The organism is Luteibacter anthropi, assembly GCF_023699965.1.
GTDB classification, from domain to species: domain Bacteria; phylum Pseudomonadota; class Gammaproteobacteria; order Xanthomonadales; family Rhodanobacteraceae; genus Luteibacter; species Luteibacter anthropi.
The window spans coordinates 1,209,200-1,265,000 of record NZ_CP077072.1; the positions used below are offsets into that span (position 1 = coordinate 1,209,200).

39 protein-coding genes, 2 rRNA genes and 1 pseudogene (2 of these 42 cut by a window edge) are annotated in these 55,801 nt (G+C 63.4%); 24 read left to right on the forward strand and 18 right to left on the reverse strand.

Annotated elements, in window-relative coordinates; translation table 11 throughout:
• The 6 genes from KR767_RS05570 to KR767_RS05600 form a co-directional block, all read left to right on the forward strand.
• Window positions 1–107, forward strand: partial view of an ABC transporter substrate-binding protein gene (locus KR767_RS05570; protein WP_250878401.1) — the 3' end only. The gene continues 1,261 nt to the left of window position 1, outside the view; the window shows 107 of its 1,368 coding nt (coding positions 1,262–1,368); its start codon lies beyond the left edge, outside the window; its stop codon occupies window positions 105–107.
• Window positions 104–979: a carbohydrate ABC transporter permease gene (locus tag KR767_RS05575; RefSeq protein WP_166950328.1), complete on the forward strand. Its 876-nt coding sequence runs from the start codon at window positions 104–106 to the stop codon at window positions 977–979. The genes KR767_RS05570 and KR767_RS05575 overlap by 4 nt, the downstream gene beginning before the upstream one ends.
• Window positions 980–990: 11 nt before the next feature.
• On the forward strand, window positions 991–1,824 hold the full coding sequence (locus tag KR767_RS05580) for a carbohydrate ABC transporter permease (RefSeq protein ID WP_250878402.1): 834 nt from the start codon (window positions 991–993) through the stop codon (window positions 1,822–1,824).
• Between the two features lie 10 nt (window positions 1,825–1,834).
• Complete coding sequence (locus KR767_RS05585; protein WP_166950331.1) at window positions 1,835–2,908, forward strand: ABC transporter ATP-binding protein; 1,074 nt, start codon at window positions 1,835–1,837, stop codon at window positions 2,906–2,908.
• A gap of 9 nt (window positions 2,909–2,917) precedes the next feature.
• Window positions 2,918–4,405: a mannitol dehydrogenase family protein gene (locus KR767_RS05595; RefSeq protein ID WP_250878403.1), complete on the forward strand. Its 1,488-nt coding sequence runs from the start codon at window positions 2,918–2,920 to the stop codon at window positions 4,403–4,405.
• A gap of 95 nt (window positions 4,406–4,500) precedes the next feature.
• Window positions 4,501–4,659, forward strand: a complete 159-nt coding sequence (locus KR767_RS05600; protein ID WP_250878404.1) for a hypothetical protein — start codon at window positions 4,501–4,503, stop codon at window positions 4,657–4,659.
• Between the two features lie 11 nt (window positions 4,660–4,670).
• Here the strand turns inward: KR767_RS05600 and KR767_RS05605 are convergent, their stop codons facing one another.
• Window positions 4,671–6,905 (reverse strand): YfhO family protein, encoded by a 2,235-nt coding sequence (locus KR767_RS05605; RefSeq protein ID WP_250878405.1) that lies wholly within the window; start codon window positions 6,903–6,905, stop codon window positions 4,671–4,673.
• 84 nt (window positions 6,906–6,989) lie between these two features.
• On the reverse strand, window positions 6,990–9,206 hold the full coding sequence (locus KR767_RS05610; protein WP_250878406.1) for a YfhO family protein: 2,217 nt from the start codon (window positions 9,204–9,206) through the stop codon (window positions 6,990–6,992).
• A 168-nt stretch (window positions 9,207–9,374) separates the two neighbouring features.
• On the opposite strand from KR767_RS05610, the gene ubiA reads away from it, so the two are divergent.
• The 3 genes from ubiA to KR767_RS05625 all read left to right on the forward strand — a co-directional run bounded on the left by ubiA (window position 9,375) and on the right by KR767_RS05625 (window position 14,467).
• Window positions 9,375–10,301 (forward strand): 4-hydroxybenzoate octaprenyltransferase, encoded by a 927-nt coding sequence (gene ubiA, locus KR767_RS05615; protein WP_250879126.1) that lies wholly within the window; start codon window positions 9,375–9,377, stop codon window positions 10,299–10,301.
• 183 nt (window positions 10,302–10,484) lie between these two features.
• Window positions 10,485–12,974, forward strand: a complete 2,490-nt coding sequence (locus KR767_RS05620) for a TonB-dependent receptor (RefSeq protein WP_250878407.1) — start codon at window positions 10,485–10,487, stop codon at window positions 12,972–12,974.
• An 11-nt stretch (window positions 12,975–12,985) separates the two neighbouring features.
• Entirely contained in the window at window positions 12,986–14,467 is a 1,482-nt protein-coding gene (locus KR767_RS05625; RefSeq protein WP_250878408.1) for a CehA/McbA family metallohydrolase, read from the forward strand.
• Between the two features lie 106 nt (window positions 14,468–14,573).
• Here KR767_RS05625 and KR767_RS05630 read toward each other — a convergent pair whose 3' ends face one another.
• A complete protein-coding gene (locus KR767_RS05630; RefSeq protein WP_250878409.1) occupies window positions 14,574–15,284 on the reverse strand; it encodes a ComF family protein in 711 nt (236 codons plus the stop codon).
• 12 nt (window positions 15,285–15,296) lie between these two features.
• Window positions 15,297–15,503, reverse strand: coding sequence for a hypothetical protein (locus KR767_RS05635; RefSeq protein ID WP_166950345.1), 207 nt, complete (start codon window positions 15,501–15,503; stop codon window positions 15,297–15,299).
• A gap of 253 nt (window positions 15,504–15,756) precedes the next feature.
• Between KR767_RS05635 and bioB the strand changes: the two genes are divergently transcribed.
• The 5 genes from bioB to bioC are packed head-to-tail and all read left to right on the forward strand — an operon-like array spanning window position 15,757 to window position 20,398.
• On the forward strand, window positions 15,757–16,764 hold the full coding sequence (gene bioB / locus KR767_RS05640) for a biotin synthase BioB (protein ID WP_250878410.1): 1,008 nt from the start codon (window positions 15,757–15,759) through the stop codon (window positions 16,762–16,764).
• Window positions 16,761–17,975, forward strand: coding sequence for an aminotransferase class I/II-fold pyridoxal phosphate-dependent enzyme (locus KR767_RS05645; protein ID WP_250878411.1), 1,215 nt, complete (start codon window positions 16,761–16,763; stop codon window positions 17,973–17,975). Before bioB ends, KR767_RS05645 begins: the two co-directional genes overlap by 4 nt.
• Window positions 17,976–17,997: 22 nt before the next feature.
• Window positions 17,998–18,741 (forward strand): sulfurtransferase, encoded by a 744-nt coding sequence (locus tag KR767_RS05650; RefSeq protein ID WP_345779893.1) that lies wholly within the window; start codon window positions 17,998–18,000, stop codon window positions 18,739–18,741.
• Window positions 18,738–19,511 carry a pimeloyl-ACP methyl ester esterase BioH gene (gene bioH, locus KR767_RS05655; protein WP_250878412.1) on the forward strand — a complete coding sequence of 258 codons (774 nt, stop codon included), beginning with the start codon at window positions 18,738–18,740 and terminating at the stop codon, window positions 19,509–19,511. Before KR767_RS05650 ends, bioH begins: the two co-directional genes overlap by 4 nt.
• Complete coding sequence (gene bioC / locus KR767_RS05660; RefSeq protein ID WP_250878413.1) at window positions 19,508–20,398, forward strand: malonyl-ACP O-methyltransferase BioC; 891 nt, start codon at window positions 19,508–19,510, stop codon at window positions 20,396–20,398. The genes bioH and bioC overlap by 4 nt, the downstream gene beginning before the upstream one ends.
• Before the next feature lie 371 nt (window positions 20,399–20,769).
• Here bioC and KR767_RS05665 read toward each other — a convergent pair whose 3' ends face one another.
• Complete coding sequence (locus tag KR767_RS05665) at window positions 20,770–21,501, reverse strand: DNA-3-methyladenine glycosylase I (protein WP_250878414.1); 732 nt, start codon at window positions 21,499–21,501, stop codon at window positions 20,770–20,772.
• Here KR767_RS05665 and KR767_RS05670 point away from each other — a divergent pair.
• Window positions 21,500–22,312, forward strand: coding sequence for a DMT family transporter (locus KR767_RS05670; RefSeq protein ID WP_250878415.1), 813 nt, complete (start codon window positions 21,500–21,502; stop codon window positions 22,310–22,312). The two genes, KR767_RS05665 and KR767_RS05670, sit on opposite strands and share 2 nt — an antisense overlap.
• A 4-nt stretch (window positions 22,313–22,316) precedes the next feature.
• On the opposite strand, the gene KR767_RS05675 is transcribed toward KR767_RS05670, so the two are convergent.
• Window positions 22,317–23,309 carry an aldose 1-epimerase gene (locus KR767_RS05675; protein ID WP_250878416.1) on the reverse strand — a complete coding sequence of 331 codons (993 nt, stop codon included), beginning with the start codon at window positions 23,307–23,309 and terminating at the stop codon, window positions 22,317–22,319.
• 71 nt (window positions 23,310–23,380) lie between these two features.
• Between KR767_RS05675 and pepN the strand changes: the two genes are divergently transcribed.
• From pepN to KR767_RS05705, 6 genes are all read left to right on the forward strand, one after another.
• Window positions 23,381–26,029: an aminopeptidase N gene (gene pepN, locus KR767_RS05680; protein WP_250878417.1), complete on the forward strand. Its 2,649-nt coding sequence runs from the start codon at window positions 23,381–23,383 to the stop codon at window positions 26,027–26,029.
• Between the two features lie 539 nt (window positions 26,030–26,568).
• Complete coding sequence (gene mnmG / locus KR767_RS05685) at window positions 26,569–28,443, forward strand: tRNA uridine-5-carboxymethylaminomethyl(34) synthesis enzyme MnmG (protein WP_250878418.1); 1,875 nt, start codon at window positions 26,569–26,571, stop codon at window positions 28,441–28,443.
• Window positions 28,444–28,572: 129 nt separating this feature from the next.
• Window positions 28,573–29,352 carry an RDD family protein gene (locus KR767_RS05690; protein ID WP_250878419.1) on the forward strand — a complete coding sequence of 260 codons (780 nt, stop codon included), beginning with the start codon at window positions 28,573–28,575 and terminating at the stop codon, window positions 29,350–29,352.
• Window positions 29,353–29,453: 101 nt separating this feature from the next.
• Window positions 29,454–31,787, forward strand: a complete 2,334-nt coding sequence (locus tag KR767_RS05695) for a Tex family protein (protein WP_250878420.1) — start codon at window positions 29,454–29,456, stop codon at window positions 31,785–31,787.
• 202 nt (window positions 31,788–31,989) lie between these two features.
• Window positions 31,990–33,786, forward strand: coding sequence for an autotransporter domain-containing protein (locus KR767_RS05700; protein WP_166950359.1), 1,797 nt, complete (start codon window positions 31,990–31,992; stop codon window positions 33,784–33,786).
• 275 nt (window positions 33,787–34,061) lie between these two features.
• Window positions 34,062–34,658 (forward strand): hypothetical protein, encoded by a 597-nt coding sequence (locus KR767_RS05705; protein WP_250878421.1) that lies wholly within the window; start codon window positions 34,062–34,064, stop codon window positions 34,656–34,658.
• Window positions 34,659–34,748: 90 nt separating this feature from the next.
• On the opposite strand, the gene KR767_RS05710 is transcribed toward KR767_RS05705, so the two are convergent.
• From KR767_RS05710 to KR767_RS05730, 6 genes and pseudogenes are all read right to left on the reverse strand, one after another.
• Entirely contained in the window at window positions 34,749–35,123 is a 375-nt protein-coding gene (locus KR767_RS05710) for a hypothetical protein (RefSeq protein ID WP_250878422.1), read from the reverse strand.
• A gap of 165 nt (window positions 35,124–35,288) precedes the next feature.
• Window positions 35,289–35,657: a hypothetical protein gene (locus KR767_RS05715; protein ID WP_250878423.1), complete on the reverse strand. Its 369-nt coding sequence runs from the start codon at window positions 35,655–35,657 to the stop codon at window positions 35,289–35,291.
• Window positions 35,658–35,738: 81 nt separating this feature from the next.
• Window positions 35,739–35,855 (reverse strand): annotated as a pseudogene (locus KR767_RS21430) (TetR family transcriptional regulator); the annotation flags it as partial.
• A gap of 148 nt (window positions 35,856–36,003) precedes the next feature.
• Entirely contained in the window at window positions 36,004–36,852 is an 849-nt protein-coding gene (locus KR767_RS05720; protein ID WP_166950366.1) for a DUF1481 domain-containing protein, read from the reverse strand.
• A 348-nt stretch (window positions 36,853–37,200) separates the two neighbouring features.
• On the reverse strand, window positions 37,201–40,254 hold the full coding sequence (locus KR767_RS05725; RefSeq protein ID WP_250878424.1) for a TonB-dependent receptor: 3,054 nt from the start codon (window positions 40,252–40,254) through the stop codon (window positions 37,201–37,203).
• A 476-nt stretch (window positions 40,255–40,730) separates the two neighbouring features.
• On the reverse strand, window positions 40,731–43,775 hold the full coding sequence (locus KR767_RS05730; protein ID WP_250878425.1) for a TonB-dependent receptor: 3,045 nt from the start codon (window positions 43,773–43,775) through the stop codon (window positions 40,731–40,733).
• A 575-nt stretch (window positions 43,776–44,350) separates the two neighbouring features.
• On the opposite strand from KR767_RS05730, the gene KR767_RS05735 reads away from it, so the two are divergent.
• A complete protein-coding gene (locus KR767_RS05735; RefSeq protein ID WP_243853277.1) occupies window positions 44,351–44,959 on the forward strand; it encodes a helix-turn-helix domain-containing protein in 609 nt (202 codons plus the stop codon).
• 57 nt (window positions 44,960–45,016) lie between these two features.
• Here KR767_RS05735 and glyS read toward each other — a convergent pair whose 3' ends face one another.
• Together glyS and glyQ are read right to left on the reverse strand one after the other, a co-directional pair.
• On the reverse strand, window positions 45,017–47,161 hold the full coding sequence (gene glyS / locus KR767_RS05740) for a glycine--tRNA ligase subunit beta (protein WP_250878426.1): 2,145 nt from the start codon (window positions 47,159–47,161) through the stop codon (window positions 45,017–45,019).
• On the reverse strand, window positions 47,151–48,065 hold the full coding sequence (glyQ, locus tag KR767_RS05745; RefSeq protein ID WP_166950373.1) for a glycine--tRNA ligase subunit alpha: 915 nt from the start codon (window positions 48,063–48,065) through the stop codon (window positions 47,151–47,153). The genes glyS and glyQ overlap by 11 nt, the downstream gene beginning before the upstream one ends.
• Before the next feature lie 67 nt (window positions 48,066–48,132).
• On the opposite strand from glyQ, the gene tfpB reads away from it, so the two are divergent.
• Both tfpB and KR767_RS05755 read left to right on the forward strand, forming a co-directional pair.
• A complete protein-coding gene (gene tfpB / locus KR767_RS05750; RefSeq protein ID WP_250878427.1) occupies window positions 48,133–49,947 on the forward strand; it encodes a type IV pilus assembly ATPase TfpB in 1,815 nt (604 codons plus the stop codon).
• A complete protein-coding gene (locus tag KR767_RS05755) occupies window positions 49,944–50,681 on the forward strand; it encodes a glutamine amidotransferase (protein WP_166950377.1) in 738 nt (245 codons plus the stop codon). Before tfpB ends, KR767_RS05755 begins: the two co-directional genes overlap by 4 nt.
• On the opposite strand, the gene KR767_RS05760 is transcribed toward KR767_RS05755, so the two are convergent.
• The 4 genes from KR767_RS05760 to KR767_RS05775 form a co-directional block, all read right to left on the reverse strand.
• A complete protein-coding gene (locus tag KR767_RS05760; RefSeq protein ID WP_166950379.1) occupies window positions 50,670–51,353 on the reverse strand; it encodes a rhomboid family intramembrane serine protease in 684 nt (227 codons plus the stop codon). The genes KR767_RS05755 and KR767_RS05760 overlap by 12 nt on opposite strands.
• Before the next feature lie 2 nt (window positions 51,354–51,355).
• Entirely contained in the window at window positions 51,356–52,957 is a 1,602-nt protein-coding gene (locus tag KR767_RS05765; RefSeq protein ID WP_250878428.1) for an ExeA family protein, read from the reverse strand.
• Window positions 52,958–53,247: 290 nt separating this feature from the next.
• Window positions 53,248–53,362: ribosomal RNA gene (gene rrf / locus KR767_RS05770) — 5S ribosomal RNA — on the reverse strand.
• A gap of 119 nt (window positions 53,363–53,481) precedes the next feature.
• Window positions 53,482–55,801, reverse strand: a 23S ribosomal RNA gene (locus tag KR767_RS05775); it runs 565 nt beyond the window's last position.

Below are 55,801 nucleotides of genomic sequence, written 5' to 3' on the forward strand. Positions count from 1 at the left end.
ACGTGGACGAACTGCTGCGTACCGCCCAGGGCGCCGTGGACCGCACGATGAAGCGCGCCGGCTACTACGAGCACAAGCCCGTCATCCAGCAGGAGCCGACCCAATGAGCGCGCGTATCCGCAAACGCCCCGAGCGCCTGCTCGCGCAGCCGGCGATCATCATGCTGCTGGTATGGATGATCGTGCCACTGGCGATGACGCTTTACTTCTCCACGCAGTATTACAACCTGCTCTATCCGGGCAAGTCGTCGTTCGTGGGTCTGGAAAACTTCGCATATTTCTTCACCTACCCGAGCTTCTGGACGTCGGTGCTCAACACCATCGTGCTGGTCGGCAGCGTGCTGGCGATCACCGTGGTAGGTGGCGTGCTCATCTCGATCCTCGTCGACGAGAGCTTCCCCGGCCAGGGCATCGTGCGCATGTTGCTGATCTCGCCGTTCTTCATCATGCCCACGGTGGCGGCACTGGTATGGAAGAACCTGCTGATGAATCCCGTCTCGGGCCTGCTTGCCTGGGTGTGGAAGCTGTTCGGCGCCACGCCGGTGAACTGGTTCGCCGACTGGCCGTTATTGTCGATCATCATCGTGGTGTCGTGGGAATGGCTGCCATTCGCGATCCTGATCTTCGTCACCGCACTGCAATCGCTTGATCGCGAACAACTGGAAGCCGCTCGCATGGACGGTGCACGCGGACTGGCCATCTTCCGCTACCTGACCCTGCCGCATCTGGCGCGCCCTATCGCCGTGGTGGTGATGGTTGAGGCCATCTTCCTGCTCAACATCTTTGCCGAGATCTTCGTGACCACGAATGGTGGGCCGGGTGACGCAACCACCAATGTGCCTTACCTGGTCTATACCCAGGCATTGCTGGAATTCGACGTGGGTGCGGCATCGGCCGGTGGCCTGGTGGCCGTGGTGCTGGCGAACATCATGGCGGTGTTCCTGATCCGCCTGATCGGCAAGTCGCTGACGGCGCGCTGAGGAGAAACGACATGGCCCATAACCGACCCAAGCGCCGCCTCGCCCGCACACTGCGCGCCATTGCCTCGTGGCTCGTGGCGCTGGTGGTGTTCTTTCCGATCCTCTGGATGCTCGCCACCAGCTTCAAGAGCGAGCTGGAAGCCTTCAGCATGCCGCCGCACTTCGTGTTTTCCCCGACACTGGAGAACTACCGCGAGATCCTGTCGCGGGCGAACTACCTGCATTACGCATGGAACTCCATCGTGACGGCCGGTGGCGCCACCCTGCTCGGCATGGCGGTGGCCGTGCCGGCGGCGTATGCCTTCGCCTATCACCCCACGAAACGCACCAAAGACGTATTGCTGTGGATGCTGTCGACCAAGATGCTCCCCGGCGTGGGTGTGCTGGTGCCGATCTACCTGATCTGCCGCGACCTCGACATGCTCGACTCCCGGCTGGCCCTGGTGATCATCTTTGCGCTGATCAACCTGCCGATCATGGTCTGGATGATCTACACCTATTTCCGCGACATCCCCTACGACATCCTCGAAGCGGCACGGATGGACGGTGCAGGCACCTGGCAGACGATGTTCCGCGTGCTGATTCCCGTCAGTCGTGGCGGCCTTGCCTCCACCGCCCTGCTTTGCCTCATTCTCTCGTGGAACGAGGCCTTCTGGTCGCTCAACCTCACCACCTCCAGCGCCGCCCCCCTTACCGCGCTCGTGGCTTCGTTCTCCAGCCCCGAGGGGCTGTTCTGGGCCAAGCTTTCGGCCGTGTCGACACTCGCCTGCGCACCCATCCTGGTGCTGGGCTGGCTGTCGCAGCGCCAGTTGGTCCGTGGTCTCACCTTCGGCGCAGTCAAATAGGAGCCGCCTCATGTCCCGCCTGGAAATCCGTTCGCTGCGCAAATCGTTCGAGGGTACCGATGTCATCAAGGGCATCGACCTGGTGGTAGAGGATCGCGAGTTCTGTGTTTTCCTCGGCCCATCGGGCTGTGGCAAGTCCACTACGCTGCGCCTGATCGCCGGCCTGGAGGACGTGGACGACGGCCAGATCCTTCTCGACAAGGACGACATCACCGATCGCCCCGTGGACAAGCGTGACCTGGCCATGGTGTTTCAGAGTTACGCACTGTATCCGCACATGAGCGTGCGCGAGAACATGTCCTTTGCACTGAAACTGGCGCACAAGGATCAGAGCAGCATCAATGAGAAGGTGAACCGCGCGGCGAAGATCCTCGCGCTGGAGCCTTACCTGGATCGCAAGCCTTCGGCGCTGTCCGGCGGGCAGCGCCAGCGCGTGGCGATCGGACGCGCGATCACCCGCGAGCCACGCGTGTTCCTGTTCGATGAGCCCTTGTCCAATCTCGATGCCGCACTGCGCGCGCAGACGCGACTGGAAATCGCTCGCCTGCACCAGGAGCTCAACGCCACGATGATCTACGTCACCCATGACCAGATCGAGGCCATGACGCTCGCGGACAAGATCGCCATCTTCAGCGAGGGCCGCATCGAGCAGATCGGCTCGCCGATGGAACTGTACCGTCGGCCTGCCAACCGTTTCGTTGCCGGCTTTCTCGGCATGCCGCAGATGAACTTCTTCGCTGCCACCCCGGTGAATGGTGAGCTGCGACTGGGCAACGGCAACCTGCTGCACCTGCCGGTACGGATCGATGCGATGGGCGACCTTACCGTCGGCGTGCGGCCCGAGCACCTGCGTGTCTGCGAGGAAGGCGACGGCACGGGCGAAACACTCAACGGCAAGCTCGCCGTCGTGGAACGCCTCGGCAGCGAGACGTACGCCTATGTCGAAGTACCCCACGTAGGCCCGGTCACGGTGCGCGCCGACGGCGATTTCGATCGCCGCGCCGGGCGCGAGATATGTATCCGGCTCGATCTCACCCATGCCCATGTGTTCGACGCCAGCGGCGTCGCCATCCATCACCCCTGAAGAGCTGCCATGTCCGTCGCCCTCACGCCCCAGCACCTCGACCGCCTTCCCCGTGGCGTCGATGCCCCGCCCTTCGACCGTGGCGGTGTCACGGCCGGTATCGCCCATATCGGCGTCGGTGCCTTTCATCGCGCGCACCTGGCCATCTACACGAACCTGACGCTGGCCGATACCGATATGGCCGGCTGGGGCATCCTCGGTATCAACCTGCTCGACCAGGACAAACCCCTGGCTGATGCCTTGAAAGCACAGGACGGGCTGTACTCGGTCAGCGAGTTCGATCCACGCGGTGACCGGCGCACGCATGTCGTCGGTGCGATGGTGGATTACCTGCATGCACCTTCCGACGGAGCGGCCAGGGTGCTGGAACGGCTGTGCGATCCGGCGATCCGTATCGTCTCGCTGACCATTACCGAAGGTGGCTACCTCATCGACGAACACGGTACCTTCCGGCTGGACGATGCTTCTGTAGCGCACGACCTGAAGCACCCGGAGTCGCCACTGGGAGCATTCGGTTTCATCGTCGGCGCACTGGAACGTCGTCGCAGCGAAGGTACGCCTGCGTTCACCGTGATGTCCTGCGACAACCTCCGTCACAACGGGGCCCAGGCGAAGAAAGCCGTGCTGGCCTTTGCGAAGGCCCGTTCGCCCGACCTGGCCGCCTGGATCGATGCCGAGGTCGATTTTCCCAATGCCATGGTGGATAGAATCACGCCCGCCACTACGCCGGTCGTGCGCGACGAACTCAATGCCGCCACCGGCCTCGACGACCAGGCTCCCGTGATCTGCGAAGACTTCATCCAATGGGTGCTGGAAGACCGCTTCCGCCATGGTCGTCCCGCCTGGGAATGCCATGGCGTGCAGATCGTGGATGACGTGTCCCCGTATGAGGACGCCAAGATCCGCCTGCTGAACGGCTCGCACCAGATGCTGTCGTACCCCGCCTTCCTGTCCGGGCACCGGCGCGTGGACCTCGCCGTGAAGGATCCGCTGTTCAATGCCTATCTCACCGGCTTCCTCAACGACGACGCGGGTGTCTGGCTGGCGTCGCTGCCCGGCATGGAGCTGGGGGCCTACAAGAAGAAGCTGCTCGACCGGTTCAGTAACGCCTCGATCGCCGATCAGCTCGACCGCCTTTGCCTGGATGGTGGCTCGAAGATTCCGGGCTTCCTCGGACCGACGATCAAGGCCTGCCTGGAAAACGACAAGGATGCCCGCCGCGTTGCCTTCCTGCTGGCCGCCTACGATCGCTATGTCCGCGTCGGAAAGGACGACAACGGTGAGTCGTATCCGCTGCGCGAACCCAATGCCATGCGCCTGGTGCAACCACTGATCGACAGCAATTCGAAAGACACCCTTATCGAAAGCATCGAACTGGTTGGCCCGCTGGCGGCGAAAGACACGCGATTCCGCCAGCAATACGATATTTATGTCGATGCCATGCATCGCCAGGGCGTGCGCCGCACCCTGGAACAGCTGGATAGCCTCGTCGATTGAAAAGAAGCCTCACCCACGCTACACGGAGCGTTTCCGGAAGCTTCACCGGGACGCTCCCAGCATAGGGTCGTCATCGCATCGAACGGGAGCACCTCATGCCTTACACTCCGACCAACCCACAGCCGCCCTTTGCCGAACCCGGCAAGAATCGTCCCGAGGATGAGATCCGCAAGCCTGGCAGCTACAAGCCGGAGCGCGATGCCGACCCGGAGCCACCGGAAAACGACGATCCGATTGAACCGGCCCGTCCTTGAGGAATGCGCCATCAGGCCGGGCTGGCTTGATGGCGGTCGTTGCGATTTCGCCAGGCATGCATCAGCAGATGCCAGGGACTGAAGCGGAAAACCACGCGATGTTCCCCTGCGGGCAGGCATACAGCCCGGAACATGCCGTTGGCCCGGTGGATGGGCAACGGGGTGTCGTCCAGCTCGGCCAGCCATCCCGGGTGGTCGAGTTCGCCCAGGGCAAGCCAGCCGGGCGATGTTGCCGAGCTGGTCAACTGCATTCGCGTATGCGTCGAGGAAATATCTCGCACGGTGACGACACCACGGCAGGTCTGGGCAATACCGCTTACCTGCGTCGCATCTTCTTCGTCGCGTGGGGTGATCCACATCGTCTGGGCGAAGTTGGTACGTGCGAACTCGTCGGGGGCGGGTTTTTCCCCGACATTCAGCAAGCGCAGGGCGCGAGGATTGAGTATCCGTGGATAGGCGCGTTCGTTGCGCCAGATATCGACGTCACGAAAACGGCCGGCCGGAACGTAGTCCGGCGGAGGACTTACCGGAGCCAGATCAGCGCGGTGTCCGATGACGAGATAACGCACTCCCAGCAGGTCGTCGAGACGGTTTTCCGGCAACGCATTGTATGGCGAGGTCACCGTGGGCACGGCGCTGCTTTCCCGTGGCGAGTACCAGGCCTCGTATAACGCGTAACGCAGTGGGTTGTATCCCTGCGTGGATGAAATGCCAAGCAGCATGCCCGTGTTATCCCAGGGCACGTGTGTGTTCTGAGTGGCCATCCTCTCTGCAGGGCCGCCATGACTACCGGCCAAGGCATGCTTCAGAAACTGCGATGCGGGGTTCGCAACGAAACGTGCAGCGCCGTTTCCGGCCGAGTTGAATGTGCCATTGAAACCAAAACTACGGTAATCGGCAAAAAGAACCACTGCCAGCCAGAGAACGGTCTGCCATTGGCTTGCCTGCCTGCGAAGGAACCATAACGCGACCATGGCGACGATGACGGCCAGGAACGGCCTGCCGTATTTGTCGTGCATCGATATCGCGACAAGACACAACCACGTGGCCGCGATCGCGAGCAAGACGATGACCTCGCGTCGCGAGCGCAAGTCGATCCGGCTTGCCCCGAGGCCTGCAAGAAAGGCCAGCGCGAAATTCATCACATAGGCCGCATCCGACGGACGTCGGAAATGCACCAACCCTGGCATCCACGTATATAACCATCCATAGAGGGGCATATTCGTCCCCACCATGTACAGGGTCGACAGAAGCGCAAGAAGCCCGAAACAGGTGATGGATCGGCGGTATTCACCGGATCGCCATGCACGCGAAAGTCCCCATAGGGACAGGAGCGGTATCACGCCAATGTAGAGGAATGAGCCCATCGCATCGAACGACGCGCTGTCGAAATCGCTCAGCCCTGCGAAAGCATTCGGATGGAAAAGCATGAGCGCCGCGTGCAGATCGAGCGACCCCGCATCGGCCGCGGACAGAGCCAGTTCGGTCCGGTTGGAAAGGCTGAGGGTAGCCCAGCTGAGAAGCAGTTGTGGCAGCCCCAGCACCAGTGCGGCCCATGCGGCACACAGCAGGCCGGCGACGAACATGCGACGCCAGGCGACATTCCGCTGCGGCCAGTAGCGAGCCACGGCCACGCAACCATAGGCGGCAATCACCAGCACGAAGAGATAAGTTACCTGCACAAGCTGCGTCACCATGGCGCCCGCCGCGAGGCCGAGCAGTAACCCCCTGCCAGGAGTCGGCCGGGCCAGGAGGTGACGCAGTGCCAGAAGCACCACTGGAACATACGCATAAGCGATGATGATCGGCGTGTGCTGGAGCCGTGACCCCGCCACGCCACCGGCCATGAAGACCACCGCACCAACCAATGCGCCGAAGCCGTTGGCACCATGGCGGCGCATCAGTTGCAGCATCGCGGCCCCGCCCATCAGCGTATGCAGCAACACACCCCAGGCGAACCAGTTGGCTCCCGGATCCGCGGGCAAAAGCATCCATGCCATGAGCAACGGAGAAAAGAGCATGCCCTGGGGATCGCCTATCTGCGCATAGCCTCCGTAGATATATGGATTCCACCACGGTGCCACGCCAGAACGCAGGCTATGGGCGTTGAAGTAGACCGTGGGATAGAACTGGTCCAGTGCGTCCCACGGCAGCACACGGCCGCCCAGAAGTATGCTGGCATTGAGCAATAGCCAGATGCCTGCAAGGAGGAAAAGAAGGCGGCGGGTGGAAAGGGTGTCCGGCATGAAAGGCGTGCGTCCGTTGCGCGAGATAGATGCAGATGTCGCGATCGATCGGGTCGAGTGCCCGACCCGGTGTCGTTACATGAATTAGCGATTCGCCATGGCGTGGCTGACCATGCGCCACGGGCTGAAGGCGAACGTCAGGCGGTGCTGTCCCTCGGGAACACATACGGCACGGAACATGCCATTGGCGCGATGGATCGGCACCTGTTCGCCGTCGAGCCGCGCCTCCCAGCCGGGATGATCGAGTTCACCCGCCACGACCCAGCCGGGCGAGTTCGCCTCGGTCCGTAGCTCGGTGCGCGTCGGCGTGCCACTTATCGCCTTGATCTGCACGGCGCCCGTGCAACGGGAAACCGAAGTGCGGGCCGTTGCCTGGTCGGTTTCATCGCGCGGTGTCAGCCAGAACACTGTGTTGAAATCCGTACGCGTGAATTCCGCCGGATCCACCGGTTCGTTCAGGCCGACCAGGCGAGCCTGGGTCGGATTCATGAAACGTGGATAAGCCGAATCGTTGCGCCACAGCACGATATCGTCGAATTCGCCTACTTTCCGATAGTCGGGTGGCGCCTCGACCGGAGCGCCGGGCATGCCACCTATCGCGAGATAGCGCACGCCCAGAAGATCGTCCATGCGTCGTTCGGGCATGTCATTGTAGAGCGACGGTGACCCGGCGGTCATCGCGTTCTCCCGTGCCGGATACCACGTTTCATACAGTGCATGCCGGAGGGGGTTGTAACCCTGCGTGGATGCGATGCCCGTGAGCATGCCGCCGTTGTCCCAGATGGGCGCGATCTTCTCCGTGGCGATTCTTTCCCCTTGCAGCGGGCCGGATGTATCCAGGGCCTGCTTCAGGTAGTGCACGGCAGGATCAGAGAGGTAACGAGCGGTCTCGTTGCTGGATACATTGAAACGGCCGTTGAAATTGAAACTGCGGTAGTCGGCCACGACCAGGAGCATCAGCCACAGGGTGGCGCGCCACGGCATGTCCGCATGGCGCATGTTCCAGACCACCAGCATGGCGACGAGGATCGCCACGATCTGGCCCGTGCGCACGTGCCCCATCGCAACGAGACTTGCCACGAGCCAGGCACTGGCCAGCGATGCAAGGATCAGTCGCTCTTTCCGCGAGGCCAGGTCGATGTGGCTTGCGCCTACGGCAGCGAGAAACGCCAGGGCGATGTTGAATACATAGGCGCCATCCGAGGGTCTGCGGAAATGCACAAGGCCAGGCAGCCAGGTGTAGAGCCAGCCATACAAAGGCGTATGGGTGCCGAGCATGTACAGGGCGCCCGCAAGGGCCAGCATGCTGAAACACGCGATCGTCCGTCGGTTCTGTCCACGATGCCATGCACGCGCCACGAAACCGAGGGCAAGCAGCGGCAGCGTTCCGATGTAGAGGAACGATTGCACTGGATCGATCGGTGCATCGAGCAGATTGCGCAGGCCGTCGAATGCGTTGGGATAGAACAGGAACAGGAACGACCTGAGGTCGAGCGACCCCGGTGCCGCCACGGACAAGGGCATCATGCTGCGATTGGAAAGGCCCATGGCTGCCCAGCTGAAAAGCAGCTGGGGAAGCCCGCATGCCACCGCAACGAGCAGGGCAACCGCTCCACCACCGAGGAAACGCATGCGCTGCTGCGAATCGTAACTACGCCAGTAGCGTATGGCCGCGACACAGGCATACGCCACAAGCATGAGCACGAACAGGTAGGTGGCCTGCACGAGGTGGACCACCAGCGCACCGGCAGCCAGTCCGAGCAGCGCGCCCCGGAGCGCACCGGGCCGCGATAGAAAATATCGCAAGGCCAGCAACACCACGGGAACATAGGCGTACGCAATGACGATCGATATATGTTCCAGCCTTGATGCCGCCACACCGCCACCCATGAAAACGGTGGCACCCACCAGCGCGCCCAGGGCATTCGCTCCATGGCGGCGAAGCACCTCGAGCATGGCCGCACCAGCCATGAGCATGTGCAGCAGGACACCCCAGCAGAACCATACGGCGCCAGGCTGGGCAGGCAGCAGCATCCATGTCATCAGCAAGGGAGAGAACAGCATCCCCTGCGGATCGCCGATCTGCGCGTAACCACTGTAGATATAAGGATTCCACCACGGAGCCAGCCCCGAACGCAGGCTATGTGCATTGAAATACACCGTGGGATAGAACTCGTTGATGGCATCCCAGGGGAGCACACGCCCCCCTTTGAGCACAACGAAGTTCAGCACGAGCCAGATAGCGCACAGCACCAGGAACTGGCGGCGATAGGGGATAGGATCCTGATGCACGGCGTCCATGGTCGTTCGCGGCGGAGCGCAGGATTGTACTCAATAACTTGCGAGGCAGACCTTTGGCGCCAACGGCCAACCGGATAGACTTCGCCCATGAGTCCCGCCCCCAAGAAACCCGCGCCGCGTCGCAAGGCGGCACCTTCCGCCCGCAAGACCGCCACTGCGGCGCCCGCCATGCGGCCGGCCGATGCCTCCACGCGTGCCGAGCGCGTGCTCGCATTCCTGTTGCGTGGCATGGCCCCGGGGCGACGTGACAAGCTGTACGCCTACCTGCAGCTGACCCGCATGGATCGCCCCATCGGCGCATTGCTGCTGTTATGGCCAACCTGGTGGGCGTTGTGGCTGGCCGCGAAAGATTTTCCGCCAGTCGGCCCCCTCGTCATCTTCACCCTGGGTGTTTTTGCGATGCGCGCCGCCGGCTGCGCGATCAACGACTACGCCGACCGCAAGCTCGACCCCCTCGTCGCCCGCACCGCCGGCCGCCCTATCGCCAGCGGCCGGGTCACGCCGCGCGAGGCGCTTTACGTGTTCGCCGGCCTGCTGGTGTTCGCCTTCATGCTGGTGCTGTTCACCAACCAGCTGACCATCCTGCTGTCGTTCGCCGGTGCTGCGCTGGCGGCAGCCTACCCGTTTACCAAGCGCTATACCCATCTGCCCCAGGTAGTGCTGGGAGCTGCTTTCGGCTGGTCCATTCCCATGGCCTTTGCCGCCGTCAGCAACAACGTGCCGCCCGTGGCGTGGCTGCTGTTCATCGCCAACATCATCTGGTCGGTGGTGTACGACACCGAATACGCCATGGTGGACCGCGACGACGACATCAGGGCGGGTGCCAAGTCCACCGCGATCCTCTTCGCCGACGCCGATCTCGTCATCATCGGCATCCTCATGGCAACCTTCCTGCTTGCCATGCTGCTGGTCGGTACCCGCTCGGGCCTGGGCTGGCCGTACTGGATCGGGCTTTGCGCCACCGCCGGCCTGTTCGGCTACCAGCAATGGATCATGCGCGAGCGTGCGCGGGATGCCTGCCTGACGGCCTTCCGCCACAACAACTGGGTGGGGCTCGCGCTATGGGTGGGCATCGTGCTCGCCCTGGCGCTGTGACTGTCATCGTCCAGACAGACAACGGCGCCCACTGAAACCGCACGGAAACGCGGACTGAAACATCCGGTCATGGCAGGGGCGTAAGTTTCTGCGGATCGCGTGCCCAGGGAGAGGCCGCGGGCACGGTCAGGAGCCGGGCCCCGGGGTGGGTACGCATCGCCCCATCCCGGAGTTCCCCACCCCATGCGCAAGACCCAGCTCAGTCGCGCCCTCGGCGCGGCGCTATGCGGCGTGTTCGCCATTTCCGCCCTGCATGCCCAGGACACCTCGCCGGAGCGCAAGACCACCGCGCTTGACAACGTGGTGGTGACCGCCCGGTCGGGCGTCGAGAACCGCACGAAGGCGGAAACCAGCTATTCCATCACCACCATCGACGAGGATCGTCTGCGCATGCAGGCGCCCACCAGCGTGACCGAGGCGGTGAAGTCCGTGCCGGGTTTCTGGGTGGAATCCTCCGGTGGCGAGGCCTCGGGCAACATCCGTGCACGCGGCATCCCGGTGGACGGCTATGGATCGGTCACATTGCTGGAAGACGGCATCCCCGTGCAGCACGATCCCGCGCTGGGTTATCTCAATGCCGATCAGGCCTTTCGTCTGGATGAGACGATCGAGCGTGTCGAAGTGGTCCGTGGCGGCCCTTCCTCCATCTTTTATTCCAATGCCCCGGCCGGCGCCATCAACTTCATTCCACGCAAGGTAGGCGATACCGCCGAAGGCCTGGTGAAGTACACGGTGGGCAATTATTCGTTGAACCGGCTGGACTTCTGGTATGGCACGCCCGTCGGCAACGGCTGGAAGCTCGCCGCAGGGGGCTTCTGGCGTGTGGACGACGGCATCCGGCGCCCGCAGTTCCACGCCGACGATGGGGGTCAGTTGCGCGCCACCCTGTCGAAAGACCTGGAACATGGCAGCCTGAGCTTCGACGTGAAGCACATGGACGACAAGGTAGCGCTGTATCTCGGCATACCGATGCATACCACGGCGAACGGCGACATCCGTGCCGTGTCCGGCTTCAACGGCAATTACGGAACGCTGGCAGGCCCCGAGACGCAGCATGTGAGCATGCGGCAAGGCAACGGTGGCCTGTACGACTTCGACAACACCGAAGGAACCCACGTCAAGCGCACCCAGGTCACCTTCAAATTCGACCACGACCTGGGTGACGACTGGAAGCTTGCCGAGTCGATGCGCTACAGCACCACCGACACACAGCGTAACGGTGTGTTTCCCAATGCCCTGCAAAGTGCGTCGTCATTGCTGGCACAGGACACCGCCAAGCGCCTGTCCAGCGTTCCTGGCGCCACGAAACTCCAGCTGCGGTATGTGGACAACCCTTCGCAGGTCTACGACGTCGCCAACCAGAACGGGAACGGGCTGGTGGTCACTGCCGGCCTGCGTGGCGTGACCATGCCGCTGGACGAATTCATCAACGATACGCGCGTGCTGCGCAAGTTCGAGTTCGGCGAGCAGAGCCATGACGTCACGCTGGGCTATTACCACGCCAGCTTCCAGCAACGCTTCGACCGATACTCCTCCACCGTGCTCACCGATGTACGCGACAACGGCCGCCTGCTCGACCTGGTGGGCGTGGATGCACGCGGCAACGTGGTCGGCTCGCTGACCGACCATGGCGTGTACCGCTACGGTTACGAGTGGGAACACGCCAGCGGCAAGTCGGCGACCAACGCCTTCTACATCTCGGACGAATGGCAGGTGACGCCCGACCTGCGCATCGATGGAGGGGTGCGCTGGGAGAAGGTGAACGTGCAGGGCTATACCGAAGGCAAGAACACCGTGAATCTGGGTGGCTCGCCCGCCGCGGCGACGGTGCTTACCGGCAATGGCAAGTACACCCATTACGATCAGTCCTTCGACAAAACCGGCTGGACCCTGGGTGCGAACTGGCAGTTCTCTCCCCGGCAGGGCCTGTTCGCCCGCTGGACGTCCGCTTTCCGCCTGCCGAACCTGAGTACCTATATCACCAATCCCACGGCCGTTCCCGTACTCCAGACGATGGACCTGGCCGAGGCCGGCTGGAAGTACAGCGACCGCCTGATGGACCTGTATGCCACGGCGTTCTACACCAAGTACAACAACGTGGGTTTTACCAACAACGTCTTCGACCGTAACGGCAACACGTCCACGCCGCAGACCGGCTACGCGGATACCAAGACGTACGGCCTGGAGCTGGAAGGCACCGTCTACCCCACGAAATGGTTCGACGTGCAGTTCAATGCCACGTTGCAGGAACCGAAGTACAAGGGCCTTCGTTATATCGACGTCGTGAGCAATGCGCCCGTGCTGCGCGACTACGACGACAACCAGCTGATCCGCGTGCCGAAGGTGAGCTATCGGATCGTGCCAGGCGTGAACCTGCTCGATGGCCGTCTTCGCTTGCAGGTTTCCTATGAATACGAAGGCAAGCGCTACGTGGACACGGCCAACTCGGTGATCCTGCCGTCGTATCACGTGTGGGGCGCCAGCGCGCGGTTCGAGGCCACGCAAAACCTGTCGCTGTTTCTCTACGCGGACAACCTGACCAATTCGCTGGGCCTGACCGAGGGCAACCCGCGCGCGGGTGAGCTGGCCAGCGCGGATGCCGGTGCCAATACCTTCATCGCGCGTCCCCTGCTGGGGCGTTCCTTCCGTGCTGCCGCGATGTACCGTTTCTGATGCGCGCGCTCATGGCTCTCATCCTTGCCCTCGCCTGCCTGACCGCCACGGCCGGGCGTGCGCCTGATGTCGTTCTTCGCGGCGAGCTGACCGGCAAGGACCAGCACACGTATCGCGAACTGCCCTTTGACGTGCCACCCGGCACGACGCGGATCACGGTCGATTTCGACTACACGGGGCGCGAGCAGCACACCGCCGTGGACGTGGGCCTGCTGGGACCGGATGGCTTCGCCGCGCCACAGGGTTTTCGTGGCTGGAGCGGCGGCAGCAAGCGCCGCTTCACGGTATCGGCCACGGATGCCACGGCATCGTTCCTGCCGGGAGAGATCAAGCCCGGCCGCTGGCGCGTATTGCTGGGTATTCCCAATATCCGCCCCGCGTCGACCGCTACGTTTACCGCGCAGGTATGGCTTTCGAAAGAGGACGAGGGTTTTGGTCCCGAGCATGGATTGAGTGAATCGCTGGATCAACGCGAACGCTGGTATCGCGGCGATCTCCACATGCATTCGGCGCACAGCGACGGTGGTTGCCTCAACCTCGCTGGCACCCGCAAGGTGCCTTGCCCGCTGTTTCTGACCATGGCCAATGCCGCGAAGCGCGGGCTCGATTTCATCGCCGTTTCCGAACACAACACCATGTCTCAGGTGTCAGAAATGCGGGAGCTTCAGGACTATGTTGCGCCCATGCTGCTGATTCCCGCGCGGGAGATCACCACGTTCGAAGGTCACGCCAATCTCTACGGCGTGGCGCGGCCGCTGGACTTCCGCCTGGATGGAACCACCGTGCCTGACTGGAATGCCTTGCTGGCCGATGTCGCAAGGGCGCAAGGCCTTATCTCCCTCAACCACCCTATGCGGCCGAACGACGAGACCTGCATGGGATGTGGCTTCAAGCCCGCCAGGCCGGTGGACATGCGCGGGTTCCAGGCCATCGAAGCGGTGAACGGCCGTGACGTGGGGCGCAAGGACAGCGGCATTCCGTTCTGGGAACGGCAGCTCAATACGGGGCTGCGTATCACTGCCATCGGTGGCAGCGACAGCCACGATGGTTCCGATGCGCCACGGGATGCCATGGCCGGAACGATCGGCACGCCAACGACGGTGGTACATGCACGTGAGCTGTCGATGGATGGCATCCTCGATGGGATTCGCGCCGGGCATGTGTTCATCGATATCGAGGGAAGCAGGGACCGTGCGATGGATGTCGTGGCATCGGCGGGAAAAAAGCACGCGGGCATGGGGGATGCGTTGATGCTGGCCCGTGGTGAGCAGGTGAGCGTCGAGGTGCGGACGGTGGCGCTTGAAGGACAGCATATCGTCGTCACCATCGACGGCAAGCGGCTGGATCTTCACGGGCGTGACGTCCTGCCCGCGACGGGGGTGCAGTCATTTACCTGGGCGGGTGATGGCAGGATGCACTGGATGCGCGTGGACGTAGCGGGTCGCGATGGGCGGTTGCTTGTGCTGGGTAACCCCGTCTACCTGAATCACTAACGCAAGCCCCTTGTAGGAGCGCGCCTTGCGCGCGACCGGTGCGGAGCCATTGGCGTCATGCTTCGTACCGGTCGCGCGCGAGGCGCGCTCCTACAGAAGAATATGGCTAGCCTAGGCCTGTGCGTGCGAGTGCCCAGACGTCCACGCGTTTCGCTCCCGATGCACGCAATGCTTCCACGCACGCGGACAGTGTCGCGCCCGTGGTCATGACGTCGTCGACCACGGCGACATGTTCCACCGTCAGGCGATTGCCCGGCGCGAAGGCGCCGTGTACGTTGCGTGCCCTTGCCGTGGCATCGAGATCGCTTTGCGCATCGGTGGCGCGCTGCCTGCGCAGGACATCGGCCAGGATGGGAATACCGTGACGCCGTGCGAGCGGACGAACCAGCTCCAGCGCCTGGTTGAATCCGCGTGACCGCAGCCGGGACACGTGCAGCGGCACGGGTACGATGGCTTGCGGCATGGCGGGAGGGTCACCGCAACGCAGCCAGCATTGGGACAGCGTGCGGCCGGCCGCGAGGCTGCCGCCGAACTTGAAGCGGCTTTCGAGCCGGTCCACGGGGAGGGCGTAGCGCAGCGGCACCCAGATGTCGTCCCAGGGGCGCGAATGCTGCTGGCAGCCGCCGCACAAGGCGACGGCTCTCACCATCGGCAGGGCGCAGCGCCCGCAGTGCACACCGTTATGCGGTAGCGACGCCAGGCAACCTTGGCACAGCTCGATGCCCTGATGCCCCTCGTCACCGCAGACCATGCAGCGCGGCGGCAGGACGAAACGCCCCGCCGCCGCCATGATGCGTTTCAGGATGGACGCGTCCATGCGTCACGGCACTCAGTCGCCGCGCCGGTACATGGCTGCATCGACGATCGACCACAGGTGGATGATCCACCCCAGCCAGACCACCCACAGCACCGCCGCCAGGACGAACATGATGAGAGCCTTGAACACCCGTCCCTGCACGAGCTGGCCCAGACCGGGGATGAAAAAGCTGCAGATGGCGGCAAGCACGTTGCCGGAACTGCCCTGACCTTCGCTCATGACGCTCTCCTCGTGGATGGGGATGGCTCCATCCTAAGTCAGTGCGACAGCAGGCCGGCATCGGCCATTGGTCATCGATTAAGCCTTGCATGACGAGCGTGATGGCCGGCAGTCAGGTTCGCGGATGACGTCCTCGCGAACCTGACCGACGGATGCAGCCGACGCCATGCAATGTAAACCTCAATACCTGTGCGTAGGTTGACAACAAAAATCGCCCGGTCGAGACTCCGCGCCACCACAAAGGGAGTCCCCCATGACCGCAGCCTTACGCCACGACTGGACCCTCGCCGAGGTCGAGCATCTTTTTGCCTTGCCATTCAACGACCTGCTGTTCCAGGCGCAGACCGTGCACCGGCAATACCATGACCCGAATGCCGTGCAGGTATCGACCCTGTTGTCGATCAAGACCGGCGGCTGTCCGGAGGACTGCGCCTACTGTCCGCAGGCGGCGCGCTACGCCACCGGGGTGAAGGCCGAGAAGCTGATGAGCGTGGAGGCGGTGGTCGCCCGCGCGCAGGCCGCCAAGGATGCCGGCGCCAGCCGCTTCTGCATGGGTGCCGCCTGGCGCTCGCCGAAGGATCGCGACGTGGTGAAGGTGGCCGAGATCGTGAGTGCCGTAAAGGCGCTGGGCATGCAGACCTGCGCGACGCTGGGCATGCTTACCCGCCCCCAGGCCGATACGCTGAAGTCCGCCGGACTGGATTTCTACAACCACAACATCGATACCGCGCCGGAGTTCTACGGCGAGATCATCCACACCCGCGAGATCCAGGACCGCTTCGACACGCTCGACCACGTACGTAGCGCGGGCCTGAAGACCTGCTGCGGCGGCATCGTGGGCATGGGCGAATCGCGCTCGCAGCGCAGCGCGCTGCTGATGACGCTGGCCAACCTGCCGGAGCATCCCGAGTCGGTGCCCATCAACCGTCTTGTGCGTATTCCGGGCACACCGCTCGAAAACGCCGAAGAACTCGATCCCTTCGATTTCGTGCGTAGCATCGCGGTCGCGCGCATCCTGATGCCGATGTCCGTCGTGCGCCTGTCCGCCGGTCGCGAGACGATGGATGACGCCTTGCAGGCGCTGTGCTTTGCCGCCGGTGCCGGTTCGATCTTCTACGGCGAGAAGCTGCTGGTCACGGGTAACCCGGAAGCCGAGCGTGACCGTCGCCTGTTCGCCCGCCTGGGCCTGAAGCCCATGGAAGTGGAAGCCGAGCCGGAAACCGTGCACGCCGACATCCTCGAACACGTGCACGCCGCGTGAGTCGTCCAGGCCTTCGCGCCCGCATCGAGTCGGCACGGGCCCGTCGCGAGCACGAGGGCCTGCTGCGCCGGCTGCGCACGGCCGACGCATTGCCGGGTGGTCGTCGCCTCGTCGAAGGTGGCCGTGTACTCACGGATTTCTGCGGCAACGACTACCTGGGCCTCGCCAGTCATCGCGACCTGCTGGCCGCGCTGACCCGGGCGGCCAGCGCGGAAGGCGTGGGTACGGGTGCAGCCCATCTCGTATCGGGTCACCGCCGTGAACACGCGGCTCTGGAAGAAGAACTGGCCGACTGGACGGGGCGCGAACGTGCCCTGGTCTTTTCGACGGGCGTCATGGCCAATCTGGGCTGCCTGCAAGCCTTGCTGGGCGCAGGCTCGCCGGGGCGTTCCGAAGCCGTGTGCGTACAGGACAAGCTCAACCACGCCAGCCTCATCGATGGCGCGCAACTGGCCGGTGCCGAGCTGCTGCGCTATGCGCACGCCGACACGGACGCAGCCGCGCTCCGCCTCGACAGCCGCCCCGGCAAGCCGGCGCTGCTCGCCACCGACGGTGTTTTCAGCATGGATGGCGATGTAGCCCCGCTGGCCGCGCTGGCACGGCTGTGCGCCGAGCGGGAGACGCTGCTTTACGTCGACGATGCCCATGGGCTCGGCGTACTGGGGCCTGAAGGCGCAGGCAGCGTGGCGGCAGCCGGCCTGACTGCTCGCGAGGTGCCGTTGCTGATGGGCACGCTGGGCAAGGCGCTGGGCTGCGCAGGCGCCTTTATCGCAGGCGATGCCTCGCTGATCGACGCGATCATGCAGTTCGCCCGCACCTATATCTATACGACGGCGCAGCCGGCCGCGCTCGCCGCCGCCACACGGGCCGCCGTGCACCTGGCACGAACGGACCGCGAAGGTCGGCGCGAACGTCTCAACGCCCATATCGCCCGCTTCCGGGCGGGCGCCTTGCAGCTCGGCCTGCCGCTCATGCCCTCGACGACGGCCATCCAGCCGCTGCTCATGGGCAGCGCCGCCACGGCGACCGAAGCGGCGCGATCACTGGAGGCGGACGGCTTCCTCGTCGTGGCGATCCGGCCGCCCACGGTACCCCAGGACGCCTCACGACTCAGGATCACGCTGTCGGCGGCACATGCCCCGGACCGGATCGACGCCCTGCTGGACGCCCTGGGTCGCCTGCCGCGCCCCGTCGAGGCCGCCGCCGTATAATGGCCGGCCGCAGGCCCCACGCATGTCCATGTCGATCCTCAACATTTCCGCCTACAAGTTCGTCGCCCTGGACGATCTCGCGGAGTTGCGCGCGCGCATTGTCGAGCGCTGCGACGCCCTGGCCCTCAAGGGCACGATCCTGCTCGCTCCGGAAGGCATCAACCTCTTTCTCGCAGCCGATGCACCGGCGGTGCATGCCTTCATCGCATGGCTGCATGCCGACCCGCGCTTTGCCGACATCGCGCCGAAGGAGAGCTGGTCGGACGAGGTACCGTTCGGTCGCATGCGCGTGCGCCTGAAGAAGGAAATCATCACGATGCACGCAACGGCCATCCGCCCCGGGGACGGTCGTGCACCCCACGTGCTCCCCCGCGACCTGCACCGCTGGCTCGACCAGGGCCACGATGACGACGGGCGCGAGGTGGTGCTCCTGGACACGCGCAACGATTACGAAGTGGCCGCAGGCACGTTCGAGAACACCGTGGAGTACGGGCTCTCCAGTTTCACCGGTTTTCCCGGTGCCGTGGCCGCCGATCGTGAGCGCTTCGAGGGCAAGACCGTGGTGTCGTTCTGCACGGGCGGCATCCGTTGCGAGAAGGCGGCCATCCACATGCGGGAGATCGGCATCGAGAACGTGTTCCAGCTCGAAGGCGGCATCCTGAAGTATTTCGAGGAAGTCGGTGGTGCGCACTGGCGGGGCGACTGCTTCGTCTTCGACGGCCGGGGCGCCGTCGATCCGGCCCTCGCACCGAGCGGCGACGCATGAGCGACCTGTACATCGACCGCCGTGGCAACGGCCGCATCCCACTGGTCATGATCCATGGCTGGGCCATGCATGGTGGCATCCTCGGTCCGCTCTGCGACGAGCTGGACGAGCGCTTCGACATGTACGTGGTGGACCTGCCTGGCCATGGTTACTCGCGCGACTCGTCCATTGCTCTGGAGCCATCGGCCTGTGCGAAGGCCATCGCGGCGGCGACGCCACCGGCCGTCTGGCTGGGCTGGTCACTGGGCGGGCTGGTGGCGCTGACCGCCGCACTCGACGATCCCGACCATGTAAAGGCCGTGGTGCCTGTGTGTTCCACGCCCTGTTTCGTGCGCACGAACGACTGGCCGCAGGGCAACGACGCGGCGATGGTGCGCAAACTCGCCGCCGACCTGGAAGCCGATTACAAAACCACCGTGGATCGCTTCATCGCCCTGGAAGCCATGGGCAGCGAAGATCCCCGCGCCGAAACGCGGCGGCTGATGGCCGAAGCATACTCACGCGGCGAGCCCGATCCACGCGTGCTCATGGAAGGCATCCGCCTGCTCGAAAACGCCGACCTGCGCCCGCGCCTGCCTGGGCTCATGCGCCCCAGCCTGTGGATTGCCGGACGTCGCGATCGCATCGTGCATCCGGATGCCATGCGCTGGTCGGCCGAGGCATCAGGCGGCGACTTCGAAGAAATCGCCCACGCCGGGCACGCCCCTTTCATCGGACACGCCGCCGCGCTGGCGGAGGTCCTGACACGATTTGCCGAAGGCACGACATGAGCGACTTCCATTTCGACCGCAGCCAGGTCCGCCGCAACTTCGGTCGCGCGGCCGGCACCTATGAAAAGCATGACGCGCTCCAGCGCGAAGTGCAGTCCACGCTGGTCGAGCGTCTTGAGATCCACAAGGAAGAACCGGCCGTGGTACTGGACGTCGGTGCCGGCACGGGCCGTGGCAGCGCCGCGCTGAAGAAGCGTTATCCGAAGGCGCAGGTGATCGCCATCGACCTTGCACTGCCGATGCTTCGCCAGGCGAAGCAGAACGCAAGCTGGCTGAAGCCGTTCAACCGCGTGGTGGGCGATGCGTATACGTTGCCGGTGCACGACCATAGCGTCGACATCCTGTTCTCGAACTTGTGTTTCCAGTGGTGCGAAGACCTGTCTCGCTTGTTCGCCGAGTGCGTGCGCGTGCTGAAGCCCGGCGGCCTGCTGACCTTCTCCACGTTTGGTCCGGATACGCTGAAGGAACTTCGTGCCGCATGGGCTGAAGCAGACCAGCACGCGCATGTGGCCCGCTTCCTCGACATGCACGATGTCGGCGACGCCATGCTTGCCCAGGGACTGCGCGATCCGGTGCTGTTCGCCGAGCGCTATACGCTGACGTACCCGACGCCTCGCGCCCTGCTGGATGAGCTGAAGGGCCTCGGCGCCAACAACGCCGACTCGGACCGCAATCGCGGCCTTACCGGCAAGTCGCACTACCGCCGCATGCTGGATGCCTACGAAGCCATGCGCACCGACGGCACCATTCCTTCGACCTGGGAAGTGGTGACGGCCCATGCATGGGGCCCGCCAGCGGGCCAGTCACGTCGTGAAGGCGAAGGTGAAATCGCCAGTTTCCCCATCGAAAACCTGCGCGGTTCGCGACGGAAAAACCCGTTCGATTAACCTGCCACAACGTCGTTCCAGCGAACGCTGGAACCCAGCGCCCCGGTTTACCAGTAAACACCGCCACGCTGCATCGGCTTGTGTGTAGGCAACCCTCTCGCGAAAACCTAGCGCACCGCACTAGGTCCCTGTTTTCACAGGGACGACGTGAGGGGTAGGTGGGGAACCGCCATCTCGCAACTCGTCGTTCCTGCGAACGCAGGAACCCAGCGCCCCGGTTCACCAGCAAACACCGCCACGCTGCATCGGCTTGTGTGCAGGCAACCCTCTCGCGAAAACCCACCGCACCGCACTGGGTCCCTGTTTTCACAGGGACGACGTGAGGGCAAGGATCGAGTTCGTTTCTTCGTGGGCGATTAAAGCAGGCGAAGTTACGAACACCCGTAGCGAAAACATCCCGTCTCATGATCGTGGACCATCCCCGCCGATTGCATCAGCGCGTAGCAGATGGCGGTACCAGCATATTGAAATCCGTACTTGCGCAAGGCGTCGCTCATCCTGTCGGAACATGACGTTCGCAAGGGAACATCATCATGTCGCTTCCAGGCGTTCCTGACCGGCTCACCATTGACGAACGACCAGAGAAATTCGCCCAGCGGACCTTCGCTCTGCGCCAGACGCAAGACCGCGCGAGCATTGTGCCGCACCGAAGCCACCTTGAGCCGATGCCGGATGATGCGGCGATCGCGGCCGATGCGTGACATGTCGTCGTCACCAAGTGCCGCGATGGCCGCGATGTCGTAATCCAGGAACACCTCCCGGTATCCATCGCGCTTGGCAAGCACGGTTCGCCATGCCAGCCCGGCCTGCGCCCCCCTCAATACAAGAAGCTCGAACAAACGGCGCTCTTCGCGTGTAACAACACCCCACTCGGTATCGTGATAGACGCGCTCGGCGTCGCTAAGATCGGCCCAGATACAACGCATCGCATGACTCCCCACCAGTTTCCCCACTGCAAAGCCGAGAATATCGATGCGATTTGCTTCAATATGTCCGTTTTGAACGGCGCCGGACGTGCGTATGAATGAATCAAAGGCATCGCAGGGCGCCGTCGTCGCATTGGGCGCGACCGTCATCATCTGGGCCAGCAGCTGGATCGTCATGAAGCAGGTGCTCGCCTATGCGGGGCCTTTCGACTTCTCGGCACTGCGCTACAGCCTGGGCTGCGCACTGCTTTTCATCGTATTGATGGCCTTGCGCCGGCCACTCGCCCCACCGCCGCTGTTGACGACCGCACTGGTCGGCGTCTCGCAGACGGCGGCGTTCCAGGGTCTGGCCCAGTTCGCGCTGACCAGCGGAGGCGCGGGACACGTCGTATTACTCGCATACGCCATGCCCTTCTGGGCCGTCCTGCTGGCCTGGGGCCTGCTGCATGAACGACCGTCGCGCCGGCACTGGCTGGGGATAGCGATTGCCGCCGTCGGCCTGATGTTCGTGATCGCACCCTGGCAAGGACTGGGCAGCATGGCGAGCAGCGGTTATGCCCTGTTGGGTGGCATGTTCTGGGCGCTGGGTACCGTGCTCAGCAAGCGTATGTTCCAGCGCCACCATCCCGACCCGCTCACCTTCACGGCATGGCAGATGCTTTTCGGTGCCCTTGCGCTGATCGTGGCGGCACTGTGCATTCCACAGCGTGCCATTGCCTGGACGCCCGTATTCATCGGTGGCCTGGCGTATTCGGTACTGCTCGCGACCTGTCTCGCGTGGACGCTCTGGCTACTAGTAGTCCGCCGCCTGCCGACGGCCGTGGCGGCGCTGTCGTCGCTGGCGGTGCCGGTGATCAGCCTGTTGATGGCCTGGATATTCCTTGGAGAACGCCCGCTACCCAACGAATGGCTGGGCGCCGCCTTTATCGTGACCGGCCTGATCGCGGTGAGCGGCGTCGGCGGCGCGCGTCAGTCGCGCGCCGCCTGACGACTCAGGCCACGAATTCCACGCCGCAGGCGAAGCGACGTTCCGCTCCGGGTTCAAGGTGGATGGCCGTTGCGCAGTCCTCGCGATTGAACGCATCCGGCATGCATTCCATCGGTTCCAGCGCGACGGACTTGCGTGCATCGCGTTCGGCGGTGTCGGAGGTAAAAGCGAGCATGACGCCCGTCTTCTGCCATAACGCGATGGTCGTACCCGTAGAAGGATCGCGCAGGCGTGTACGCGCCTTGCCATCGGCATCCACGTGCAGCGAGGCGTAGGTGTGATTCAGCTCGGTCGTGCCGATGAGGCGTGGCTTGCGGAAATCGAGCGACGTGTCTGCCTGATCGAGGGACGTCCACGCTGCCTTGCCGGGCAACGGAATGAAATCCGCGTCGGTGGCGACGACCTGGGCAGCCGGCACGTGCAGTTCCCAGCCTTCGATGGGGTTGTCCGACAAACGGAAGTACGGATGCCAGCCGAAGAACGTCGGTGCGGCATGGTCGCCCACGTTACGTGTCACCGTTTCGAGGGTGAGGCCGTTGTCGTCCAGCGTGAACGTGACACGAAAATCGAGCGCAAACGGATACCCCGGATGCGCGTCGGGGCGAATCGCCTGCGTGGTGAAAGTGACGGAGGCGGCTCCCTCACCGGCCTGCTCGCCACCGATATCGAACAGCTCGCCACGCAGGAAGCCATGGCGGCTTGCGCGATCCTTGCCCACGACACCGGGTTGCAGGTCGTAGGATTTTCCGTCGAACGTATAACGGGAGTCGTTCACGCGGTTGGCGAACGGCGTCATGATGGCGAAACGGGAACCCTTGTGCGGCACCAGCTCGGCTTCGTCGCGAAAGCCATCGGCGATATTCCGGCCACCGGAACGGATGGACAGCACGGTGGCACCACGGCGGGCGATACGGACCTCGCGGCCTTCGCGGGTGTCGGCCAGTACCACCAGTTCCTGGGCACCCAGGGTCGAGCGCGTGACGGTGAAACGGGACATCAGGTGTTTCCTTTTGGCTGATCTGCCCGCATGTTAGCCTCCTGACATCCCCCAAGTGTTGCCCTTACGTCATGAGCGACCGCTCCGAAGCCCCCACCACTCCGATCCGCCTTGCCGATTACCGCCCTCCCGCATGGTCGGTGGAACATGTCGAGCTGTCCTTCGACCTCGGCATCGACCGCAGCGAGGTGGAGGCGACACTCACCCTCGAACGCCATGCTGTCGAGCCGCTGCGCCTCAACGGCGAGGGCCTGGAATTGCTGGAACTTTCCGTCGACGGTCGCTGGCTGGTCGAGGGCGAATACCGCCTGGCGGAAGGCGTGCTCGACATCGACATCGACGCACCCCGCTGCACGCTACGCACCCGCGTTGCGCTGCGGCCTGCGGAGAACACGGCGTTCGAAGGCCTCTATCTTTCGGGCAGCCGTGACAAGGGCTTTCTGCTGACCCAGTGCGAAGCCGAGGGCTTCCGCCACATCACTTTCTTCCCCGACCGCCCCGACGTGCTGTCGAAATACACGGTGACGCTGCACGCCGACAAGTCGCGCTTTCCCGTGCTGCTGGCCGGCGGCAATCCCGATGGCGAGGGCGACCTGCCCGACGGTCGCCACTGGGCGCGCTTCGTCGATCCGCACCCGAAACCCAGCTACCTGTTTGCACTGGTGGCCGGCCGGCTGGAACGCATCAGCCACGACTACACCACCGCCGACGGTCGCAAGGTAGCGCTGCATATATGGGCCGAAGCCGATGCGATCGATCGCTGCGACTATGCGATGGATTCGCTCGTGCGCTCGATGCAGTGGGACGAGAGCGCTTATGGCCGCAACTACGATCTCGACGTCTTCCACGTGGTCGCCACCCATGATTTCAACATGGGCGCCATGGAGAACAAGGGCCTCAACATCTTCAATGCGAAGTACCTGCTGGCCGACCCGGACTCCAGCACGGACGACGAATACCGACACGTCGAGGCCGTGGTGGCCCACGAGTATTTCCACAACTGGAGCGGCAACCGCGTCACCTGCCGCGACTGGTTCCAGTTGAGCCTGAAGGAAGGCCTCACCGTCTTCCGCGAGCAGAGCTTTTCCGCCGACATGAATTCGGCGCCGCTCAAGCGCATCGAGGATGTCGCGCTGCTGCGTCGTGCGCAGTTCCCGGAAGATGCCGGCCCCCTGTCGCATCCGGTGCGGCCTTCGCAGTACAGCGAGATCAATAATTTCTATACCGCCACGGTGTACGAGAAGGGCTCGGAACTCGTGCGCATGCTTGCCGGGCGCCTCGGGCCTGCGGGCTTCCGCAAGGGCATGGATCTGTACTTCGACCGCCACGACGGGCAGGCCGTGACCATCGAGGATTTCCTGCGGGCGCTGGGCGATGCCAACCGCATCGACCTCATGCCGTATCTCGACTGGTATGCACAGGCGGGCACGCCGCGGCTCAGTGCCGAGGGGCGACACGACGCGGGGAACCGGCGCTATCGCCTGGTGTTGCGCCAGCGTACGCCGGCCGGCACCGGTCAGACCGACAAGCACCCGGTGCCCATCCCCGTCCGGCTTTCGCTGTTCGACGGCAACGGGCGGGCGCTGCCGCTGCGTCTTGAAGGCGAGGCATCGGCCGATGGCGCCGAGCGCACGGTGGTATTGGACGGCGCGGAAAAGATTTTCATCTTCGAAGATATCGACGCGGTGCCCGTACCGTCGCTGCTGCGCGGATTCTCCGCGCCGGTGATCCTGGAATACGACTACGCACCTGACGAGCTGGCGGTGCTGCTGCGCCACGACCGCGACGGCTTCAATCGCTGGGAAGCCGGACAGCAACTGGCCGGGCTGGCCTTCGACGACTGCCGTGACGGACGCGACAAGGGCGCGGCCATTTCCGCGTGGACACAGGCGCTGGCCGACCTGTTCGCCGACGCATCGATCGACGACGCCTTGCTGGCCGAACTGCTCACCCCTCCGGGCGAGATCGAACTGGTGGAACGCCAGCTGGAACGCGATCCGCAGCACATTCGCGTCAGCCGCCAGCGCATGCTCGCCGCCCTGGCGCAGCGCATCGGCGCGGCCACGTTGCGTAAGCGATACGACGCACTTGCCGCCCGGACCACGGGTGCACTCGATGCATCGAGCCAGGCCCGCCGCCAGCTCAAGCGGCGCGTGCTCGACCTGCTGGCCCTCATCGCCCCGCAAGACACGCGCCAGCTCGCGCTGACCCAGTACGAACAGGCACCGGGCATGACCGACCGCCTCAATGCGCTGGTCACCCTGGCAACCCTGGACGGGAAAGCGGCGGAAGCCTCCATCGCGCACTTCCGCCAGCGCTACGAAGGCAATGCCCTCGCCCTGGACAAATGGTTTGCCATGCAGGCACAGCTGCCAGGCGATGACGCGTTTGCCCGCGTGCAGGCCCTGGAAGCCGATCCGGCCTTTACCCTCAAGAACCCCAATCGCGTGCAGTCGCTGATCGGCACCTTCGCCCGAGCCAATCCCACCGGCTTTCACCGTGCCGATGGCGCGGCGTATCGCTGGCTGGCGGATCGGCTGCTGGCCCTGGATGCATTGAATCCCCAGGTAGCCGCCCGGGTTGCCACGGCGTTCAACGGCTGGAAGCGGCTGGAGCCCGTACGCCGGGAGGCGGCGCATGCCGTGCTCGCCGAGCTGTCGGCACGCAAGGACATGTCGCGGGACCTCACCGACATCCTGGGCCGCGTGGCCCTGGGCTGAGGGCTTACCGAATCCGCATGATGACGCCATGGATGGCGCTCGGACATTCCGTGACGGACTTCACAACACGAAAGTGAAGGCGGTCATGGAAGTGACGCTCAGCGTCAGGAGTTGCCGAAATCGAGCACCTTGTTGACGGAAAAGTCACACACGGTTCATTCGTTCAGTGTAGTGTTAACGCCAACGAAAGAACCGCGCCCTGGGGCGCGGTTCCTCGTGCCAGTCACTCGGTTTCTGGCGCCCGGCAGCACGGTCATCCTGGATTCCCCCTGTTCCTGAGACCGCCGGGCGCCAGATCTCATTCTTCGAACCGAATGAGGCGTCCCTGCCCTCATTCCGCTTCCTTCGCCCGGCACGCGACCAAACCCCTGTCGTTCGGCCTCGGCGCGCGGATATCGCGCAGCGTCTGCCCGTGCGAAGTGCGTCATTTCTCAAGCATGAGTCATGCCAGTATCCGGCAAGCGCCTTCACAAGCGTGGTCTGCGCCCGATCCGCGGCCCGCGTAAACTAGCCTCCCGGCCCACGCCCGAATCCTTTCCATGCTGCATCAAGAAACCTACGACGTGATCGTGGTCGGTGGCGGTCACGCCGGTACCGAGGCGGCACTCGCCTCCGCCCGTGCCGGCGCCCGCACCCTGCTGCTGAGCCACAACATCGAAACCATCGGCCAGATGAGCTGCAACCCCGCCATCGGTGGGATCGGCAAGGGCCACCTGGTCAACGAAATCGATGCCCTGGGCGGCGCCATGGGCCGCGCCGCCGATCGCGCCGGCATCCAATGGCGCACCCTCAATGCATCCAAGGGCCCGGCCGTGCGTGCCACCCGCTGCCAGGCCGACCGCGCCCTGTACAAGGCGGCGATCCGCTCCATGGTGGAAACCCAGCCCAACCTGTGGCTGTTCCAGCAGGCCGTGGACGACCTGATCCTCTCCGGCGAGCGCGTCACGGGCGTGCGCACGCAGATGGGCCTCGACTTTCATGCGCGGGCCGTGGTGCTCACGGCGGGCACCTTCCTCGCGGGCAAGATCCATATCGGTCCGGCGCAGTACGCGGGCGGCCGCGCGGGCGACCCGCCTGCCTCCACGCTCGCCGCGCGCCTGCGCGAACTGCCCGTGGCGGCCGATCGTCTCAAGACCGGCACGCCGCCGCGCATCGACAGCCGCAGCATCGATTTCTCGAAACTGGAAGAGCAGCCCGGCGACGATCCGATGCCGCACTTCTCTTTCATGGGTTCGGCAGCCGATCATCCGCGCCAGGTCAGCTGCTGGATCACGCACACGAGCGAGATCACCCATGAGCTGATCCGGGGCTCGCTGGATCGCTCGCCGCTCTACAGCGGCCAGATCGAAGGCGTGGGTCCGCGCTACTGCCCGTCCATCGAGGACAAGGTGGTGCGCTTCGCCGAGAAGACCTCGCACCAGATCTTCGTGGAGCCCGAAGGCCTCGATACATTCGAGATCTATCCCAACGGCATCTCCACCTCGCTGCCGTTCGATGTGCAGTACGCCCTGGTGCGCTCGATCCCGGGCTTCGAGAATGCGCATATCACGCGCCCCGGCTACGCCATCGAATACGACTACTTCGATCCGCGCGGGCTGCATCCGTGGCTGGAAACGAAGAACATCCCGGGCCTGTACTTCGCCGGACAGATCAACGGCACCACGGGCTATGAAGAAGCCGGCGCCCAGGGCCTCATCGCGGGCATGAACGCCGCGCTGGCCGTGCGTGGCGAAGCGCCGTGGTATCCGCGTCGCGACGAAGCCTATATCGGCGTGCTCATCGACGATCTCACCACCAACGGCACGATTGAGCCCTATCGCATGTTCACTTCGCGCGCGGAATATCGCCTGCACCTGCGCGAGGACAATGCCGACCTGCGACTTACCGCCGAGGGTCACGCCCGTGGCGTGGTGTCGGAAGATCGCTTCCGCCGGCTCGAGACCAAGCGCGAGGCGACGGAACGGGAAACGGCTCGGCTGCGTGGCATCTGGGCAGCGCCGACAAACACGCTGGGTGCGGCCGTGGAGCGTTCGCTGGGCATCGCCGTGAGCCGCGAGACCCATGCCCTCGACCTGCTGCGTCGCCCCGAGCTGGATTACGCACAGCTCACCGCCGTGCCCGAACTGGGGCCGCCCGTGGACGATGCCGAAGTCGCCCTGCAGGTGGAAGTGCAGGCGAAGTATTCCGGTTACCTGGAGCGCCAGCGCGACGAGATCGAGCGCCAGCGTCGGCATGAGTCCACGAATATCCCCGAGAGCTTCGACTACGACCGGGTGCGGGGGCTCTCCGCCGAGGTGCTGCTGAAGCTGAAGCATGCCCGTCCGGCGACCATCGGCCAGGCTTCGCGCATCAGTGGCGTGACGCCGGCCGCGATTTCGCTGCTGCTGGTGCACCTGAAGCGCCGCGCCGCCTGACAACACCTGTAGGAGCGCGCCTTGCGCGCGACCGGGGGCATCGGTGCATCCGGTCGCGCGCGAGGCGCGCTCCTGCATGAGCCTTCTGGCATCATCCACGGCTGTCAGCAAGCTAACGGAAGGACAACCATGCAAGTCTGGATCGGACGCAACGGCGAGCGCTTCGGCCCCTACTCGGAGGACGACATCCGCCAGTGGCTGCGCGACGGCACCTGCCGCCCGGACGAACTGGGCTGGTACGAGGGCATGACCGACTGGCGTCCGCTGGGGGAGCTGTTCCCCGATGTCCGCCCGGAGCCCGCGGCAGCGACAACGCCCCCGCCGCAGGAGCCGCCGCCCTTCTTTGCCGCCGTCAGCGACGAGGTGGTGCCGGAGTACGCCAGTTTCTGGACCCGCGTAGGCGCATGGGTCATCGATTACCTGATCCTCATGCTGCCTTTCACCGTGGTCAGCATGATGATGGGACTGGGCGCGATGATGACCCAGCTCCTGGCCAATTTCGAAAACGACCAGGCCGCCGCCCTCGCCGCCTATGCCGAGGCCGTGCGCCCGGTGAGCTTCGTGCTCGTGGCCGTCGGTTTCATCTATTACACCTTCTTCGAAAGCTCGAAGTGGCAGGCCACGCCGGGCAAGATGGCGCTGGGCATCCGCGTTACCGACACCTCCGGGGCACGCCTTTCGCTCGGCCGGGCCGCCGGCCGCAACGCGATCCGCCTGGTCAACGTGCTGAGCTCGATCGTGCCCTTCGCGTTCTACATCGTCACCGCCTTCACCCAGCGCAGGCAGGGCGTGCATGACCTGCTCGCCGGCACCTACGTGCTGGTCGGCCGCGTCGGTGCGCAGCCCGTTGCGGCACCTGCGGCAGCTCCTTCGCCGCGTAACGGCGACAGCGGCAGCTTCGACGCCTGACACCCCGCCCGGCTCCTTCAGGAGCCGGGGTCTTCCCCGCGCTTGCTATCATCGGCAACCCGACCCGACCAACGGCCGGCCGAGCAACGCACAGGAAAGACATGCAGAGCATCGAACAACGTATTGCCCAGGACATCGCCGCCAAGCCCGAACAGGTGCGCGCGGCGGTGGAACTGCTCGACGGCGGCGCTACCGTGCCGTTCATCGCCCGCTACCGCAAGGAAGTGACCGGCGGCCTCGACGACACGCAGCTGCGCCTGCTCGAGGAACGCCTGCGCTACCTGCGCGAACTCGAAGACCGCCGCGCCGCGATCCTCGACAGCATCGTCGAACAGGGCAAGATGACCGACGCCCTCAAGGCCGACATCCTCGCCGCCGACACCAAGGCGCGCCTGGAAGATCTCTACCTGCCCTATAAGCCCAAGCGCCGCACCAAGGCGCAGATCGCGCGTGAAGCGGGCCTTGAGCCGCTGGCCCTGAGCCTGCGCGAGGACCCTTCGCAGCAGCCCGACACCGTCGCGGCCAGCTACATTGACGCAGAGAAGGGCGTGGCCGACGTCAAGGCGGCGCTCGATGGCGCCCGCGCCATCCTCATGGAGAGCATCGCCGAAGATGCCGCCCTCGTCGGCGAGCTGCGCGACTGGCTGTGGGACAAGGGCCAGATCCGTGCAGCTGTCGTGGCCGGCAAGGAAAACGAAGGCGCCAAGTTCCGCGATTACTTCGACCACGTCGAACCGGTCTCGAAGATCCCGTCCCATCGCCTGCTCGCGCTCATGCGCGCGCGCAACGAAGGCGTGCTCGAGATCGACCTCAACCCTGCCCTTGATGCCGACCAGGGCCACGCCGAAGGCGAAGGCCGCGTCGCGGCTCGCGCGGGCATCATCGATCGCGGTCGCCCGGCCGACGCCTGGCTGCGCGAGACCGTGCGCCTTACCTGGCGGGTGAAGCTGCACCTGCACCTTACCCTCGACCTGTTCGGGCGCGTGCGCGAGAACGCCGAGGACGAGGCGATCCGCGTGTTCGGCGACAACCTGAAGGACCTCATGCTCGCCGCGCCCGCCGGTGCGAAGACGGTGATGGGCCTCGACCCGGGCATCCGCACGGGCTGCAAGCTGGCCATCGTGGATGCCACCGGCAAGCTGCTGGCCTACGACACCATCTATCCGCACGAACCGCGTAACCAGTGGGACCAGTCCATCGCCCGCATCGCCCAGCTGTGCAAGCAGCACGGCGTGAACCTGCTCGCCATCGGCAACGGCACCGCCTCGCGCGAAACCGACAAGCTGGCCGCCGAAGTGATGCGCAAGCATGCCGACCTCGGCCTGTCCAAGATCGTGGTGAGCGAGGCCGGCGCATCGGTGTACTCGGCGTCCGAACTCGCCGCCCGTGAGTTCCCGGAACTCGACGTCTCCATCCGTGGTGCCGTGTCCATCGCCCGCCGCCTGCAGGATCCGCTGGCCGAGCTGGTGAAGATCGAACCCAAGGCCATCGGCGTGGGCCAGTACCAGCACGACGTGAACCAGGTAAAGCTCGCCCGTGCGCTCGATGCGCGCGTGGAAGACTGCGTGAACGCCGTGGGCGTGGACGTCAACACGGCCTCCGCCCCGCTGCTGGCCCGCGTGGCCGGGCTGTCGGCCAGCGTGGCCGAGAACGTCGTGAAGCATCGCGACGCCAACGGCCCCTTCCCGAGCCGGAAAGACCTGCTCAAGGTGCCGCGTCTGGGCGACAAGGCCTTCGAGCAGTGCGCCGGCTTCCTGCGCATCACCGGCGGCAGCAATCCGCTGGATGCCAGCTCGGTACACCCGGAGGCCTATCCGGTCATCGAGCGCATCCTGAAGCAGTGCGGTCGCGAGGTGAAGCAGATCATCGGCGATACGTCGTTCCTGCGCGGCCTGAAGGCCGAGGACTTCACCGACACCACCTTCGGTGTACCGACCGTGCGCGACATCCTCAAGGAACTGGAAAAGCCCGGCCGCGATCCGCGTCCTGAATTCGTGGCACCGAGCTTTGCCGAGGGCGTGGAAGACCTGAAGGACCTGCGTGTCGGCATGGTGCTGGAAGGCCGCGTCACCAACGTGGCCGCCTTCGGCGCGTTCGTCGATATCGGCGTGCACCAGGACGGCCTCGTCCACGTGTCCGCGCTGTCGCACACCTTCGTCAAGGACCCGCGTGATGCGGTGAAGGCCGGCGACATCGTGAAGGTAAAGGTCATGGAAGTGGACCTGCCCCGCAAGCGCATCGCCCTCAGCATGCGCCTGGACGACGTGCCGGGCGAAGCCCGCAGCGGTCGCCCGGCCCAGCGCGACGAAGCCCCTGCCGGAGGCCGCCGTGGCGGTCCGGGTGGTGGCGGCCGCGGCCCGGCACCGGCCAAGGCCAGCGCCCCGCCGGCCAACAGCGCTTTTGCCGACGCCTTCTCGCGCGCCCTCAAGAAATAAGCGTTTCCGGCAACACCTCGAAATAACTCAAGCCTCTCCCTCCCCGGCCTTGCGCCGGGGAGGACGATGTCAAACGGCCTCATGGTGCCGTCAGGGCCCGTTCTGCCGCCATTTCCAGCTCATATCGCAGCGCAGCATGCGCCCGCGTATGGGTTCCATTACCGTAACGTTTCTCTAACGCCCCCCACACGGAGTGCTTCACATGCGAATTCGCCATCTTGCCGGTGCCATCGGCGCCGCCCTTCTGTTCAGTGCCGGGGCGCACGCCGACGGATACAAGCAGGTCGTCTCGTTCGGCGACAGCCTCAGCGACAACGGCAACCTGTCGATCATCTCCGGCTCGCCGGTGGTCACCCGCTTCACCACGAACCCGGGCACCGTCGCGGTCGAGAACATCGCGAAGTACTTCAACCTGCAGCTGACCCCGTCGCTCCAGGGCGGCACGGACTACGCCTTCGGTGGCGCACGCGCCGCGCTCGCCAACCCGGTGCCGTCCACCGCCACGCAGATCCAGCAGTACCTCGCGTCCACCGGCGGCAAGGCCAACCCGAACGCGCTGTACACCATGTGGATCGGCGCCAACGACCTGCTCGCTGCCGTGTCCAATCCGGCCACCGCGCAGGTGACCGTCGCCACCGCCGCCTCGAACGAAGTGGCCCAGATCCAGGCCCTGCAGGCCGCCGGCGCGAAGACCATCGTCGTCTTCAACCTGCCGGACGTCGGCAAGACCCCGGCCGCCATGTCGCAGGGCGCCGCCGCGTCCGCCGGCCTCACCCAGCTCGCCCAGGTCTACAACGGCATCCTCTCGGGTGGCCTGGCCCAGGCCCAGCGCGGCATCGTGCCGATCGACACCTACACGCTGCTCAACGAAGTCATCGCCAATCCGAAGGCCTATGGCTTCACCAACGTGACCACGCCGGCCTGCACCACCACCAGCTCGATCAGCTGCTCGCCGAACACCCTGCGCGACCCCAATGCCGCCAGCACCTACCTGTTCGCCGACGGCATCCATCCGACCACGGCAGCCCACGCCCTGCTCGGCCAGTACGCCGTGTCCATCATCGAGGCGCCCAAGAAGATCTCGGTGCTCGGCGAAGCCGGCCTGGCCACCAGCGCCGCGCACACTCGCGCGCTGCGCAACCAGATGATGGCCGACAACTTCGGTGCAGATTCGCGCGTGTTCGCTTCGGTGGAATACGGCCAGCAGAAGTTCAAGAGCACCGACAACTCGCCGAAGACCGACAGCGACAACGTCAACCTCACGGTGGGTACGGACGCCAAGGTTGGCGAGAACTACAACATCGGTGCGGCCCTCGGCATCGCCCAGACCAACGCCGATTTCCAGGGCGGTGGCGGCTACAAGATGCAGGACATCGCGGGCTCGCTGTACGCCTTCTACCATAACGGTGGCGGCTATGTGGGCGCGTACACCAGCTTCGGCCAGCTCAGCTTCACCAACATCGATCGTCGCATCGACCTCGGCGCGGCCCGCCGCACCGAGACCGGCAAGACCGACGGCTCGCACGTCGGTGCCGGCCTCACCGGTGGCTGGTGGTTCGGCAACGAAACGCTGAAGACCGGTCCGTTCGTCACCGTCGAGTTCGAGCAGCTGCGCGTGTTCGGCTACACCGAATACGGTGGCACCAGCACCTCGATGCAGTTCGGCAAGCAGACCCGCAACGCCCGCATCGAAACGGCCGGCTGGCGCGTGCAGGGTTCGTGGCAGACGGGCAGCACCACGCTGCACCCGTTCGCCGAAGTCGCCTACAACCACGATGGCCGCGCCGACAAGCGCTTCGTCACCGCCGGCCTCACCGACATGGCCGGTCGCTTCAGCGTCCAGGGCTTCAGCCCGGACAAGACCTGGACCACGGCCGACCTGGGCCTCTCGGCCGACTTCAACCCGCGCTGGAGCGGCTGGGCGAGCTACAGCGGTCGTTTCGGCGACGACACCCAGCGCTACAACAGCCTGAACCTCGGCGTGAAGATGGCGTTCTGACGCCAGCGCATCGCTGATAGCACCCCAGGGAACGCCGGCCTCGCGCCGGCGTTCTTTTTTTTCTGTAGGAGCGCGCCTTGCGCGCGACCGGAGGTGCGAATGCGTTGATCGTTTTCGCGACAACCGGTCGCGCGCAAGGCGCGCTCCTACAAAAGGTGACCTACCAAAATGGTTGAAAACTCTCCGCCTGGCTGGATACCCTAGGCCCCGGTCGCGGGCGGGCGACCCCAGGGCTCCCGACTTCCCCAAGGGCGCCGCCTATCCAAGGAACCCCCATGCCGACATGGCTCCACGGCGCGCTGACCACCATCCGCGAACACAGCAAGGCCTTCTTCGTTTTCAATCTCGTCTTCTATGGCGTCTTTGCACTGGGCATGGTCGCCAGCCTCTGCCTGCCCGATTTGCAAAGCGCAGCGATGCCCGGCGTGGATGTACTGCTGCCACGTGCGGATCGGCTGAGGATGATGGGTCAGGTCCATGTCTATGGCGCCCCGTGGCTGTCGAGCGCAATCGATAGCGTCATCGACCTGCTGGTGACAGCCGCGTCGTCGCTGCTACCGGAAACGTTCCAGCAGACCTCGTCGTGGACCGCTCTCGTTCCACGCTTCGCTCCCGACATCGACACCTTCATACCCCATTCGCTGACCTTCACCTTCAAGGGCGAGGCGTACGTGCTCGTCGCTTTCGCCATCTACGTCGGTGTGCGGATGTCGCTATGGCCACATCGGTACGGACTGGCCTCCCGAAAGGAAGGCCTGACGGCCGGGGCGCATGCCGTGGCGAGGCTTTCGGTCTTCATCGCCGTCGCCGTGCTTTTTGCGTCCGTCTATGAAAGCGTCGGTTCCATTTCGTACCTTTCATTGCCCAGGTAACGCGAGGCAATCCGGATGTGTCGAGATACGCACATCGCATAAAAACGCCGGCCACAACGCCGGCGTTTTCGATTCAACCGATGACGGAACTCAGGGAATATCCGAGTAGGACCCGTTCAGCAGGGTTCCCGCGCCAGGAATCGGCCATGGCCCGACTTCGCAGGCGGCGCTGGTGCTGCAGAAGTTCTGCTTTACCCAGGGATCGATGCCCGTAGGGTAACCCACCCGCATGGCATCGCCGGTAACGCAGGAGTAGGTCACCGATACCGCGTTGTCGAGATTGGTACTGACGGCCTCCCCCCAGTGCTGTCGTACACCATTGCAGTACAGGATCGACTGACCGATGGCCTGCGTGCCGCTGTAAAACACATAGGTGGTGACAAATTTTGGGAGCGCCTGAGCACTACCTGCCATGAGCATTCCCGTCACGAATATCCCTGCCAGACCTGCAGACAACTTGCGCATGAGTGCCTCCTCTGAGCCGTGGGTGATGGATCAGAAAAAAGGCTAGCGGCATGCTGCTCGCTACGGCGTAGGTGATTGCCAGCAAAGGGTGTAGGTTCTTACCCCAAAAAGCCTCAGGAACCACCTACACAAAACCGGCCATACCGTCTCGATGGTAGAGCGGACTCAACGATCCCTTCGCGGATGACCAAGCGCATCCATGGCGGTCTCACTGATGAGGTCGCGCCATTCGCGCTGGAGATCGACCTTTGCGGCAATGAGGGCCGTGATGCCCAGGCCCGAGAACGCACTCGTCACGCGTACCAGTCGTTCCATGCCGCAGGTCGCCGGATCGAGTCCCAGCGCCTCGTAGAAGGTCATGCCCATGGCCTCGAGTTCGGGAGCCGCATCCTTCGGATCGGTGCTCGTCAGCGCTTGCGCAAAGGCAGATACGCCGGGCCATTCATACGTGTAGTCGATCGTGGCCTCTACGACGGCCTTGTCGCGCATGATGCCAACGGCAATATGCTTCACACGGCCGAGCATGGACTTCATGTGCGCGTGTCCACTTGTAAGCGCGGCGTCGTAAATAGCCCGCTTGCTGGGAAAATGGTGCAGCAATCCTGCTTTTGAGTAACCCACTGCGTCAGCGATCTGCTGGAGCGACGTATTGTCGAAGCCGTGACGCGCAAACAAGGCGGACGCGCAATCAATGATCTCGGCGTCAATGTCGGATCTGGCCGGTCTGGGCATGGCGCGAACTGGTGAATCCCGTACGTGTGAAAGGGCACGATGAAAACATGTCGCGCCTAGTATTGCCTATCCGCTTCGCCCCTGGCGAACGCACCATGAAAAACGCCGGCACAAGGCCGGCGTTTTTTGACGATATGGCAGAAGCGGATTACTTCTTGCCACCGGCCTTCGCAAGCATCGCTTCAGCCTGCTTGCGCAGATCGTTCGCCGCGTCGTCGGAGAGCACGTCGGTCTTGCCGTTGGACTCGTTGTCCTTCAGCACGAGCTCGCCGGCATCGTTCCAGCCCGCACGCTCGGTGGAGGTGGGCTTGCCGTCCTTGCTCGGCTTCTTCTCCTGCACGATGACCCACGGCTTGCCATTCTTGTAGGCGTAGTTGGTCGAAGTGAAACCCTTGTCGCCGTAGTCGACCAGCTCGATGACGAACTGGACATCGTTGCCCTTCTTGAAGATCTGCCAGCCGCGCGACTCGCCTTCCTTCAGCGCGGTGCCCTGGGTCACCTTCATGCCGCCGATGTTCTTCTTGACGCTGTTGAAGCCGGCAAGCTCCTTCTCGCCCGGGGTGGCTTCACCCACGAGCTGCACGTTGACGACGTTTTTCGCACCCTTGGTGAGGACCGGGGTCTTCAGCGGAGCGGAGTAATGGCGCTCACCATCCTGCAGCGACACCTCGACAATGTACATGTCGTTCGGGTTCACGTCGGACGGGGTGAAGTCGAGCTGGAACTGCTGCGGAATGGTGACCGGTGCGATGGTCTTCGCAGCGAGCGGCTGCGAACCTTCGGCGGACACGTCGATCAGCTTGATGTCGAGCTTGGCATCGGCGGAGAGGGACTTGCCCGTATCGCGCAGGGTCACGGTACCGGTGACGTTGTTGGCCGGGCCGGAAGCCTCGGGGGAGCTACCACCGGCGGCCTGCTGGCCGTTGCCGGAAGAACCGCCGCAACCGGCAAGGGCCAGCGTGGCCACGGATGCGAGCGACAAGATGAGCCTGCGCATGGGTCGGAACCTCTGTAACGGAAACAAGATGGACTGCGGAGTCACGAAAGGATACGCACGCGCACGGTGTGCCTGTCCTTCCGAGGGGGAATCCCGGAGGATACCGGCAAAATTGGCAAGGGAAAAGTCAAGTGTGAAAAACCCTGCGAAACGCAAAACGCGACAGGGTTGGCAAGCTGGCGGTCAGGTTTGCCGATTTCACTTGAAACCATTTATTTATCAATAAAAATCAAATACATAGATGAATAGCCGTCTAAACCGTTGCTTACCACCCCAAAAAAAACGCCGCTTCGAAAAGCGGCGTTTCCAGGAGACCATCAGCAACGCAGGGCGCTGCTGACCCTACGATCAGAAATCGTACGTGGCGCTCAAGCGAACATAACGCGGGGTCTGGTAGTACGTACCGATGTTGTAGGTGTTCTGCACGGTACCCGGGCTGCCATCGGCTTCGTACGTCGGATCGGTCTGAATCGGCTTGCGCTCGTTCGTGACGTTGAACACGTTGATCGCGAATGCCAGCTTGTGATCCGCGAATTCCGGACGATAGGTGACGGCCAGATCGAGGTTCTTCGTCCACGGCAGGCTCTTGTCGCCCGGATGGAACGGCTTGCCGTTGCAATAGTGGTACGACGAGTAGTAACCCGCCGGATCCGGATCAAGGTCGCTACCCGGACCACCGTAATAGCCGAGGCATGACTTTGGTCCGCCGGACAGAATGCGCACCGTGCCTGAAACCATCCACTCAGGCGTAATGGCATACGAGCCATAAGCCTTCAGCTGGTGCTTGCGGTTGTTGGCAAGCAGGCCATTGGCGTTTTCCATCAGCGTCGCCGTATCCCAGTCCTGGGTCTTCGACACGTCGTCCTGGCCGATATCGGACTTCACCTGGCCTTCCGTGTTGCCGTAGCTGCGCGAGAACGTGTAGTCCACGCGAGCCTGCCACTTACCATCGAACGGATGCTCCAGGTACATGTCAAGCGCGTAGTACTTGCGCTTGGCGCCCTGTGCAAAGCCCCAGTCATCCTTGGTCATGTTGACGTCGGTACGGCCGCTGCCATTCACGTTGGCGAAACTGAAGCGGTTGCTCTTGCCAGGATTGAAGATCAGGCAGTTAGGAATGGTCACACTACTCGGATCGAGGCCCAGCGACTCCATCTTCTCCTGCACCTTGTCAGGAGAACAGACATCGTCGATCGCCGCCTGGAGCTTGCGTACCGTGAACTTCGCACCCGTTACCCACTTGTCGCCCAGGGTCTTGTCGAAACCGATGATGGCCTCGTCCTGGTACTGCGACTTGAGGTTACGCGCCGTAAGGGAAACAGGATCGTTGGCCTGGCCGTACTCACCATTGGCCGAAACCGGACCGGGGCCAAGCGCCTTGAGATCCCTGGGCGAACCGTCGGGATTGATGCCCCCATAGGTGAAGTACTCGTTGGTGAACGTCGACGACGACGCACCACGGATGGCCACGCTGTTCGGCAGGGCAAGGTAGTAGCGCCCGAGGTTGCCGTACACCTTGAGCGACGAATCCCCAAACACATCCCACGCCGCACCGAATCGCGGTGCCCACTGGTTACCGCTGTTCACATAGGAGCGGCCATGGTTGTTGAAGTTGGTGAAACGGTCGTTACGGATACCTGCAGTCAACAACACCTTATCGTTGATCTGCCACTTGTCTTCGAGGTAGTAGGCCTTCTGCTTGACCGACATGCTGGTGGTTGTGACCAGGATGTACTTGCTCACGTAGTAGCCATCACCACCCGGAGCGCCAACGCCAAGGCGTCGCGAAATAGGCGCAGCGGGGTTCTGCGACAGACCGTAGTACCAGGCATAGCCCGGGCCGCTCATCGACTGACCTTCGTCGTAAGCGTTGTAGGTCATGTTGTCGACGCCGCCGGTCAGGCGATGATCGCCGACCTGCCATTCAAGGTCGGCGCGGAGGCCGTGCGTCTTGCTCTTGGCCCGCGGATCCTTCGAGACATACGTCGGGTTGAAGTTGGTGATCGTCTGGCCGCCGTTGAGGTTCGGATCCTGGTTGTACGAGGTACCCAGGTAAGGAGCACCGTTACCACTGGGATTATTGAAGTAATCCGTCGTGGTGCTCTTGCCGTACGTCGCGCTGAACGTCAGGTCGTCGGTGATGTAGCTGGTGTACTTGCCGATCCAGTAGGTGGAGGCGAGCTTGGTGTGGTTGGCCACCGCACCGTAATAGCCGCCCTGGTTACCGGTGGCATAATTGTAGTTGTAATACGTGCCCTGCTCTTCGTCGGTAGACTTGATACCCGTCAACTCAACGATATTGCTGTCGTTGATGTTCCAGTCGAGCTTGCCGTAGTACTTCGGCAACTTATAGGTGTAGTGGTTGTTCGCCTGGATCGCGGACTGCGCGCTATTCGTGGAGAGACCTTCGGTCTTTTCGGCTTCGGCCGCCACGAACATGTACAGCTTGTCCTTGATCAGCGGGCCGCCAGCGTAGCCGCTGACCGTCGTGGTCCACGACCGGTTGTCGCGACGATTGCGATAGAGCGTTCCTTCGACCTCAGGATGCTGGTACTCGTAGCCAGGCGGCAGGGAAGCGCTGGGGTAATAGATACCCTTCGGATCCTGGCGCAGGAATTTCGGCTCCCACAGGACCTGTGCGCCGAAATGCCAGTCGTTCGTACCGCGCTTGCCCACCTGGCTGATAACGCCGCCGTCAGAACGACCGTACATGGCGCTGTAACCGCCGGTGTAGATTTCCTGCTGGTCGATCGCGCCGTAAGGCAGGCTGACACCACCGAGATTCTTGAGCGGATCGGAGGTGTTGTAACCGTTGATGTAGTAGGCGTTTTCCGTCACGCCCGCACCGCCGAAGGAAACCACGCGGCCGAACGCGCCGGAACCCGTCACCACGCCCGGCGCCAGCAATGCAATCGACTCGGCATTGCGGCCAAGCGGCAGCCTCGACAGGGTTTCAGCAGTAACCACCGTACGCGAATCGACCGACGAGACGTCTACCGGAGGCAGGCTGTTGGCCGTCACCGTGACCGAATCCAGCGACTGCGCGCTGGAGGCCGTGGCCGTCGGTGCAAAAGACACTTCCGAACCGGCATTGACGGTGAGGCTGATGTTCTTGCGGGAGTCGACAACCTGGCCATCCTTCATGAGGTTGACCGTGTAGGTTCCCAGAGGCAGGTTACCGGCGCGATAGCGACCCTGCGCATCCACCGGAACCTCGCGGGAGACGCCCGTGCTACCCGTGATCTGGACCGTTCCGCCTGCTGCGCTGGGCACCGTGCCGAAGATCGAACCCGTGGTGGACTGGGCAAGGGCGGCACCCGTGCCGCCGAGACCCACCGCGAGGGCGAACGCCAACGCGGAATGACGCAGGACAGAAGCCTGCCTGTTGATGCGAGAACTCATTGTGCAAATCTCCCCAGATCGGCCCAACGGACCGTAAAAAACGAGCAAAAACCGACCAAAGGCCGGAAAAAAAGGCCTTGTCGTACACGTTCCCGGGGTTACCTGCGTCGGCGCACACTCCTCCCAGAGTGACGTCGCCCCCATGAGACCTGCTCCCGACAAGCCCATCAACGAGGGTTACCGGAACCGATTTCACATTTCGTGAAATCCTCCGGACACCTTCGCCGAAGCCGAACATAGGCGCATGGGGAATCCGCTGTCAACAAATTATTTACACCGATTACCGCTATTGCAGTGCAGCTAAGCCTCGGTTCTGCAAGGAGGAATGCCCGGCAGCGCACTGGGTTTGCGATCGGAAAAATTTCGAAAATTCATGCAGTTCGAAAAAAATAGCCGCCGGAATCCGGCGGCAATCTGGGGAGTGTGCGACGACCGTCCACGGTCGTCGCACGGATTTCTTCTTCTAATGCGAAAGGTCAGAAGTCGTAGCGTGCCGTCAGGCGAACCGAGCGCGGATCCTGGAAGCTGATCGGACGTCCGTAGGCGTTGTTGAGCTTGGTGTTGTACGTGGACTGCTCGTGGATTTCGTTGATGTTCTGGATCTGCCGGCTGTTGAACACGTTGAACACGTCGATCTGGAAGAGGAACTTGTTGTCGAAATAGGCCGGGCGATAGCCCACGTTGAGATCCAGGCGGAACGACCAGGGCAGCGTACCCTGCGAACCGCGCGGCGTAGCCACCGAATTGGCACCCGTGACGTTGGTGCCCGAGAAGTCGCAGTAGAAGAACGCCGAGCCATAACCCGCCACATAGGAATTCGGATCCGGGTTCAGGCCGATGCAGTTCTTCGGACGACCGCTAGCCGCGATACCCGTGGCACCGAAGGTCCACTCCGGCGTGAGCTGGTAGTAGCCGTAAGCTTTCAGGTAATGGCGGCGATCGTTGGGCAGGTTGCCGTTGGCATGCTCCATGATTTCGGGGTAGTCCCACGACTGGGTCGCCGAGACATCGGACTGGCCGATATCCGAAAGCACGGGTCCTTCGGTGTTGCCGAAGCTATGCGACAGCGTGTAGTCGACACGGCCATACCAGGTGCCGTCGAACGGGTGCTCGAGGAACGTGTCCATGGCGAGGTAGCGACGCTTCGGTTTCGGGAAGCCAAGGTCCCGGGCCGTGAGATGCACCTGCTCCAGCTTGCCGTCACCATCGACGTCCCAGCTCCACGTGCCGCCACGTCCCGGGTTGAACAGGGCGCAGGTGAACAGGAAGTCGTACTGCTTGCCGTTGCGCTTGGCCCAGTCTTCGATGGGACGGTCATCGCAGAAGTCGTCGATGATGTTGCGCAGGTTGCGGTAGGTGAACTTCACTCCCCAGTTGAACGCCGGATTGATCTGCTGCTGCATGCCCAGGATGTACTCGTCCTGGTACTGCGGCTTCAGCGTGGACGACGCCACGCCCTTGGGATCCTTCGGCTGGCCCAGTTCGTTGTTGGTCGAGTAAGGCTTGCCCAACGCTTTCAGGCCCAGTGGTGCACCGCTGGCCGGATCGATGCCCGTATAGGTGAAATACTGGTTCGTGTAGAGCGATGCCGATGCACCACGGATGGCGACGTTGTTGGGCAGCGGCTGATGATAACGACCCGCGTTGGCATAGATCTTCAGCGTGGAATCACCATAGACGTCCCACGACACGCCAAGGCGCGGTGCAAGCTGATGGCGCTGGCTCACATACTGCTGGCCTTCGCCGTTGTAGTTGGTGAACTGTTCGTTGCGCAGGCCGAGCGACAGCAGCCAGCGGTCGGATATCTGCCACGCATCTTCGATGTACTGCGCCGACTGCTTCACCTCCACCGAGGCAAAGGTGTTGAAGACACGCTTGCGCACATAGTAGCCCTGAGGGCCGTAGCCACCACCGGTCGCGGGAGCCGCCTGGCCGTAGAACGTGCTGATCGGATTGGTCGGGCGGGACGAGCGGCTGTAGAGGTAATACACGCCGCCGGCGTAGCCATTGCTGCCCGAGGTCGACTCGAGATCCTGTCGATCAATACCACCGCGCAGGCTGTGGTCGCCCAGGCGATATTCGAGGTCGAGGCGCCAGCCACGCGTCTTGTCCTTCGCACCAGGCACGCTCGGTACGTAGTTGCTGTACTGCGGGTTGTAAACCAGCGCCGCCGGTGTCGAGGTGTTGTTGGAGCGGGCCACGTACGGGTAATCGGCGCTTGCGCCGCCCGGTGTCACGGTGTGTACGGAGTTGCTGCGCCCATAGAGCGCCGTGACAGTGAAGTTGTCGGTGATGTAACCGGTGTACTTGCCGATGTACACCTCACCGCCGTCCTTCTGCTGGCCGGTATCGGTACGGTCCGTGCCATGCGTGGCACTGGGGTAATCGTAGCTGTAATCGTCGAAGTAGCGCTTGGTCTTGTCGGACAGGCCCGTCAGTTCGACGATGTGGTTGTCCGTGATGTTCCAGTCGGCCTTTGCCAGCCAGCGTGGCGTGTCGTAACGGTAACGATCGTAGTTGTTGCGCGACGCATGCTCGATGTTGCCGGCCGCACTGCCTTCCTGGCGAGTGGCTTCGCCCGTTGCGTAGATGAACAGCTTGTCCTTGATCAGCGGGCCACCGACGTACGCAGCATAGGTGGTACGCCAGGACTTGTTGCTTTCGCGACGCTGGTAGATGGTGCCGTCTTCGTCGTTACCCGTGCGCGGATAGTAGATGTTGCGCGGGTCGCTCTTCAGTCCGATGGGTTCCCAACGCACCTCGGCACCGGCCTTCCACTCGTTGGTGCCGCGCTTGGTAACGATGTTGATCACGCCACCGGTGGAACGGCCGAACTCGGCACCGTAGCCGCCGGTGAGCACCTGCTCCTGGTCGATGGCATCGAAGGGAAGCGAGGAGAAGCCGATCTGGGTCAGCGGATTGGTTACCGCGTAACCATTGATGTAGTAGGCGTTGTCCGAGACCGCCGAGCCACCGAAGCTCGGCACGCCGCCGTAACGCGAATCGCCGGCCACCGCGCCAGGGGTCAGCAGGGCCACCGCCGTCACGTCGCGGGGCACGGGAATGCGCTGCATCTGTGCCGCGGTGAAGACGGTACGCGAGTCCGTGGAGCTCACGTCGATGGTCGGCAGGGCCGAGGCATTGACGGACACTCCTTCGAGATTGCTTGCATTGGACGCCGCGGCGGCGCCTCCCAGGGACACCTCGGTACCCGCGCCGAGAGTCAGCTGAATGTTGTCCCTCGTTTCGACGGCGGTGCCATTCTGGATAAGGCTTACCTTGTAACGCCCCACGGGCAGCGACGAGGCGCGATAACGCCCATCGGCGCCAGCTTTCACTTCACGCTTGAGACCGGTGTCCGGGCTCTCGATCACGATGGTCGAGCCGGCGGCGGCCTGACCGAAGAGGGTACCGGTGGCATTGGACTGTGCATGTGCGGCCCCCCCGGCCAGCGTCATGCCCAGCGCGACAGCCAGTGCGCTGTGTCGGTAGGTCCAGTGACGATTCTTGCTGACGATCATCAAAGCTCCCCTAAGGGGCGCGTTGCCACGCCCCGGAAATTTGGCAACGGTTTACCCGCCGGGTCGGTGACGATCCCGGGTGGATAAGTGCTTTTATGTTGAATACCTGACGCCCGCACGCCCGCGTCGGATCACTCCGGCGGTAGCGGGGTCTCCCCTTTCCCCTGTGGGCGATCACCGCAAGAAGCGGTGGCCCGGAGCAAGATATAGCGAACTTCACGCCCAGGTAACAACACTAAAAATCCTAGGAATATTCCTGCGACGGCAGTTACTTACGACGTAATAAATCTGTGCCTGCGCATAATATGATGACAATCAGTAATTTACTTCGCCAGGCGTGACGGCCGTCACGCTGCCGGTGACGAAGTCTTACGAAAGATTCCTAGCGGCTTTTGGCTAAAAACAGCTCCTTTGACTTGTTTTGCTTGAACTTTCAGCTCACCCCAGCGTCCTTTTAGGAAATTTCTCAAAAGAAAGGCTTCCGAAGGCAAATCGCTGTACACCGATGTTGCGGTTCGCGCGTTTGTGCGGTGAATCGCCGGGGGCGGCCTGTAGACAACTGAGGTTCCAAGCGCATGAACGACAATTCGAGGGGATCCATCCTGGCCGACGGCGTCGGTGGCAATCTGGAGATCCGACGTGGAGACTCAGCAGCCCCCACGTCCTCCTTTGCCAGCCGGGTGCGGCAGGTCATCAAGATGTCCGGCAGCGTGAGCGAGATTGCCCGCCGCTGTGGCTTTTCCGAAGGCGTGGTACGCAGCTGGCGTGACGGCAACACCGATCCGTCCCGCGGTCGCTGCGTGACCATGGCCAAGACCCTGGGCCTGTCCCTGGTCTGGCTGGCCGCTGGCGAAGGCCCGATGATGCTGGACGGCAACACCGACGACCTGACCACCCGCACGGAGACGTCGGAGTCGGTCCGTGATGGTCGTGAAGGCCGCGAGCTGCATGGTCTTGGCTCGACCGCGGTCGATGGCTCCCGCCTGGCGGCGGCCATGAAGCTGCTGCAGTCGGATATCGAGATGACGGGCAGCCGTTTCTCACCGGTGCGTCATGCCGACCTGGTGGCCGAGATGTACTCCATCATCGGTCGCTCGGGCGAGCCCGATTACGCCGATCGCATGGTTGCATTCCGACACACTCTGATCTCGCGTATCCACGAAGATCACGACGTCGCGGCCTGAGTGGGCGCGACGAAAAGCCCCGCCAGCGGCGGGGCTTTTCGGATCTACCGGATCAGGTCAGAGCCGGGAGATATCGGCGATGGCGCCGAAAGTTGCCTTGAGCTGCCCGAGCAGTGCCAGGCGATTGAAGCGTACGGCCGGATTTTCGGCGTTCACCAGCACGTCGTCGAAGAAACGATCCACCGGAGCCTGTAGCGCCGAGAGGCGTGCCAGCGTGCCGGTGTAGTCCTTGCGAGCCAGAAGGCCCTGGGTCTCCGCCCGTGCCGTGCCGAGCGCCGCATGCAGCTCGCGCTCGGCGTCAAGCTCGAAATGAGCCGGGTCAACCGTGGCCGGAATGGGCGCGGCACCCGCTTCCTCCGCCTGTTTGCGCAGGATGTTGGCCACGCGCTTGTTGGCGGCGGCCAGGCTGGCAGCCTCGCTGCGACGAGCAAACTCGCCCACGGCACGCAGGCGGCGATCGAAGTCCGGCAGGGTGGCCGGTGATACGGCCAGCACCGATTCGAACTGGTCGACCGAGAAGCCCTGATCGGTGTAGTAACCGCGCAGGCGCTCCAGCACGAAGCCGTGCACCTCGTCGCCGAGCTCGCGGCGACGAGCACCGATGTCCACCACTGGCGGCTTGCCGTCCTTGCCAGGCTTCACACCGGCCACGAAGGCCGCTTCCGGCACCATTTCCAGCGCCTCGGTGAGGGTGGCACGCAGGTCGATGTCCAGGCCGCCCTCGATGAGGGTACGGGCCAGGCCAAGCGCCGCACGGCGCAGGGCGAAGGGATCCTTGTTGCCGCTGGGCTTCATGCCCACGGCGAAGATACCCGCGAGGGTATCCAGGCGCTCCGCCACGGCCAGCACCTGGCCGACCTTGCCGGCAGCGATGGCGTCGCCGCCGAAGCGCGGCTGGTAGAAGCTGTCCAGCGCTTCGGCCACATCGGCATCGATGCCCTGGCGCGTGGCGTAGTAACGGCCCATCACGCCCTGCAGCTCCGGGAACTCGCCCACCATGCGGGTCAGCAGGTCGCACTTGGACAGGGCGGCGGCATGGGTAGCCTTGCCGGCATCGACGTCCACGCGATTGGCGATGACGCGCGCCAGCTCGGCCACGCGCACCGTCTTGTCCCACAGGCTGCCGAGCGACTGCTGGTAGGTGACGTTCTTCAGGCCTTCCTGGTAGTTGGCCAGCGGAGCCTTCAGGTCTTCGTCCCAGAAGAACTTGGCATCGGCGAAGCGCGGACGGATCACGCGCTCGTAGCCCTTGCGGATCTCGGCCGGATCGCGGCTTTCGATATTGGCCACGCCGATGAAGTGTTCTGTAAGTTCGCCCTCGGCGGTGAACACCGGCACGAACTTCTGGTTGGTCTCCATGGTGGTGACCAGGGCTTCCGGCGGCACGTCGAGGAAGTCGCGCTCGAAGGTGCAGGCGATGCCCACCGGCCATTCGGTGAGGTTGGCGATTTCGTTGAGCAGGCCATCGGACAGGCGCGGCACGCCGCCCGTGGCAACGCGGGCCACTTCGTCGCGTACGCGCTGGCGGCGCTCGGCGGGATCGGCCATGACCCTTGCCTGGCGCAGGGCATCGAGCCAGCTTTCGGCATCGGCCACGTGCACGGGCTGCGGATGGTGGAAGCGATGCCCCTGGCTGAGACGGCCGCTCTTCAGGCCCAGGACCTCGCCATCGACGATCTCGGAGCCATGGAGCATGAGCAGGGTGTGCACCGGGCGGACAAAGCTGTCGTCACGATTGCCCCAGCGCATGGCCTTGGGAATGGGCAGGCCCTTGAGTGCCTCGGTGACGATTTCCGGCAAGAGTGCCGCCGTGGGCTGGCCCGGCTTCACGGCACGGAACACGAACCAGGAGCCCTTGTCGGTCTCCAGCTTCTCGAGCGCGGACACCTCGACGCCACACGACTGCGCGAAACCGACCAGTGCCTTGGCGGGTTCGCCATCCGGACCGATGCTGGCCGACACGGCGGGACCGCGGCGTTCGACGTTCTGCTCCGGCTGGGCAACGGCGACATCCGGGATATACACGGCCAGGCGACGCGGCGAGGCATAGGCCTTCACAGCGGCGTAATCGGCGGCGACACCGCGCTTTTCCAGACCTTCGACGACGCCGCGCGCAAAGGCGCCGGCGAGGTCGTCGAGTGCCTTCGGCGGCAGTTCTTCGGTGCCGAGCTCGATGACGAGCGGCAGGCGCTTATCGGCCATGGACGGCCTCCTTGCTGTTCTTCAGGCCGGGAAAACCGAGTTTTTCGCGCTGCGCCACGTAGGCTTCTGCCACGCTTCGGGCGAGGGTGCGCACGCGCAGGATGTAGCGCTGACGCTCGGTGACGCTGATGGCGCGACGGGCATCGAGCAGGTTGAATGCATGGCTGGCCTTGCAGACCTGCTCATACGCCGGCAGCGGCAGGCCGGCAGCGATGAGCTTGCCCGCTTCGCCCTCGCATACGTCGAACCAGTGGAACAGTTCCGGCACGTTCGCGTGTTCGAAGTTGTAGGTGCTCTGCTCGACTTCGTTCTGGTGGAAGACGTCGCCATAGGTGACCACGCCGTGCGGAGCATGCGTCCAGACGATGTCGTAGATGCTGTCCACGTTCTGCAGGTACATCACCAGGCGTTCGAGACCGTAGGTGATCTCGCCCGTGACCGGGCGGCATTCCAGGCCACCGGCCTGCTGGAAATAGGTGAACTGGGTCACTTCCATGCCGTTGAGCCAGACCTCCCAGCCCAGGCCCCATGCGCCCAGGGTGGGGGATTCCCAGTTGTCCTCGACGAAGCGCAGGTCGTGCACCAGCGGGTCGATGCCCAGCGCCTTCAGCGAACCGATGTAGCGCTCGAGGATGTCATCCGGGTTCGGCTTCAGCACCACCTGGTACTGGTAGTAGTGCTGCAGGCGGTTGGGGTTGTCGCCGTAGCGGCCATCCGTCGGGCGACGGCAGGGCTGCACGTAGGCGGCCGCCCAGGGCTCGGGCCCGAGCGCGCGGAGGAAGGTGGACGGGTGGAACGTACCGGCGCCGACCTCGGTATCGAGCGGCTGGATCAGCACGCAGCCCTGGTCCGCCCAGTAGCGGTTCAGGGTCTGGATCACGTCTTGGAAAGTGGGCGCGGACATGGGTTCCCGAGTCCTTGAGAAAGCGGGCTAGTATACCGGCGTAGTCTTCCATACGGGATCGCGCACCATGGCTGTCAATCCGCAATCCGGCGCATTGCTGGGGCGTCGCGGGCGACTGGAACTGGAGGAGGTGCTGGCCTCGCTCGTGGTCGACGGTTACCTGAGCGGTGAAGATGCCAAGCGCGCCCGCACGAGTGCCCGTGGCGGCAAGACGGCCATCGAGCTGAATCCCCTTGTGGTCATCGCCAACGCAAAGGCCGAGAACCGCCGCGATCCCGGTCGGCCGCTCAGCCTTGAGGGCCTCGTCGAATGGCTCGCAGGCAAGGCCGAGCTGCCTTACCTCAAGATCGACCCGATGAAGATCAACGTGGCCCAGGTCACGCAGGTGGTCAGCAGCGCCTATGCGCAGCGTCATCGCATCCTGCCCGTGGCCTCATCGCCCGGCGAGGTCGTGTTCGCCACCGCCGAGCCCTTCGAAACCGCCTGGGCCACCGACCTGGCCCACATGCTCCGTCGCGATATCCGCCGTGTCGTGGCCAGCCCCATCGACATCAATCGCTACCTGCTGGAGTTCTACGGCGTGCAGCGGTCGATCCAGCTGGCGCAGGATGCCAAGAACGGCGAGCCGACGAAGATCTTCAACTTCGAACAGCTCGTGGAACTGGGCAAGACGGGTGAAGTGGGCGCCGACGATCGCCATGTGGTGCATATCGTCGACTGGCTGCTGCAGTACGCCTTTGAGCAACGCGCATCGGATATTCATCTGGAGCCACGTCGCGACGCCGGGCAGATCCGCTTCCGCATCGACGGCATGATGCAGAAAGTGTTCGAACTGCCACCACCGGTCACCACCGCCGTGACGGCGCGCGTGAAGATCCTTGCCCGCATGGACGTCGCCGAAAAGCGCCGGCCCCAGGACGGCCGCATCAAGACACGCTCGGCCGGGGGGCGTGAGGTGGAACTGCGTATCTCCACGATGCCGACGGCCTTCGGCGAAAAGGTGGTGATGCGCATCTTCGATCCCGACTTGGTGATGAAGGATTTTTCGCAGCTCGGTTTTTCGGTCGAAGAAGCAAAACTGTGGCGGTCGATGGTCGAGCGCCCCCACGGCATCGTGCTGGTCACGGGGCCCACGGGTTCGGGAAAGACGACCACGCTGTATTCGACGCTGAAACATCTGGCGCGACCGGAACTGAATGTCTGCACCGTCGAAGATCCCATCGAAATGGTGTCCGCCGACCTCAACCAGATGCAGGTGCAGCCCTCCATCGACCTGGATTTCGCTGCCGGCGTACGCACGCTGCTGCGTCAGGATCCGGACATCATCATGATCGGCGAGATCCGCGACCTGGAAACAGCACAGATGGCCGTGCAGGCTTCGCTGACGGGCCATCTGGTGCTCTCCACGCTGCACACCAACGATTCACCCAGCGCCGTCACCCGCCTGCTCGATCTTGGCGTGCCGCATTACCTGATCCAGTCCACCCTGGCCGGTGTGGTGGCCCAGCGCCTGGTCCGCACCCTGTGCCCGCACTGCAAGCAGCCGGCCGCGCAGGACCCCGACCAGTGGCATGCGCTGACGCACGGCTGGGAACTGCCCGTGCCGGAACGGGTCTATGAACCCGTCGGCTGCCTGGAATGTCGCAAGACGGGCTACCTGGGCCGCACGGGCGTGTACGAGATGATGCCGCTTTCGCCGCGCGTGCGGGGCGCCATCACCGCCTCGCTCGATCTTTCCCGGCTCAATGACATCGCCTTGCGCGACGGCATGAAGCCACTGCGTATTTCCGCCGCGGCGCAGGTCGCCGCCGGCCTCACGACGGTGCGTGAAGTGCTCAATGTGCTTCCGCCCACGGATATCGAAGACCCCTTCCCTGCATGAAGCCCATACTCATCGTTCGCACCGGTCGCGCACCGGAGGTCATCAGCCATCGTCATGGCGATTTTCCGCGCTGGTTCCAGCTGGGACTGCGTTTGCGCAGTCCCCTCGTCCGTATTGTCGATGTCGAGCATGGCGAGGCGCTTCCGGATCCTGCCCAGTGTGCGGGCGTCATTCTCACCGGCTCGGCCTCGATGGTCACCGAACGCCTTCCGTGGAGTGAGCGCACCGCGGGCTGGATCCGCGATGCCATGGATATCGAACTGCCGATGCTTGGCGTCTGTTACGGACACCAGCTGATGTCCCACGCCCTGGGTGGTCGTGTCGATTACCTGCCGGGCGGGCGCGAGATGGGTACGGTGTCGCTCACCACCCATGCGGATGCCTCGGACGATGCGTTGGGCGCAAGCCTGCCCGGTAGCTTCCATGCCCATGCAACGCACGAGCAGAGCGTTCTCGAACTGCCGCCCGGCGCCGTGTCGCTGGCCCGTTCTGATCGCGACCCGAATCACCTGGTGCGCTATGGCAAACATGCCATAAGCACACAGTTCCATCCGGAATTCTCAGCCGAAGTGATGCGCGCTTATATTCGTCGCAAAGCCGAGGTACTGCGGCAGGAAGGCCAGGATCCGGACGCCCTGCTGGCGTCGGTGGCACCTACGCCGAAGGCCACGCAGCTGCTGCGCGGGTTCTTGAACGAGCACGTCGGAATGGCGCGAGAACTGTCAGCTGCGTAGGCGACGCTCGATCGCCCCACGCGAAAACAGCGCGAACAGGATGCCAAACAGGAAGCCGCCGATGTGGGTCCACCACACGACGGCGCCATAGCTGGCACCGGCATAGCTGAAAAGCAGCTGCACGAGCGCCCAGATGCCGATGAGCACGAAGGCCGGCACGCGCACGAATTCCAGATACAGGCCCAGCGGCACCACCAGGCCAAGTTTCGCCCTCGGAAACAGGGTGACATAGGCGCCGACCACCGCAGACACCGCGCCGCTGCAACCGATGATCGCCACGCGCGCTCCAGTCAGCGAGATGGCGCCGATCAGGTTCGCCACGATACCGCCCAACAGGAACAACAGCAGGAAACGCGGCGACCCCAGGCTACGTTCGGCGGGCAGGCTGAAAATCACCAGGAACAGCAGGTTACTGAGCAGGTGAAGCCATCCGCCGTGGATGAAGATCGCCGTAAACAGGCGCAGCAGGGCGGGATCGCTTACCTGCTCCCATAGCGGAAGCCCGGTGCCGAACAGATGGGCAGGCACCGTTCCCCAGTGCAGCATGATCTGAATGCGTTCGCTGCGTCCGCTGAGGGCCAGCACCACGAAAGAGACCACGCAGACGACCACGACAAGCATGGTCGCCCAGCACAGCCGTGAACGACGGCGGGTATCGACATGGACGAACATGCTCAGGGAACGCCGCGAGCGAGATGCGGCCCTTCGGTGTCAAGCGAGGACAACGCGAACATGGTTTCCGGCCCCACCACGCCGTCGGCCGAAATGCCGAAGCGCTGCTGGATGCTGCGCACCCTGGACTCCACGTTCTTGTCGAATGCCGTGGGCGCCGCCGAGCCAGCATTTCCATTGGATGGCAGGTGGGCAATCAGCCAGTGGACACCGTTTCCGCTGTCGCCCCGGGAGAGCTTGCCGGGCATGGCGGGATCGATGCGGAAGACCGCATAGAAACGCCCGTTCCAGACATGTTCGAAGGCGTCGCGGGTGAGTTCGACGTATTTGCCGCCAAGATAAAGACGGACCGCTTCGTCGCCGACACCCACCATCAACACCTGCTGCTTGCCGTGCTCATCGTCCAGTTCCAGCACCATGGGGCGGTCGAAACGGCGGAGCTGATCGATCGATCCACGACCGCTCACACAGGCCAGGCCGGGGAAGATCACCGCATCGCAATGCATGGCATTGGCGACATTCGTCTCACGGGACGTCACCTGCCAGCGGGCGAGCAATTCCCCCCAGACGCGTACCTTGCCGGTTTCCGGATCGGGGAGTGCGTCCTTGAATTTCTCCAGCGCCTGGTCAGGTGCTGCCGTCACCAGGTTCTTGGGGCGGGACGGGCTGCGGCCGGAAAGAAACCAGGTGGCCGAGCCGATAAGGAACAGTGCGAGCAGCACACCGCCGCCGATGAGGATCTGCCGACGGAATCGACGGAACCAATACCGAGCGTGTTGGGGCAGCACTTCCCGTGCGACGAAGCCCAGGGCACGTTCGCCAATGGATTGCTCGCCACGCTCGGCCGCCCGCTCCAGGGCGCGGTGGGCCAATGCACTGAGCCGACGTGGATTTCCCTTGCCGTCGTCGCGAAGGCTGCGCAGTCCGAGGCGACTGAAGGGCATCTGGGCGGTGCCGGCCACGTGCAGGCGATGGCGGACATAGCGCTCGCTTTCTTCGGCGCTGAGCGGGGCCAACGGCAACCGGCTACGGATACGCTTGGCGAGTTCAGGCGCCTTGGGGCCCGAAAGACGATCGCGGAATGCCGGGGTACCCGCAAGCACGAGATAGAAGGGCGCGGCGTTTTTCGTACAGGCGGCGAGCAGGCGTTCGATGTCGGCGAGATTGCCGTCGGACATCTCGTCGCCGTCGTCCAGGACCAGCAGGAACCGCTTGTCGACATGATGGGCAAGGCGCCCCAGTCCTGCCGCCAGACCATCGACCAGATGGTCTTCGGTGTTGGCCTCGGCACTGAGTGGCAGGGGAAGACCGAAGCCGGCGTACATCGAACGCAGCCAGGCTGTGGTGCCCAGGGCGTAATTGTCCGAGCCATGACGGATTACGGTCACGCCGTGATTGGGTGCGTCGGCCTCGATCAGCATGCACAGCAGGGTCTTGCCGGCACCTTCCTCACCGCTGATGAGGGTCACACCGGAATCCGCGGCGCCCAGTTCGTACTCCACGTGCGCAAGGATGTCCCGCTCACGCGTGAACAGGCACGCGAAACGGGTATCTGGTGTGTCGCCAAACGGCGGCTCGCGCAGCCCGAAGGTCTCTAGGTACATGAGCCTAGAGTAACCGATTGATCGGGCAGAAGGATTGCGCGTTTTAGGGCCTTGCGGGGCGTGTTTGCAGGAGCGCGCCTGCGCGCGGCCGGCGTTGACCGGCCGGGTCGGTGCCGACGCCGACGCCGGCCCATTGTAGGAGCGCGCCTTGCGCGCGACCGGTTAGTCAGGGAGGCATCGGTGATGCGAGGTGCTGAGGGACCAGGGGTCGTGCGCAGGCGCGCTCCTACAGGGATTGGGCGCAAAGAAAAAACCCGGTCTCGTGTGAGACCGGGTTTTTGGGATAAAGCCCCTGGCGGTGACCTACTCTTGCATGGCTTGAGCCACACTACCATCGGCGCATGCGCGTTTCACTTCTGAGTTCGGGATGGGATCAGGTGGTACCACGCCGCTATAGCCGCCAGGGAAGGGGTGGGAGCAGCGCTTTTTGAGCGCCGGCTCCGCAAAGGTGTAAACGAGTGACAAGCGTCCGGGATGTAGTCGGATTCGACTTGAGTTAAGACGGTGAAGCGTCTTGGGGTTATATGGTCAAGCCTCACGGCTCATTAGTACGCGTAAGCTCAATGCATTGCTGCACTTCCACACCGCGCCTATCAACCACCTAGTCTTGATGGTGCCTTAAGGAGAGTCTAGCTCTCGGGAGATCTCATCTTGAGGCGCGCTTCCCGCTTAGATGCTTTCAGCGGTTATCGCTTCCGTTCATAGCTACCGGGCAATGCCATGGGCATGACAACCCGAACACCAGCGGAACGTCCACTCCGGTCCTCTCGTACTAGGAGCAGCCCCTCTCAAATCTCCAACGCCCACGACAGATAGGGACCGAACTGTCTCACGACGTTCTGAACCCAGCTCGCGTACCACTTTAAATGGCGAACAGCCATACCCTTGGGACCGGCTACAGCCCCAGGATGTGATGAGCCGACATCGAGGTGCCAAACACCGCCGTCGATATGAACTCTTGGGCGGTATCAGCCTGTTATCCCCGGAGTACCTTTTATCCGTTGAGCGATGGCCCTTCCATACAGAACCACCGGATCACTAAGACCTACTTTCGTACCTGCTTGATCCGTCGATCTCGCAGTCAAGCACGCTTATGCCTTTGCACACAGTGCGCGATGTCCGACCGCGCTGAGCGTACCTTCGTGCTCCTCCGTTACTCTTTAGGAGGAGACCGCCCCAGTCAAACTACCCACCATACACGGTCCCCGATCCGGATTACGGACCTAGGTTAGAACGTCAAGCACTTCAGGGTGGTATTTCAAGGATGGCTCCACCGAAACTAGCGTCTCGGTTTCATAGCCTCCCACCTATCCTACACAGAAGAACTCAACGTTCAGTGTAAAGCTATAGTAAAGGTTCACGGGGTCTTTCCGTCTTGCCGCGGGAACGCTGCATCTTCACAGCGATTTCAATTTCACTGAGTCTCGGGTGGAGACAGCGCCGCTGTCGTTACGCCATTCGTGCAGGTCGGAACTTACCCGACAAGGAATTTCGCTACCTTAGGACCGTTATAGTTACGGCCGCCGTTTACTGGGGCTTCGATCAAGAGCTTCGCCTTGCGGCTGACCCCATCAATTAACCTTCCAGCACCGGGCAGGCGTCACACCCTATACGTCCACTTTCGTGTTTGCAGAGTGCTGTGTTTTTGATAAACAGTCGCAGCGGCCAGGTTACTGCGACCCCTCGATGCTCAGTCACGCACGTGACCACACCAAGGGGCGCACCTTCTCCCGAAGTTACGGTGCCATTTTGCCTAGTTCCTTCACCCGAGTTCTCTCAAGCGCCTTGGGATTCTCACCCTGCCTACCAGTGTCGGTTTACGGTACGGTTTTTCTATAGCTGAAGCTTAGTGGCTTTTCCTGGAAGCGTGGTGTCAGTCACTTCGTCCTCAAAGGACTCGTCTCGGTGCTCGGCATAAAGATTCCCGGATTTGCCTAAGAATCATGCCTACCGCCTTTCCCCAGGACAACCAACGCCTGGTAGACCTAACCTTCTCCGTCCCCACATCGCACTATAGAAAAGTGCAGGAATATTAACCTGCTTCCCATCGACTACGCATTTCTGCCTCGCCTTAGGGGCCGACTCACCCTGCGCCGATGAACGTTGCGCGAGGAAACCTTGGGCTTTCGGCGAGGGGGCTTTTCACCCCCTTTATCGTTACTCATGTCAGCATTCGCACTTCCGATACCTCCAGCAGACTTTACAATCCACCTTCACAGGCCTACGGAACGCTCCTCTACCGCGTACAGATCAAAATCTGTACACCCCGAGCTTCGGTGCATAGCTTAGCCCCGTTAAATCTTCCGCGCAGACCGACTCGACCAGTGAGCTATTACGCTTTCTTTAAAGGGTGGCTGCTTCTAAGCCAACCTCCTGGCTGTCTATGCCTTTCCACATCGTTTTCCACTTAGCTATGACTTTGGGACCTTAGCTGCGGGTCTGGGTTGTTTCCCTTTTCACGACGGACGTTAGCACCCGCCGTGTGTCTCCCGTGTAGCATGTCCTGGTATTCGGAGTTTGCCATGGTTTGGTAAGTCTCAATGACCCCCTAGCCATAACAGTGCTCTACCCCCAGGAATGTTCGCACGAGGCGCTACCTAAATAGCTTTCGAGGAGAACCAGCTATCTCCGAGTTTGTTTAGCCTTTCACTCCGATCCTCAACTCATCCCCATCTATTGCAACAGATGTGGGTTCGGTCCTCCAGTGCGTGTTACCGCACCTTCAACCTGGTCAAGGATAGATCACTCGGTTTCGGGTCTACTGCCAGAGACTATTCGCCCTATTCAGACTCGGTTTCCCTTCGCCTCCCCTATACGGTTAAGCTTGCCACTGACAGTAAGTCG

Excerpts from the sequence above, each read along its gene's own strand:
- KR767_RS05575 (WP_166950328.1), top strand. The coding sequence starts at position 104 with ATGAGCGCGCGTATCCGCAAACGCCCCGAGCGCCTGCTCGCGCAGCCG.
- KR767_RS05580 (WP_250878402.1), top strand. The coding sequence starts at position 991 with ATGGCCCATAACCGACCCAAGCGCCGCCTCGCCCGCACACTGCGCGCC.
- KR767_RS05585 (WP_166950331.1), top strand. The coding sequence starts at position 1,835 with ATGTCCCGCCTGGAAATCCGTTCGCTGCGCAAATCGTTCGAGGGTACC.
- KR767_RS05595 (WP_250878403.1), top strand. The coding sequence starts at position 2,918 with ATGTCCGTCGCCCTCACGCCCCAGCACCTCGACCGCCTTCCCCGTGGC.
- KR767_RS05600 (WP_250878404.1), top strand. The coding sequence starts at position 4,501 with ATGCCTTACACTCCGACCAACCCACAGCCGCCCTTTGCCGAACCCGGC.
- KR767_RS05605 (WP_250878405.1), bottom strand. The coding sequence starts at position 6,905 with ATGCCGGACACCCTTTCCACCCGCCGCCTTCTTTTCCTCCTTGCAGGC.
- KR767_RS05610 (WP_250878406.1), bottom strand. The coding sequence starts at position 9,206 with ATGGACGCCGTGCATCAGGATCCTATCCCCTATCGCCGCCAGTTCCTG.
- ubiA (WP_250879126.1), top strand. The coding sequence starts at position 9,375 with ATGCGGCCGGCCGATGCCTCCACGCGTGCCGAGCGCGTGCTCGCATTC.
- KR767_RS05620 (WP_250878407.1), top strand. The coding sequence starts at position 10,485 with ATGCGCAAGACCCAGCTCAGTCGCGCCCTCGGCGCGGCGCTATGCGGC.
- KR767_RS05625 (WP_250878408.1), top strand. The coding sequence starts at position 12,986 with ATGGCTCTCATCCTTGCCCTCGCCTGCCTGACCGCCACGGCCGGGCGT.
- KR767_RS05630 (WP_250878409.1), bottom strand. The coding sequence starts at position 15,284 with ATGGACGCGTCCATCCTGAAACGCATCATGGCGGCGGCGGGGCGTTTC.
- KR767_RS05635 (WP_166950345.1), bottom strand. The coding sequence starts at position 15,503 with ATGAGCGAAGGTCAGGGCAGTTCCGGCAACGTGCTTGCCGCCATCTGC.
- bioB (WP_250878410.1), top strand. The coding sequence starts at position 15,757 with ATGACCGCAGCCTTACGCCACGACTGGACCCTCGCCGAGGTCGAGCAT.
- KR767_RS05650 (WP_345779893.1), top strand. The coding sequence starts at position 17,998 with ATGTCCATGTCGATCCTCAACATTTCCGCCTACAAGTTCGTCGCCCTG.
- bioH (WP_250878412.1), top strand. The coding sequence starts at position 18,738 with ATGAGCGACCTGTACATCGACCGCCGTGGCAACGGCCGCATCCCACTG.
- bioC (WP_250878413.1), top strand. The coding sequence starts at position 19,508 with ATGAGCGACTTCCATTTCGACCGCAGCCAGGTCCGCCGCAACTTCGGT.
- KR767_RS05670 (WP_250878415.1), top strand. The coding sequence starts at position 21,500 with ATGAAGCAGGTGCTCGCCTATGCGGGGCCTTTCGACTTCTCGGCACTG.
- KR767_RS05665 (WP_250878414.1), bottom strand. The coding sequence starts at position 21,501 with ATGACGATCCAGCTGCTGGCCCAGATGATGACGGTCGCGCCCAATGCG.
- KR767_RS05675 (WP_250878416.1), bottom strand. The coding sequence starts at position 23,309 with ATGTCCCGTTTCACCGTCACGCGCTCGACCCTGGGTGCCCAGGAACTG.
- pepN (WP_250878417.1), top strand. The coding sequence starts at position 23,381 with ATGAGCGACCGCTCCGAAGCCCCCACCACTCCGATCCGCCTTGCCGAT.
- mnmG (WP_250878418.1), top strand. The coding sequence starts at position 26,569 with ATGCTGCATCAAGAAACCTACGACGTGATCGTGGTCGGTGGCGGTCAC.
- KR767_RS05690 (WP_250878419.1), top strand. The coding sequence starts at position 28,573 with ATGCAAGTCTGGATCGGACGCAACGGCGAGCGCTTCGGCCCCTACTCG.
- KR767_RS05695 (WP_250878420.1), top strand. The coding sequence starts at position 29,454 with ATGCAGAGCATCGAACAACGTATTGCCCAGGACATCGCCGCCAAGCCC.
- KR767_RS05700 (WP_166950359.1), top strand. The coding sequence starts at position 31,990 with ATGCGAATTCGCCATCTTGCCGGTGCCATCGGCGCCGCCCTTCTGTTC.
- KR767_RS05705 (WP_250878421.1), top strand. The coding sequence starts at position 34,062 with ATGCCGACATGGCTCCACGGCGCGCTGACCACCATCCGCGAACACAGC.
- KR767_RS05710 (WP_250878422.1), bottom strand. The coding sequence starts at position 35,123 with ATGCGCAAGTTGTCTGCAGGTCTGGCAGGGATATTCGTGACGGGAATG.
- KR767_RS05715 (WP_250878423.1), bottom strand. The coding sequence starts at position 35,657 with ATGAAGTCCATGCTCGGCCGTGTGAAGCATATTGCCGTTGGCATCATG.
- KR767_RS05720 (WP_166950366.1), bottom strand. The coding sequence starts at position 36,852 with ATGCGCAGGCTCATCTTGTCGCTCGCATCCGTGGCCACGCTGGCCCTT.
- KR767_RS05725 (WP_250878424.1), bottom strand. The coding sequence starts at position 40,254 with ATGAGTTCTCGCATCAACAGGCAGGCTTCTGTCCTGCGTCATTCCGCG.
- KR767_RS05730 (WP_250878425.1), bottom strand. The coding sequence starts at position 43,775 with ATGATCGTCAGCAAGAATCGTCACTGGACCTACCGACACAGCGCACTG.
- KR767_RS05735 (WP_243853277.1), top strand. The coding sequence starts at position 44,351 with ATGAACGACAATTCGAGGGGATCCATCCTGGCCGACGGCGTCGGTGGC.
- glyS (WP_250878426.1), bottom strand. The coding sequence starts at position 47,161 with ATGGCCGATAAGCGCCTGCCGCTCGTCATCGAGCTCGGCACCGAAGAA.
- glyQ (WP_166950373.1), bottom strand. The coding sequence starts at position 48,065 with ATGTCCGCGCCCACTTTCCAAGACGTGATCCAGACCCTGAACCGCTAC.
- tfpB (WP_250878427.1), top strand. The coding sequence starts at position 48,133 with ATGGCTGTCAATCCGCAATCCGGCGCATTGCTGGGGCGTCGCGGGCGA.
- KR767_RS05755 (WP_166950377.1), top strand. The coding sequence starts at position 49,944 with ATGAAGCCCATACTCATCGTTCGCACCGGTCGCGCACCGGAGGTCATC.
- KR767_RS05760 (WP_166950379.1), bottom strand. The coding sequence starts at position 51,353 with ATGTTCGTCCATGTCGATACCCGCCGTCGTTCACGGCTGTGCTGGGCG.
- KR767_RS05765 (WP_250878428.1), bottom strand. The coding sequence starts at position 52,957 with ATGTACCTAGAGACCTTCGGGCTGCGCGAGCCGCCGTTTGGCGACACA.